This window comes from Undibacterium sp. YM2, assembly GCF_009937975.1.
Taxonomy (GTDB): Bacteria; Pseudomonadota; Gammaproteobacteria; order Burkholderiales; family Burkholderiaceae_D; genus Undibacterium.
Genome location: NZ_AP018441.1, coordinates 4,379,282 through 4,436,164 on the forward strand (window position 1 = coordinate 4,379,282; position 56,883 = coordinate 4,436,164).

At 51.5% G+C, this 56,883-nt stretch carries 60 protein-coding genes (1 of these 60 running past the window's edge); 38 read left to right on the forward strand and 22 right to left on the reverse strand.

The annotated features are described in order from the left end of the window. The 7 genes from UNDYM_RS19790 to UNDYM_RS19820 form a co-directional block, all read right to left on the reverse strand. A protein-coding gene (locus UNDYM_RS19790; protein WP_162042585.1) for a beta-1,3-glucanase family protein crosses the window boundary here: on the reverse strand, positions 1-1,091 show its 5' portion. The gene continues 739 nt to the left of window position 1, outside the view; the window shows 1,091 of its 1,830 coding nt (coding positions 1-1,091); the start codon lies at positions 1,089-1,091; its stop codon lies beyond the left edge, outside the window. 762 nt (positions 1,092-1,853) lie between these two features. Further along, positions 1,854-2,027 carry a hypothetical protein gene (locus tag UNDYM_RS19795; protein WP_162042586.1) on the reverse strand — a complete coding sequence of 58 codons (174 nt, stop codon included), beginning with the start codon at positions 2,025-2,027 and terminating at the stop codon, positions 1,854-1,856. A 9-nt stretch (positions 2,028-2,036) separates the two neighbouring features. Further along, positions 2,037-2,711, reverse strand: coding sequence for a hypothetical protein (locus UNDYM_RS19800; RefSeq protein WP_162042587.1), 675 nt, complete (start codon positions 2,709-2,711; stop codon positions 2,037-2,039). Next, positions 2,711-3,226, reverse strand: a complete 516-nt coding sequence (locus tag UNDYM_RS19805) for a hypothetical protein (RefSeq protein WP_162042588.1) — start codon at positions 3,224-3,226, stop codon at positions 2,711-2,713. The genes UNDYM_RS19800 and UNDYM_RS19805 overlap by 1 nt, the downstream gene beginning before the upstream one ends. A gap of 246 nt (positions 3,227-3,472) precedes the next feature. After that, complete coding sequence (locus UNDYM_RS19810; protein ID WP_162042589.1) at positions 3,473-4,210, reverse strand: hypothetical protein; 738 nt, start codon at positions 4,208-4,210, stop codon at positions 3,473-3,475. Positions 4,211-4,243: 33 nt separating this feature from the next. After that, positions 4,244-4,486: a hypothetical protein gene (locus UNDYM_RS19815; protein WP_162042590.1), complete on the reverse strand. Its 243-nt coding sequence runs from the start codon at positions 4,484-4,486 to the stop codon at positions 4,244-4,246. Beyond that, entirely contained in the window at positions 4,470-5,309 is an 840-nt protein-coding gene (locus UNDYM_RS19820; RefSeq protein WP_162042591.1) for a YdaU family protein, read from the reverse strand. The genes UNDYM_RS19815 and UNDYM_RS19820 overlap by 17 nt, the downstream gene beginning before the upstream one ends. 114 nt (positions 5,310-5,423) lie before the next feature. On the opposite strand from UNDYM_RS19820, the gene UNDYM_RS31140 reads away from it, so the two are divergent. After that, positions 5,424-5,558, forward strand: a complete 135-nt coding sequence (locus tag UNDYM_RS31140) for a hypothetical protein (RefSeq protein WP_255456494.1) — start codon at positions 5,424-5,426, stop codon at positions 5,556-5,558. Positions 5,559-5,846: 288 nt separating this feature from the next. Further along, the gene (locus UNDYM_RS19825; protein WP_162042592.1) at positions 5,847-9,509 is read left to right on the forward strand and encodes a tetratricopeptide repeat protein; all 3,663 of its coding nucleotides are present in this window, start codon (positions 5,847-5,849) and stop codon (positions 9,507-9,509) included. A 135-nt stretch (positions 9,510-9,644) separates the two neighbouring features. Here UNDYM_RS19825 and UNDYM_RS19830 read toward each other — a convergent pair whose 3' ends face one another. The 3 genes from UNDYM_RS19830 to UNDYM_RS19840 form a co-directional block, all read right to left on the reverse strand. Continuing rightward, a complete protein-coding gene (locus tag UNDYM_RS19830) occupies positions 9,645-10,223 on the reverse strand; it encodes a DUF4865 family protein (RefSeq protein WP_162042593.1) in 579 nt (192 codons plus the stop codon). Positions 10,224-10,467: 244 nt separating this feature from the next. Beyond that, positions 10,468-10,872: a tautomerase family protein gene (locus UNDYM_RS19835; protein ID WP_162042594.1), complete on the reverse strand. Its 405-nt coding sequence runs from the start codon at positions 10,870-10,872 to the stop codon at positions 10,468-10,470. Further along, entirely contained in the window at positions 10,863-11,228 is a 366-nt protein-coding gene (locus UNDYM_RS19840; RefSeq protein ID WP_162042595.1) for a carboxymuconolactone decarboxylase family protein, read from the reverse strand. The genes UNDYM_RS19835 and UNDYM_RS19840 overlap by 10 nt, the downstream gene beginning before the upstream one ends. A gap of 129 nt (positions 11,229-11,357) precedes the next feature. Between UNDYM_RS19840 and UNDYM_RS19845 the strand changes: the two genes are divergently transcribed. The 14 genes from UNDYM_RS19845 to UNDYM_RS19910 all read left to right on the forward strand — a co-directional run bounded on the left by UNDYM_RS19845 (position 11,358) and on the right by UNDYM_RS19910 (position 22,300). Beyond that, positions 11,358-12,257, forward strand: coding sequence for a LysR substrate-binding domain-containing protein (locus tag UNDYM_RS19845; protein WP_162042596.1), 900 nt, complete (start codon positions 11,358-11,360; stop codon positions 12,255-12,257). A gap of 95 nt (positions 12,258-12,352) precedes the next feature. Continuing rightward, positions 12,353-12,805, forward strand: coding sequence for a DUF6714 family protein (locus tag UNDYM_RS19850; protein ID WP_162042597.1), 453 nt, complete (start codon positions 12,353-12,355; stop codon positions 12,803-12,805). 154 nt (positions 12,806-12,959) lie between these two features. Next, positions 12,960-14,492, forward strand: a complete 1,533-nt coding sequence (locus UNDYM_RS19855; RefSeq protein WP_162042598.1) for an ankyrin repeat domain-containing protein — start codon at positions 12,960-12,962, stop codon at positions 14,490-14,492. A gap of 178 nt (positions 14,493-14,670) precedes the next feature. Next, on the forward strand, positions 14,671-15,042 hold the full coding sequence (locus UNDYM_RS19860) for a VOC family protein (protein ID WP_162042599.1): 372 nt from the start codon (positions 14,671-14,673) through the stop codon (positions 15,040-15,042). A gap of 164 nt (positions 15,043-15,206) precedes the next feature. Further along, on the forward strand, positions 15,207-15,590 hold the full coding sequence (locus UNDYM_RS19865) for a hypothetical protein (protein WP_162042600.1): 384 nt from the start codon (positions 15,207-15,209) through the stop codon (positions 15,588-15,590). 112 nt (positions 15,591-15,702) lie between these two features. Then, a complete protein-coding gene (locus UNDYM_RS19870) occupies positions 15,703-15,933 on the forward strand; it encodes a hypothetical protein (RefSeq protein WP_162042601.1) in 231 nt (76 codons plus the stop codon). Positions 15,934-16,403: 470 nt separating this feature from the next. Next, the gene (locus tag UNDYM_RS19875; RefSeq protein WP_162042602.1) at positions 16,404-16,808 is read left to right on the forward strand and encodes a hypothetical protein; all 405 of its coding nucleotides are present in this window, start codon (positions 16,404-16,406) and stop codon (positions 16,806-16,808) included. Between the two features lie 61 nt (positions 16,809-16,869). Next, positions 16,870-17,601, forward strand: coding sequence for an ATP-grasp domain-containing protein (locus tag UNDYM_RS19880; RefSeq protein ID WP_162042603.1), 732 nt, complete (start codon positions 16,870-16,872; stop codon positions 17,599-17,601). A gap of 36 nt (positions 17,602-17,637) precedes the next feature. Beyond that, complete coding sequence (locus UNDYM_RS19885) at positions 17,638-18,633, forward strand: hypothetical protein (RefSeq protein WP_162042604.1); 996 nt, start codon at positions 17,638-17,640, stop codon at positions 18,631-18,633. Between the two features lie 175 nt (positions 18,634-18,808). Next, positions 18,809-19,279 carry a YbaK/prolyl-tRNA synthetase associated domain-containing protein gene (locus UNDYM_RS19890; protein WP_162042605.1) on the forward strand — a complete coding sequence of 157 codons (471 nt, stop codon included), beginning with the start codon at positions 18,809-18,811 and terminating at the stop codon, positions 19,277-19,279. 4 nt (positions 19,280-19,283) lie between these two features. Further along, positions 19,284-19,796, forward strand: coding sequence for a hypothetical protein (locus tag UNDYM_RS19895; protein WP_162042606.1), 513 nt, complete (start codon positions 19,284-19,286; stop codon positions 19,794-19,796). A gap of 83 nt (positions 19,797-19,879) precedes the next feature. Then, positions 19,880-20,374: a hypothetical protein gene (locus tag UNDYM_RS19900; RefSeq protein ID WP_162042607.1), complete on the forward strand. Its 495-nt coding sequence runs from the start codon at positions 19,880-19,882 to the stop codon at positions 20,372-20,374. A 61-nt stretch (positions 20,375-20,435) separates the two neighbouring features. Next, entirely contained in the window at positions 20,436-21,104 is a 669-nt protein-coding gene (locus tag UNDYM_RS19905; RefSeq protein ID WP_162042608.1) for an O-methyltransferase, read from the forward strand. A gap of 101 nt (positions 21,105-21,205) precedes the next feature. After that, entirely contained in the window at positions 21,206-22,300 is a 1,095-nt protein-coding gene (locus UNDYM_RS19910) for an SMP-30/gluconolactonase/LRE family protein (RefSeq protein ID WP_162042609.1), read from the forward strand. 238 nt (positions 22,301-22,538) lie between these two features. Here UNDYM_RS19910 and UNDYM_RS19915 read toward each other — a convergent pair whose 3' ends face one another. Further along, complete coding sequence (locus tag UNDYM_RS19915) at positions 22,539-22,862, reverse strand: hypothetical protein (protein WP_162042610.1); 324 nt, start codon at positions 22,860-22,862, stop codon at positions 22,539-22,541. A gap of 231 nt (positions 22,863-23,093) precedes the next feature. Beyond that, positions 23,094-24,425, reverse strand: a complete 1,332-nt coding sequence (locus UNDYM_RS19920; protein ID WP_162042611.1) for a hypothetical protein — start codon at positions 24,423-24,425, stop codon at positions 23,094-23,096. Between the two features lie 242 nt (positions 24,426-24,667). Between UNDYM_RS19920 and UNDYM_RS19925 the strand changes: the two genes are divergently transcribed. After that, a complete protein-coding gene (locus tag UNDYM_RS19925; protein WP_162042612.1) occupies positions 24,668-25,858 on the forward strand; it encodes a serine hydrolase in 1,191 nt (396 codons plus the stop codon). Here UNDYM_RS19925 and UNDYM_RS19930 read toward each other — a convergent pair whose 3' ends face one another. Next, entirely contained in the window at positions 25,859-26,653 is a 795-nt protein-coding gene (locus UNDYM_RS19930) for an alpha/beta fold hydrolase (RefSeq protein WP_162042613.1), read from the reverse strand. 136 nt (positions 26,654-26,789) lie between these two features. Between UNDYM_RS19930 and UNDYM_RS19935 the strand changes: the two genes are divergently transcribed. The 3 genes from UNDYM_RS19935 (at position 26,790) to UNDYM_RS19945 (ending at position 28,868) form a co-directional block, all read left to right on the forward strand. Beyond that, complete coding sequence (locus UNDYM_RS19935; protein WP_162042614.1) at positions 26,790-27,218, forward strand: MarR family winged helix-turn-helix transcriptional regulator; 429 nt, start codon at positions 26,790-26,792, stop codon at positions 27,216-27,218. Between the two features lie 55 nt (positions 27,219-27,273). Further along, positions 27,274-27,801: a demethoxyubiquinone hydroxylase family protein gene (locus UNDYM_RS19940; RefSeq protein ID WP_162042615.1), complete on the forward strand. Its 528-nt coding sequence runs from the start codon at positions 27,274-27,276 to the stop codon at positions 27,799-27,801. A gap of 392 nt (positions 27,802-28,193) precedes the next feature. Further along, positions 28,194-28,868, forward strand: a complete 675-nt coding sequence (locus tag UNDYM_RS19945) for a GNAT family N-acetyltransferase (RefSeq protein ID WP_162042616.1) — start codon at positions 28,194-28,196, stop codon at positions 28,866-28,868. A gap of 66 nt (positions 28,869-28,934) precedes the next feature. Here UNDYM_RS19945 and UNDYM_RS19950 read toward each other — a convergent pair whose 3' ends face one another. Next, a complete protein-coding gene (locus UNDYM_RS19950) occupies positions 28,935-29,333 on the reverse strand; it encodes a GFA family protein (protein ID WP_197740926.1) in 399 nt (132 codons plus the stop codon). A 107-nt stretch (positions 29,334-29,440) separates the two neighbouring features. Between UNDYM_RS19950 and UNDYM_RS19955 the strand changes: the two genes are divergently transcribed. Further along, the gene (locus tag UNDYM_RS19955) at positions 29,441-30,007 is read left to right on the forward strand and encodes a GNAT family N-acetyltransferase (RefSeq protein WP_162042617.1); all 567 of its coding nucleotides are present in this window, start codon (positions 29,441-29,443) and stop codon (positions 30,005-30,007) included. Between the two features lie 66 nt (positions 30,008-30,073). Here UNDYM_RS19955 and UNDYM_RS19960 read toward each other — a convergent pair whose 3' ends face one another. The 4 genes from UNDYM_RS19960 to UNDYM_RS19975 all read right to left on the reverse strand — a co-directional run bounded on the left by UNDYM_RS19960 (position 30,074) and on the right by UNDYM_RS19975 (position 33,095). Then, positions 30,074-30,430, reverse strand: a complete 357-nt coding sequence (locus UNDYM_RS19960; protein WP_162042618.1) for a DUF1801 domain-containing protein — start codon at positions 30,428-30,430, stop codon at positions 30,074-30,076. Positions 30,431-30,553: 123 nt separating this feature from the next. Then, complete coding sequence (locus UNDYM_RS19965) at positions 30,554-30,892, reverse strand: hypothetical protein (RefSeq protein ID WP_162042619.1); 339 nt, start codon at positions 30,890-30,892, stop codon at positions 30,554-30,556. A 121-nt stretch (positions 30,893-31,013) separates the two neighbouring features. Then, complete coding sequence (locus tag UNDYM_RS19970) at positions 31,014-31,799, reverse strand: hypothetical protein (RefSeq protein ID WP_197740927.1); 786 nt, start codon at positions 31,797-31,799, stop codon at positions 31,014-31,016. Positions 31,800-31,892: 93 nt separating this feature from the next. Beyond that, the gene (locus tag UNDYM_RS19975) at positions 31,893-33,095 is read right to left on the reverse strand and encodes an HPP family protein (protein WP_162042620.1); all 1,203 of its coding nucleotides are present in this window, start codon (positions 33,093-33,095) and stop codon (positions 31,893-31,895) included. 422 nt (positions 33,096-33,517) lie between these two features. Between UNDYM_RS19975 and UNDYM_RS19980 the strand changes: the two genes are divergently transcribed. Continuing rightward, positions 33,518-34,270 (forward strand): SIMPL domain-containing protein, encoded by a 753-nt coding sequence (locus tag UNDYM_RS19980; RefSeq protein WP_162042621.1) that lies wholly within the window; start codon positions 33,518-33,520, stop codon positions 34,268-34,270. 109 nt (positions 34,271-34,379) lie between these two features. On the opposite strand, the gene UNDYM_RS19985 is transcribed toward UNDYM_RS19980, so the two are convergent. After that, positions 34,380-35,210 (reverse strand): APH(3') family aminoglycoside O-phosphotransferase, encoded by an 831-nt coding sequence (locus UNDYM_RS19985; RefSeq protein WP_232063552.1) that lies wholly within the window; start codon positions 35,208-35,210, stop codon positions 34,380-34,382. Positions 35,211-35,463: 253 nt separating this feature from the next. On the opposite strand from UNDYM_RS19985, the gene UNDYM_RS19990 reads away from it, so the two are divergent. The 9 genes from UNDYM_RS19990 to eutC all read left to right on the forward strand — a co-directional run bounded on the left by UNDYM_RS19990 (position 35,464) and on the right by eutC (position 42,916). After that, positions 35,464-36,633, forward strand: a complete 1,170-nt coding sequence (locus tag UNDYM_RS19990; protein ID WP_162042622.1) for a serine hydrolase — start codon at positions 35,464-35,466, stop codon at positions 36,631-36,633. Positions 36,634-36,774: 141 nt separating this feature from the next. Next, positions 36,775-37,560: a hypothetical protein gene (locus tag UNDYM_RS19995; RefSeq protein ID WP_162042623.1), complete on the forward strand. Its 786-nt coding sequence runs from the start codon at positions 36,775-36,777 to the stop codon at positions 37,558-37,560. Between the two features lie 64 nt (positions 37,561-37,624). Next, positions 37,625-37,966, forward strand: coding sequence for a low molecular weight protein tyrosine phosphatase family protein (locus UNDYM_RS20000; RefSeq protein ID WP_162042624.1), 342 nt, complete (start codon positions 37,625-37,627; stop codon positions 37,964-37,966). 86 nt (positions 37,967-38,052) lie between these two features. Next, positions 38,053-38,262 (forward strand): DUF2892 domain-containing protein, encoded by a 210-nt coding sequence (locus tag UNDYM_RS20005; RefSeq protein WP_162042625.1) that lies wholly within the window; start codon positions 38,053-38,055, stop codon positions 38,260-38,262. A gap of 1 nt (position 38,263) precedes the next feature. Next, positions 38,264-38,875 (forward strand): RNA polymerase sigma factor, encoded by a 612-nt coding sequence (locus UNDYM_RS20010; protein WP_162042626.1) that lies wholly within the window; start codon positions 38,264-38,266, stop codon positions 38,873-38,875. Further along, on the forward strand, positions 38,865-39,077 hold the full coding sequence (locus UNDYM_RS20015; RefSeq protein ID WP_162042627.1) for a hypothetical protein: 213 nt from the start codon (positions 38,865-38,867) through the stop codon (positions 39,075-39,077). Before UNDYM_RS20010 ends, UNDYM_RS20015 begins: the two co-directional genes overlap by 11 nt. 226 nt (positions 39,078-39,303) lie before the next feature. Continuing rightward, a complete protein-coding gene (eat, locus tag UNDYM_RS20020; RefSeq protein WP_162042628.1) occupies positions 39,304-40,719 on the forward strand; it encodes an ethanolamine permease in 1,416 nt (471 codons plus the stop codon). Then, entirely contained in the window at positions 40,716-42,119 is a 1,404-nt protein-coding gene (locus UNDYM_RS20025) for an ethanolamine ammonia-lyase subunit EutB (RefSeq protein WP_162042629.1), read from the forward strand. The genes eat and UNDYM_RS20025 overlap by 4 nt, the downstream gene beginning before the upstream one ends. Further along, complete coding sequence (gene eutC, locus UNDYM_RS20030; RefSeq protein ID WP_162042630.1) at positions 42,116-42,916, forward strand: ethanolamine ammonia-lyase subunit EutC; 801 nt, start codon at positions 42,116-42,118, stop codon at positions 42,914-42,916. The genes UNDYM_RS20025 and eutC overlap by 4 nt, the downstream gene beginning before the upstream one ends. Positions 42,917-43,212: 296 nt before the next feature. Here the strand turns inward: eutC and UNDYM_RS20035 are convergent, their stop codons facing one another. Further along, the gene (locus UNDYM_RS20035) at positions 43,213-44,079 is read right to left on the reverse strand and encodes a hypothetical protein (RefSeq protein ID WP_162042631.1); all 867 of its coding nucleotides are present in this window, start codon (positions 44,077-44,079) and stop codon (positions 43,213-43,215) included. 423 nt (positions 44,080-44,502) lie between these two features. Here UNDYM_RS20035 and UNDYM_RS20040 point away from each other — a divergent pair, with 423 nt between their 5' ends. Next, positions 44,503-46,290, forward strand: coding sequence for a DUF262 domain-containing protein (locus UNDYM_RS20040; protein WP_162042632.1), 1,788 nt, complete (start codon positions 44,503-44,505; stop codon positions 46,288-46,290). Between the two features lie 145 nt (positions 46,291-46,435). Continuing rightward, positions 46,436-47,794, forward strand: a complete 1,359-nt coding sequence (locus tag UNDYM_RS20045) for a PIN-like domain-containing protein (protein ID WP_162042633.1) — start codon at positions 46,436-46,438, stop codon at positions 47,792-47,794. An 85-nt stretch (positions 47,795-47,879) separates the two neighbouring features. Here the strand turns inward: UNDYM_RS20045 and UNDYM_RS20050 are convergent, their stop codons facing one another. Continuing rightward, positions 47,880-49,235, reverse strand: a complete 1,356-nt coding sequence (locus tag UNDYM_RS20050) for a glycosyl hydrolase family 18 protein (protein ID WP_162042634.1) — start codon at positions 49,233-49,235, stop codon at positions 47,880-47,882. Between the two features lie 415 nt (positions 49,236-49,650). Here UNDYM_RS20050 and UNDYM_RS20055 point away from each other — a divergent pair, with 415 nt between their 5' ends. From UNDYM_RS20055 to UNDYM_RS20075, 5 genes are all read left to right on the forward strand, one after another. After that, positions 49,651-50,415 carry an SDR family oxidoreductase gene (locus UNDYM_RS20055; RefSeq protein WP_162042635.1) on the forward strand — a complete coding sequence of 255 codons (765 nt, stop codon included), beginning with the start codon at positions 49,651-49,653 and terminating at the stop codon, positions 50,413-50,415. 173 nt (positions 50,416-50,588) lie between these two features. Continuing rightward, positions 50,589-52,763 carry a DUF4214 domain-containing protein gene (locus UNDYM_RS20060; RefSeq protein WP_162042636.1) on the forward strand — a complete coding sequence of 725 codons (2,175 nt, stop codon included), beginning with the start codon at positions 50,589-50,591 and terminating at the stop codon, positions 52,761-52,763. A 384-nt stretch (positions 52,764-53,147) separates the two neighbouring features. Next, positions 53,148-54,227, forward strand: coding sequence for a ribosome small subunit-dependent GTPase A (gene rsgA, locus UNDYM_RS20065; RefSeq protein WP_162042637.1), 1,080 nt, complete (start codon positions 53,148-53,150; stop codon positions 54,225-54,227). Positions 54,228-54,522: 295 nt separating this feature from the next. Next, positions 54,523-54,882 (forward strand): hypothetical protein, encoded by a 360-nt coding sequence (locus UNDYM_RS20070; protein ID WP_162042638.1) that lies wholly within the window; start codon positions 54,523-54,525, stop codon positions 54,880-54,882. 180 nt (positions 54,883-55,062) lie between these two features. Then, a complete protein-coding gene (locus tag UNDYM_RS20075) occupies positions 55,063-56,454 on the forward strand; it encodes a hypothetical protein (protein WP_162042639.1) in 1,392 nt (463 codons plus the stop codon). 45 nt (positions 56,455-56,499) lie between these two features. Here UNDYM_RS20075 and UNDYM_RS20080 read toward each other — a convergent pair whose 3' ends face one another. After that, positions 56,500-56,829, reverse strand: coding sequence for a hypothetical protein (locus tag UNDYM_RS20080; protein WP_162042640.1), 330 nt, complete (start codon positions 56,827-56,829; stop codon positions 56,500-56,502). Positions 56,830-56,883: the final 54 nt, after the last annotated feature.

A 56,883-nucleotide genomic window follows, 5' to 3' on the forward strand; every position in this document is an offset into this window, starting at 1 on the left:
CCAGGGCTTGATGTGGCGGGGCTGGTGAAGTATTGCAAGAAAAAGTTATCGACCTGCGCATTGAAATAATTGTTCAGCGCATCGCTGGCGGACACATTGGGGTTCTCGCAAATGTCCTTGGGCGAAACGATACGCATGGGCGCGGCACTCAGGCATTCCATGAAAGGGCTGGCATAGGTCTTGTTGCTTTGCTCCTTGATGAAGGTCGCAAAATTACTCATGTCGCTGCCATTGAAAATATCATCGCGTACACCAAGCACGCCGACAGGCCCGGCCATCACTGCCGTTAAAGCTGCGCCAGTGGCGGTGGCGGTAGCTGGCAGGTTCAGTGTCATGCTCGTGGGGTTGGCACCCACAGGCACGCTGACCACTGCGCTTCCAGGAGCCATGACGCTCCCAGTCACAGGTACGCCCTGGCCCAGGCCAGTTGTCGCCGTTAGCGCCGTGACCTCGGTGCTGCCTGCGATGGTGTCTCCCGTGAAGCTGACGTTATAAGTCTGCGTTGCCGCAGCATCCTTGAAGAACTGTAATTGCATGGGCAGGCCAAAGGCATCGACCTGTGAGGTATCAATATCGACGTTGATGCTGCCGTCCGCATTCGAGGCCACGGTAAATTCGAGAAAATCATAAAACGTGCCAGTGCTCGGGTCTTGCGCACTGGCCGGGCTGGGTGACGAGACTGAGGCAGGTGTGGATGTGACCGACACCTGGGCTTGCGTGGGCGCACCGACAGAAATCAAAATGCGCCCCGAATATTGCTGGTTGTTGTTGCCGTTTGCGTCCCCCGTATAAGTCGGTGCAGGCAGGCTCAGGCTATTGCCCCATTGCGTGAGGGTGTAGCTCGGCAGGATAACGCCATCTGGCGAATTGGGCCCTGGCGGTGGCAAATCAGCCACGGCAGTCGGCACTACCTGCGTCTGCCCTGCCGCTGGCGGCACCAGATAATAATTGGCACCCTGCGCCGGGGTCTGGTTGTTGCCGGGATTGATGATAAGGCTGCCATACACCGTCACCCAGACATTGTCATTATTGGCGGGCGAATTATTGGTGATCGTGACGGGGACGGTTGATTGAATGGGGAAGGAAGACATGAGGAAACGCTCCTAGAATGTAGTGACATCGTAGAAAAGGCAGGCGGCAAGCCCACCACGGCTGACGCAATATCCTTGCCTATTCTACATGATCAAAACACAAACAAAGCACCTGCCCACCACGGTGGTTGAAGTAGTCAGGGCAGATTTGTGCCAGCACTCATTCTGGCATCTCCTGCTGGGGCCCTGATCATGCCAGGCATTCTTCGCTCCCAGTATCTGTAAACTTTTTGTAATAAAAGAATCAATATTTTTCTTGCAAATCTGGCAAAATCACTCTGAACATTAAACATCATTTTCATTCTCTTCATGTGCAGGCTGTGTGCGTTATTTCGTCCTGCTTTTTTTGGACAGTTTTTGTCAACTAACCTGACAAATATCACATGCAATGACCAACATCTGGGTGACCATCGTAGATGCCAGAATTTTTGCGGCCCCTTAACTGATTATTGTGTTACCAATTCTCTGTTGGACATCTGCCCATCGACACGCGCAGGCAAGCATCAAAGTGGGATGTTTTCCAAAGACTGAATAGTTATGTCAACACGCTGACAAAAATTGAGATGCCCAGCGTCTGATTTTTTGTCATTGCAGATGCATCGCGGCTCCCGTTTTTACAGTTTTTTGGCGCGCTTTTTTAGTGTTCACCACCTGCTGACCACCAGCTTGCAAGCAGCATGCTGGTTGAGCAAGGTTGCCAGCCTGCGGGCAACAAATCCGTATTCGCGGCAGCTTGATGCATTGAAAATGTCTTCCGCAACATCACCGGTCTGCCATGCAGTGCTGGTAAGCTGGCAGTGTTGCCGCCTGCCCCTGAGTTGGCAAGCATGGAGGGGGCGCATATTCACCCGGGGTTTCATCATCACCCCGGGTGACGTGGCCAGGTTTCGCGCTCAACACTACTGATAAGAAATAGAGCATGGAAGACAGGCTCATCAAGCTTCCTCAGACAATGATATAACCCGTCCTCTTGAAACGAATACTGCCGTCCTGGTATCTGGCAAACGCCATCCACTCGACATAACCAAAGCCGCGAACCATGGAAGCATGGAAGCACTGTGCGGGCTTGTTAAAAGGCCAGAGACGATCCCACACATCCAGGCACTGCTCTGCTTTTACCTCATGCACTGCAGCTACATGTAATTTGGCTGAATCGTCCGGGTTACGATCATACTTATCCCATGGCAAACCCGCCTTGCGCAACAGCGCGATACCGCTGAGTTCGGCCAGGTTCTTGATCTCCATGGAAGCTTCCAGTGTGGTATCAGGGTAGATTTCTGTCCAATGTTGCCCAGGGTAGAACTTTTCACGATAATCCACTACTGGACACTGCCCCTTACTGTCAATGCGCGCTGCGTATTTTCTGACTTCGCTATCAAGAAAATTCCAGGCCCGGTTCTCCCAATTGATACTCATTATGTCTAGCACACAGGCCTTGCCTGGTATGACAACAACCGGCTTACTGACAAATACTTCTCGCCTGGTAAGACAACGTACCAGATGCTTGCCATCCTTGAGCCTCGCGGCTGACTGCGCCATATCACTGGCACTGAGCACCTGCGCTACCGGCGCTACATCGCAAGAAAAATAAGGGATCTCATGCAGGGTGACGGGGATCATTATTTGCTCCGAAATAAATTCCACATGCTGGACGTACGTGCGGGGTAATCACGATAATTGTCCACCAGTATCTTATAGTCTCTTTTCGTTGGCCGGGTCGAACGGATAAAGTCCGTGGCATAGGACATGACACCAGGCCGGTTTTGTATGTCACGATAATTGAATACATCATGACCACGACCCAATGCATGCAGGAATTCGTGTTCCGTCACAGTGAAGTTACGACCGCGCGGGAGATACATCGTCATATCATCACCGTTCCAATATCCACCTGTATTTTTGGTTAGCCTGGGGTTTGTCGCAACTTTTTTCGCGAACGCATCATCGTCCATCACATTCACATTAAATGCCACGGGCTCGTCTTTTTGTGCCAGATGGAAATCAATATTCATACCGTAACCATCATCCTTGCCATTGACCAAATTCAGTTGCCTGAGCACCAAATCGCAATCAGGGATTGTTCCCAGACAACTCAACGCAGCATTGGCAGAAAGCACATTATCAGCAACGCTCAAGTTTTACAAATTCCGCAACTGTGGAGCAAACCATTCACCTACCGTGCCACGATCAGGCTCAGGGCTATTAGAACTCATTTCATAAATATGAATGAGATGCGTTTTCCTCATAACACGGACCGGTAACACGTTTGTGGTTGTCAATAGTGGCACTATTTTCAATAAATCAATGTTGTCTGATACGTGTTATGAGGCAAACCCTTCGGGAACTGACGATTTGGGCGCATTGCTGTGTTGCGTCCTTTGCTAAGGCATGAGCCTTAGCTGCAGGCCACGCCTTGCACTGCATCCCAAATCGCCTTGTTCGCACTCATCCCTATTTATGAAATGAGTTCTAGTAATAGCGTGCGCCATACTGCCGCGAATTGTTCGCAAAAGTTCAGGTGGCACTTGAGAATAATACTTACTCCCTTTCCTGGAAAATTCCGCATAATCGACATCGGGCAAAAGCCTGGTATCAATGCCGAGCCGATTCTGAAACAACTGCCGTTGCATCCATGTTGCCTCCTGTTCACGAGTGAGGCCAGGTGGCGGCAGATCAAGTCTGGTATTGCGCCCTGGAGACACATCTGCAACCGTGTCCCGGTATCCGGTAGGAGAGACCTCACCCTGAGGCTGTTCACTGACACGCATCACAGGGGGTGTTGCCTGTTCATAGTCCCTGCCCCAGGAACTTGTTCCTGGCACCTCGCTACGCTGCCAGCTATTGAGGGCCAATCCTGGTTGGCTACTGGCGCGTAGCAACAAAGGATCATCAATCTCATCCACACTACCTGCCAATGCGAAATTATCCTGCTGTGGCCAGAAGTCAGCTTCCCTCCAGCCAGACAGACCGCCAGAGTGAGTCAGTGTCATATCGGTTTGTGGACCGGTAATACTACCTGACAGGACTTCCATATTGCCCTGCGCATCGTCCTGCTCATCATCTAAAACCGGGAAAAAATACGGCAAGCCATCCCTGCCTGTGTAAGTGCTTCTTATCATCTCACCCTCCTCTTATCTAAAAACGCAACAATGCTAGTGAACTGTAACAGTGAAAATCGGAGTGCCTGCCATGTGCGCGACGATCATGGCTGCGTTGCAAATACTCGCGATAGCCCCGCTATCGCTGTGCTCATTTGTTCCACCCTTGTCTTGCCCTGATGCGCCGGACACATGTCCTTCACTCTCGATTTCACTGTTACAGTCCACTAGTGCCTGATTTTTGTAAGTGTTCAACTGATTCTTCAAGACTGCCTGCAAATCAATATTCTTCTTCATCAAAATAAGTCTCTTCATGCTTCCATAAGGGACGCTCGTCCCAGTCGGTCAGATAATGTCGTTCGGGGCCAAAGAAAACGCTGACATGCATCACCTCATCAAGCTCCACTTGTTTATCCAGGACAAAATCGGCATAGCTACCGGCACCTTGAAACATCTGTACGGGGCTAGCTCCTTCTGCAAGGCGGGCATTCCAGGCCTGGTAAGCGGCAATTCTGGTGCAGGCAGATGTTTTAGGATAATCTTCCCATGCGTATTCAAAATATTCTTCGCACTGCTGCGGCGTAGCCGCGGTTTTTGATTTTGGTTTTATTTTTTTTATTGGTAGATTGTTTATTGGTTTATCGTTCCTGGTTACTGGTTCATGGTTATTGGTTGCGATCTGTGCAGTTTGCAATTCCGTCTCTGATCTTGTTTCTGATTTCAGAGGCGCAAGGTTTGCATGGGTAGCCCTGCCTTTGCTGCTTTGCTCAAATTCTTCATCTGCCTCTGCAGCCAAGCCTGCCCTGGCACCGCCCCAGCGCGCCTTGTTGGCAGATTTGGCACGGTCGGCTTTGGCCCGGTATAAGGCCAGCTCTTCTTCACAGCGACTATTGGTATGACCTGCATCTGAGATCACAAAGAAGTCAGACAAGACATCAGCCACTTCATGCACATATTCACGCATGCCTATCAAGCGTGCGACTTTTTCAGGCTCAACAGGCAGGGCAGCTTCGGTGGTGTAGTACAAATCCAGCATGCGGCGGTAGGCCAGGTCTTCCAGCAAGCTCAGGTGACGGGTGTGGGACGCATAATCGCCCAGGTGGAAGGGGTAAAAATTCATACGCTCCCTCCTCTGGCACTGGTGTTGTAGCCGCGAGATATAAGATAAATGGCCAGCCCTGCAAATGACCGGGCGTGACTGTACGCTTGAATCAGGATATTCAAAGAAAACCTCATGAACAAAAATAGTGATGCACAGGTCAGGAAAACCCGTGCGGAAAATGATATGTGTGCAAACTTAAAAACAACGCGAATTGATGTGTTGTCTGGCGCGTTGCGAGATGTGTTAAAACGTCGCGTTGCTGCGTAATTTGAATTCGTGCCTTGATTGCACGCAGTAATGTTGTGTAAAACGCTGTTCAGAAAATCAGGTAGTGACGCCTGCCTGATGGAGGATAAGCTTAAGATACACTTTCCCCGCAAGGATGCATGTTACACAAACTGCCAGCATCCTCCAAATTTTTATTAAGTCAGTTTAAAACCAAGAAAAGACTTAAAGAAAACCCTGAAAAAACATGGCCAAACGCCCGGAACCAAGCTTTTTTACCTCCGCCCCAGTACAATACTAGCTGGTTCATTTCCCACCATCGACAACATAATGCCGGTTAAATTTCAACCCCTGTTCTGCCTCGCCCTGGCGCTGCCTGCCATGTATAGCCAAAGCACACTGGCTTCTACAGAAAAACAGGCGACCGTTACCAGCACTCAGATTAAAAAGCAGTTATCTGCCACTGAAACAGAGGCCAATAACTTGCGCAAGCAGGCGGCAGAGAACCCCGACAAATACCTGCCCCAATTGATCACGGCCATCACCCGGCAGGGCACTATTTATCATAAGGAAAATCGCTACCAGGAGGCGCATACAGCCTATGAAGAGGCGCTGGAACTCTGTAACAAGGTAGAGGCAGGCAAAGCAGACACCTACCAGGCACACCTGTATATGCTGCTCAATAATCTGGCCTTGCTGTATCAGGCAGAAAAAAACTGGTCACAGACCAGGGTTTATTTTGAAAAAGCAGTTGCCGTCAGCCGCCTGCAGGTAGAAAAAAACCGTGATGCTTACTTGCCGCAATTGACTTCGACCCTGCATAGCCTGGCAGATCATGACAAAGAACAGACTCTGCGCCCGCAAGCGCTGGCGGCCTATAACGAAGTCATCGCCAACTATCGCGAGTTGGTAAAGAAAGATGCCTATACCTACACGCCAAGGCTGGCCAGCGCATTTTTTCATGCGGGCGTGGTTCAGTATCAGGAGAAAAAACTTCCTGAGGCGAGGCAGATGTTTGAAGAATCGATTGCGTCTTACCGTCTTGCGGTAGTAAAAGAAGAAAAATTCAAACCGGAATTGGCGCTCAGCCTGTTCAATCTTGGTGTCACCCATAAGGCCGACAACAAATACAATGCAGCACGGACCGCTTTTGATGAAGCCATCGCCATCTACCAGGCGGAAAAGCAAAAAAGCGCGCATACCCAGTACGCTTACGCCAATGCAGTCAGAAGCGTGGGGGATTTGAATGCTATCGAGAACAAGAGAGAGCAAGCGCAAACATCCTTCGAAGAAGCCATCAAAATCTACAGGCAAATCCCGGCCAGTTACGCCAGCGAGGCTCAGCCCTACTTTGCATCTTCGCTGCTTGAACTGGCAGGCATTTACAAACAGAAAAATCTTCGACCGCAAGCAATCACCGCCTTTGGCGAGGCTATCGGCCATTATCGCCAGCTAAGCCAGAAAGATGCGCTGACCTACACACCCAAACTGGCCAATGCGCTGCTTAATCTGGGTTTTGTTCTGCACATGGATAAAAAGTACGCTGAGGCCAAAACAGCCTATGAAGAATCAGTAAACTTTTACCGCCAGGCAGCAGCAAAAGAACCCATGTTCAATGCCAGGCTGGCGCTCGCCTTGAGTAATATTGCCCTCGTCAACATGCAAGAGAATAACAAGCCTGAAGCGCGCCAGGCTTTTGATGAATCCATTGCCCTTTATAAGGGAGATATAAAAAACAATCCGGCGTCCCTGCATGGCTATGCCGTGACACTGGAGGGCTTGGCTGAACTCAACAAGAAAGAAAACAAGCTGGCGCTGGCGCAGGCAGCTTATGAAGAAGCCGTCCGCGTTTATAAGCAAGAGCTAGCGACAGAGCCTGCACAGGCCTTGCCAGCATTAACGACGGCGCTCATCAGTCTTGGTGACTTGTACCGGCAAATGAGGCTTTCTGACAAGGCAATTGGTGCCTACGGTGAGGTCGTCGCCAACTACCGGCAGTTAATCCAGAAAGATGCTGATACCTATACACCCAGGTTGGCGAGCGCCTATTTTTATCTGGGAGTGCTGCATTTCAACGAAGACAGATATTCAGAGGCAAGACAGGCATATCAGGAGTCTGTCAATTTTTACCGTACCGCGATAGGAAAAGAACCCCGGTTCAAGCCTGAACTTGCCCTGAGTATTTCCAATCTAGGCGTCAGCTACAAGAATGACAAGAAATTTACCGAAGCGCGGCTGGCGCTTGATGAGGCCATCGCCATCTACCGCGCAGAAAGCCAGAAGAGCGCCCATACCCTGTATGCCTATGGCGACACACTCAAAAACCTGGGCGATCTGAATGTTTTAGAAAAAAAACAGGCACAAGCGCAAACATCCTACGAAGAAGCCGCCACTATCTATCGCCAGGTACCAGCCAGCTATGCCGACCAGGCAAGGCCCAACTTTGCAGCAACACTCAACGAACTCGCAGATATCTACAAGCAGGCAGGGCAAAGCGACAAGGCGCGGGTGATTTATGAAGAAGCCGTCGTTCAATGGCGCAAACTGGCCGTCAAAACACCAGAGTATTATCAAAGAAGACTGGCGGGTACGCAATTGTCACTCGGTCTGATTTATTACAATGAACGTAAAAATCAAGAGACACAGCAGGCGCTTGAAGAAGCCATCAGCATGTATGGCGCGCAGGTAGAAAAATATCCCGAGCTGACGCACAATCTTGCCGTCAGCTATTTAAACCTCGGCGATGCTGCGCTCGTCAACAAGCAAACCCAAAAAGCCTATACCGCCTATGGCGAAGCCCTGGCCCTTTACCGCAAACTGTTCAAGAAAGATAGTGACACTTATTTGCCACCACTGACCAATTTGCTGGCCACCATGGCAGAGATAGACCTGACGCAAAAACGCAATAAAGAAGCTTACCCTGCGCTGGAAGAAGCGGCAGTCAATTACCGCAAGCTCTCGGCAAAGGATGCGGCCTCAGCGCAGCTGTATGCGAAAAAGCTTGCCAGCGTCTTGAGCCAGTTTGGCTACCTGAATCTGACTAACAAGCCACAACTGGCCGAAGCACTATACACTGAAGCCCTGGCTATCTATCGCCCGCTTGCCGCCAGAGAACCGCTTTACCTGCATGATCTTACGTCGGTACAAGTCAGGCTGGCCATGGGCTTCAACAATCAGAGAAAGACGGTCCTGGCACGCCCCCTGATGGAAGAAGCTATCGTCAATTATCGCAAACTGGTACAGCAAAAACCGGAATTAACGGATGAACTGATCTTTACGCTGTCACAACTGGGCGAGCTCAATCTGAAAGAATTTCACATCGATGATGCCCGCAAGATGTACGCAGAAATACTCGCACTTTGCCGCCAGCAAATTGACAAAAACCCGGCTACTGAAAAGCGCAAACTGGCATGGGTACTTGCCAGACTGGGCACGTTCAACATCATCGGCAGAGACCTGATACAGGCCCGCATTTTCCTGAATGAAGCAATCAGTATCTATCGCCTGGATTACGCACAACGCAGCGATACTGCCAACGAATTTGCGATGGCCCTGTATGGCCTGGGTTTGCTCAACGAGGCAGATAACAGAGCCTCAGCAGCAATCAAAGCTTTTAGTGAAGCCAGCACCCTGCTGCAGGAGCAAAAGCAATTAAGCCCTGCACAGCAAGCTGAACTGGCCAAAATACTCCACAGCCTGGCGACCGTAGAGTTGACCGAAAAGCGTCTCAAAGATGCACAGGAACATATCAATGCAGCGCTGGCTGTCCGCAGGCAATTGACAAAGAATGACACTGAAGCTGAGCAGCAAGACCTGATCGACGATCTTGCCCTGCTCTCCAGCATTCATATGCTCAATAGGGATTTGCCCAGGGTCAGGCAAGTCTATGCAGAAATCACACAGCTTGCCGAACGCACAGGGTCGCTGCCACCGAAAATCCAGGCACGCGTCGATGTCATCAAACTCTTTATCAAAAATACCAAGGGCTTATAAGCATTTTACTTCGCGCCATGATCAGGTTCACAGCACGCCTGCCTGGGCGTGCTGGCCTGACAAAGGTCTGACCATCCACGCAAGCATGCCGGGCCTGGCTGCTGAAACCCATTTTGGTGCAGAGGGTCTATATGATCAGCGCCCAGGCGCCGACACATGCCCCACTTCATAGGCCTGCACTTGATTCTGCAAACCTGCAGCTTGCGCGGCAAAGGCATCACGCCATAAAGTAAAGCGCACCAGTGTCCATGCATTTGGATCAAAAGCCACCAGCGTTGCCAGCACACCGGCTTGCTGGCTGATGTTTTTTGCGGCGGCAGTTTCAAGCTCGCGCAAAGCACCGAGATCTGTGTAAGCCGCAATCTGACTGATCTCGCGCGTAGCAAATGTCGCGCTACGCACCTGCGCATCCACATGACTATGCCACACCGACCACTGACTGACCGCAGGCCAGCCAAAAGCTTGCGAGACCGCCTTGAAGCCATCGCCGCAGATGAAATTATTCAAACCTTCATTGTCATGCCAGAGGTAAAAAGGCGCATAGGCATTATGGCTGGACGTCGTTGGCTCCAGGCCTTTGCTCGCATGCAGATAGGCCTTGAAAGCCAGGCCGGGGAAGTTATCCAGCATATGCCCCTTGCTGGCAATGCGCTGACGCACGATGTCCATGTCGTAGTCGGCAGGCAGGGTGAAGTTGTATTGCATGGCGATCATGTTGGGTGTCCTTTTGAAATTGGTTTGATGAGAAATTTTTTCTTGCAGCTTGCAATTGTCGTAGGTTGGGCTACGCCTCATCAGCCCAACACTCGGCGTTTCAATGACGTATACGTTTGCTTAGGCTCAGTGTTGGGCTGGTAAAGCGTAGCCCAACCTACGAAACTGTGTCTCTGTGCCTCTGTGTTGAGAGGTCTTGAAGTTGCTCCGGTTTAAGCGGCCCAACCTGCGTCATTGCAAAACCTCACTCATACCGCGCCACCCCGTCATACATCACACCGCCACTAAACGACCAGTCCTCCGCTGCGGTAGTATTGATAATGACCAGCACATCCTCAGCCCTGATACCTGGCGACAATCCCAGCAACTCCGCCAGCCTTCGGTAAAACGCCGCCTTGGTAGCAGCACTGCGCTGGCGGCCAGCGGTGATCTGTATCAACACAAAATCATCCGACCTTGGCTTGCCCTGGTGACTAAGGTAATTACGGTCAAACACCAGTTCATTCACTTCATGCTGATGGATGATCTGGAAGCGGTCCTTGAGTGGCACTTCATATGCTTCCACCAGTGCCTGATGCAAAGCATCCGACAAGGCTTGCAGGTATTCAGGTGATTTACCCTTCAACAGGGATACACGGCTCATGGGCATGGTTTACTCCTTTGATTTTGCTGGGGTTTGATTGGCAGACAATTAGCAGACAATTGGCGCAGCACGGTAACAGCCGATGCCGCCGTTGGCCAACCAGCATAAAACGCAAGGTGGGTGATGACCTCGACCAGTTCTGCATTGGTGATGCCGTTGTCCAGCGCCCGCTGCATGTGAAAAGGCAATTGCTCACTGCGGTTCAGCGCGATCAGGGTGGCAACGGTAATCAGGCTGCGTTCACGCGCGGCCAAACCCGGCCTTTGCCAGATGTCATCGAATAAAACAGTGTCGGTCAGCTCGGCAAACTTTGGGGCGATGTCGCCCATGAGTTCGCGGGCGATGGTGCTGGGGATTTGCATGGTGCGACTCCAAAAGCGTTATTGACAAGTACAAGATACCCGACTATCTTCATCCATAAAATCAGATAATTTCAAACCCATCATTCCAAAAATTGGGATGGACAAAAAATAAACAAAAGGAGCAAGCCAGTGAGCAAGATCACCTTTGACCTAGATGTCTTGCGCACCTTTGTGACTGGTATAGAGCTGGGCAGCTTTGCCAAGGCGGCAGACAGGCTGGGCCGCTCCACCTCTGCGGTCAGTGCCCAGCTCAAGAAACTCGAAGACCAGGTCGGCAGCCCCATCCTGCGCAAGTCAGGGCGTGGCATGCTGCCCACGGCAGCGGGCGAAACCCTGCTGGCCTATGGCCGCCGCCTGCTTGAACTCAATGACGAAGCCGCTGCTGCCGTGCGTGGGGTTGATCTCGAAGGCTGGATCAGGCTGGGCATACCTGAAGACTTTGGCGAGCGCATACTCACCGACGTGCTGGGCCGCTTCGCCCGCGCCCACCCCAGGGTGAGGATAGAAGCCAAAATCGCCCGCAACGCCACCCTGCTTGACCTCATCACCGGCGGCCAGCTTGATCTGGCGCTGACCTGGGATGGCGGCATCAGCACCCCGCACAGCGAACACCTGCGTAACTTTGCCATGCACTGGATAGGCGCGGCAGACCCGCAACTGCAAGCCAGCTATGCCGGTGATGAACCCCTGCCCCTGGTCGCATTTGAAGCCCCCTGCCTCATGCGCAGCTGCGCCACCAGCGCGCTTGATCATGCCAACATCCCCTGGCGCTTGTCCTTCACCAGCCCCAGTCTTTCTGGCATCTGGGCCGCCGTCGCCGCAGGTCTGGGCCTGACCGTGCGCACCGCCGCTGGCCTGCCCAAACACTTGCGCATTATCGACAGCCCTGCCTTGCCCACCTTGCCCATGCTGGGCCTGAGCCTGCACCGCCTTGAGGCTGAGCCTGACATGGCCGTGCAAAGGCTGCGTGAGATTATGGTGGAGACGCTGATGGAGGAAGAAATGGGGCAGCAGCTCAGGGCGGCGTGAAGGCCGTACCGGGCTGAACGCCAGCTATTGCAGCACTGCTCCATGACGCAACACCGCAGTTTATGAATTCAATCAACTTTCAAATCTATAGCACCATGCGCACAGCAATTGAACTCGTCACATTGATACGATCCGCCTGGGAAAATGCGACGCCACCTGAGCCCGGCAATATCTCCCAGCCTACTTACGACGACGAAGGCGTGGCCGGCTACTTTACCGGCAAATCATGGCAAGGCCACAATGCGGCACAACTGCGGCGTCTGACTCATGCGCTCACATTTTTTACCGATGAGGCATTTGCCTACTATCTGTCATCCTACATGATTGCCGACATCGAAGAGCCTGAGGTATCGGATGTCAATGTTGAGGGAATGCTGTACAGACTCGATCGCTATCAGGCCCAATCTATTGTTACCATGCTCAACGCCAAGCAGAGAAACGCATTACGCTCTTATATCGTATTTGTTAAAGCAAGGGAGCTGGGCATGCTCAGCAGGGAATGTTCAACCATTCTGAGCTTTCTGGATGAAGCGGATAAACATGATTAGCTTGCGATCCGATATCGCTTCGTTTTGAGTTTATCGTTTTTGAAAAGAGCTTGCTCGACATACCAGGAAGATTTTTGGCCTCAATCAAGAATTTGATAAATTCCGTTTTCAAATTCAGATATGATGTACGTTTTACATCTTTCCTCATCTGCCCATGCCTGCTCTCAAACTGCGCCCAGTCTCTGCCTTGATACTTGCCTCCGGCCTTTTGCTGGCTGCAGCCAGCCAGGCACAATTGCCAGCGAGCTATACCCTCGAGGACAAAAGACTCTTGTGGGAAGAAGCAGTTTCTTATGCCGATGGCATACAATATAACTACGACCTGCTGCGTTTTGACAACCAGGACGCGGCCAATACTTGCGAAAAATATTCTGCTACCTGCGTCAATGTCAAAACCAGGGGCAGGGAAAATTTCCGGCTACCTTTACCCAGCGTTCCTTTATATCTCAAAGAGACGGTGAGTAATATGCTGCTCACCCCTGTCAGCAAGCCACTGCTTGACCCTGCCAGTAATACCTGGGTCCTGGTCGTCATGAACACCACAAAATCAAGCGAGTTCCCCAAAAATGTTGACCCGCAAAACTGGCTTGACCAGTATGCCCTGACAACCCTGCCAGCTTTGAACGATGTCAAAAATGACCCACAACTGGCTACACGACGCGAGCTGGGCCGCATTCTCAATCAAGCATCGCTGACAGCAGCCTTGACTGCAGATAAAGTCAACAGCCGCAATATCAATACCCGGCTGGCCGATGGTTCTACCCTATTGCGCAGGGCCATCATGATGAGAGACAGCGAAATGACAGACACTCTGCTCAAGAACGGTGCCCGTGCAGACGTATGCACGCCCAGATGCCCCTTGAACAGCGCGATTCACACGGCAGACCTCAATCTGATCAAGAAACTGCTTGATGCCGGTGCCAACCCCAATGGTGGCACAAGTGACTACCGCCCCCTGTCCCTCGCAACACTGCTCGCCAACAAAAATGTCATCGGGCTCTTGCTGGACAAGGGTGCCAATCTCTTGTTGCCACAACCAGAAATCGCATTTGGCAGCGTCATTGAAAAAAACTTGTTGCAATACGCCCTTCCCGGCAACCCTGAATTTGCCAACTGGTTGCAAACAAAAATAGAGCAGGCGCTGGAAAAGTCTGGCAACTACAAATGGGCAGCCTGGATAGAGCAAAACGGCCAGAGGACAAAACTCACAGACAATGCCGTCATCACGCTCAAAAAAGCACCGTTCAAGATTGCCATGCAGATCAACCCCGAACACTCATTCAGGTTGATTTGCGCTGAAGACAAGAGCCTGTTTGAACATGCCAAAGACATCCACTTCAGGACTGACACCCTTAGCCCGTTCAAGGTTGGCGCGTCAGGCGACGATAGCAAATATCTCAGCTGTGGCAAGATCGTCATGGAAAAGGGCAAGTGGACATTTGACGGCGCGACCAAAGAACTGAGCTATACCGAAAATGTCGATGAAAAGACTGGCACGCAGCGCATAAAGGGGCCGAAAGGCATGGAATACAGCTACAACGTCACTGAATTTCTTGACGACGATAACGCAGTCCCGCTGGCCCAGTACAATGGCAAAGACCTCGCCATGATCATAGGCACCGTGCCCAGATCAGGCATGGGCGCAGACTACTTCCGCCCGGCCAGCTTTACGATCAAGTTTCAGTGATGTGGATTACCTGCCCTTGCAAGCAACTCAGGGCCGGTGATCCCAAGTGACCCATGTAAGGCTCTCGCGCGCAGAGCACTCCCGGTTTGCGCTGCGCCTGCGGGACATGTACTATCTCTTTTGGATAAAAGAGCAGGCAAACCGGATTCATTTCAAAAATTCATCCTCAGGAGGCAATATGAAACGTGTTGTTGGCATAGGCGGTGTGTTTTTCAAGGCAAAAGACCCGCAAGCATTAAGCGCCTGGTACCGTGATCATCTCGGTTTTGAACTCAGCCCCTGGGGCGGTGCCGTATTCAAGGCCAATGGCGACAGCACGGAAAAAACCGCCTGGTCATTGTTCCCGGCAGATTCCACCTACTTCGCCCCCAGCACCCAGCCCTTCATGATCAACTACCGCGTCGATGACCTGCACGCCCTGCTCGCCGCCTTGCGAGCAGAAGGCTGCGACGTCGATGCCAAGGTCGATGAATCAGAATACGGCAAGTTCGGCTGGGTCATGGACCCTGAGGGTAACCGCGTGGAGTTGTGGGAACCGCCAAAAAGTTAATGCTGCAGGACCCGGTCTCTATCTTGCCAACGGCAAACCCTGCACATAGGCGCATTCATTAGGGTGCGCCGTGCGCACCGGCTAGTCTCGCGGGCAATAATAATGACTTCAAGAATGTGCAGATAGTGCGCCACAATTCATCAAAAAGATAAGCGTAGTGAGTCATGGATAGTCAGTTAAATTATGATGCGATTTTCAGTTCCTTCAAATGGGAATTTCAGCACGCTATCAAAACGCTGAATTTCAATGTTCATCAGGCATTTGGATACATGTATGATGAAAAAGAATCTGTGCTTCGTAGCCCATCACTCTGGATCAGAATTGCGGCTTATACTGCCTTGTTCAAGTGCGCATCTAACTATGGCGTACCGCTCGATCACGTGGACAAACAAGATCCATTCATCATGGATGTGAAGAGTGAGCTTTTGGAAATTTTTGCAAGCTATGATCGTCTCTTGGTGATCGAAGAAATACCGACAGATTTTCGGAATATGCAAACAGATTTGCTGCTTATAAAAGAAAAATATGGAAACTGGGCTAAAGTATAAATGCCTGCAATGAACATACTGTGAATGATGCTTACGCCATTTTCCAGGCGCAATATCACAGCAATGCCAGCAAGAAGATATTTGTAGGGCGCATTGTTATGCCCCCTACATTATGGAACTGAACAAGTTGCAATCCATTTTTTCCACCACCCTCAAACTCGTCATGCCGGACTTGATCCGGCATCCAGTGTCTTTAGACCCGGGCTTCAAACTTGCTGATGATCTAAGCAAAACCATGCGTAGTTTCTCATTTCCGAATACCTGCACCACCTTACAACGAAAGCCGCTGGATGCCAGATCAAGACTCACTGCTGTCCAGAATAATGTCCTTGACAAACAATAACGAGTAAATTCCCTCCCTTTCAAGGGGATGTCGTCGGGGTTTCACAAAGCTTCGCTTTGCGAATTCCCACAAATCTCCCCTTGAAGGGGAAGGAGCTTCAAGCATGATCGCTGACAAAAATTATTCAATTGCAGAATTAAGTCTTCGACGTAGAAGAATCGCCGGAACGCTGTTCGTACTTGACTCTCCGAATGAGTCAAGATAATTATTCCGGACAGCAGTGAGATCAAGTCTGGCATGACGGGTTTGAGGTCTTAGTCAGCAATAAGCTCAAGGTCTTTTAAGCGAACAACAAATCAGCCCTGGAGTACGCAGCTCAGTTCATTAGCACGATGATGCCGTGCCAAGCGCACCTGCGCCTGGTGGCAATATCAATTGAGCCAAACGATGCTATATTGCGTTTTTGCCCGTTGCCTGCCGTGTGTCAGGCCATGCATGTGCAGGCAAAGGCGATCAACTTAATCTGCCCCATGACCAGCATACCCACACCACCAACAGGCACCAGCCGCAAACACCTGCTCCCGTGGATCAGAATATCCCTGCTCTGCTGTCTCATGCTGTATTCACTGGCACGCGCCATTGATTATCTGCATCAGGCAGGCTGCGCGCAAAACCCCGGCGTGGGCGCGACGATAGCATCAATTGACCTGGGTATGATCTCTGCCGGTTTTCAATGGTTGTTCATGTTGTCGGGTGCGTTCATACTCGGCACCTGGCCGGGTGTGAGAAAATGGCGCAGGCTGGGGCAGGCATCTGTGTTTTTGGTGCTCAGCTTTTGCCTGTCTATCGTGCTGTCAGTCTGGTATGAGGCTGAGGTGGCAGAAACTTGCGCCCAGCCAGGTGTAACCCAGCCTGCCAATGCAAGAACGCCTTGAGCCGCTTGTCTGTCTTTGCCATTCAAGTGTATAGTTTTTCACTCTCAAAAAATTCCACGCCATGCCCACGCTGATTTTCACCCCGCGCTATACCGACGACTCACAAGCCTTGTGGAAGGCAGCAGGTGCACTGGGCTGGCAGGTGCAGCGCCTGACAAACTGGTGGGTGCCTGAGCACTTGCAAAACCTTGAGCAAGCGGTATTGTATGGCGAAGCCCTGTTCGGCCCGACGCTGGCAGAGCAACTGGGCATACGCCTGCTGAGCCCGCCAGAAGACTGGCTGGTGCGCCTGCCCATGGAATACAAACACCGTCAGATCAGCATGCAAAACCTGGGGCAGGCACGCCAACTGACAACGCCCGCTTTTATCAAGCCGCCCAATGACAAGAGTTTTCCGGCGGAAGTATATACCGGTGCCAGCCTGCCGCTTGAGTATGATGACGACATGCTGGTGCTGGTGTCAGAGGTCGTCCAATGGGAAAAAGAATTTCGCTGTTTTATATTGCAGCGCCAATTGGTCACCTACTCTCTCTATTCCCGCTTTGGCGATGTTCAGCGCGAGACAGAGTTCGCCAGCACGATGGATGAAGACAACGCGCTAAAGACATTCATGCACACCCTGCTGGCAGATGAACGCGTCGATTTACCCGATGCCTGCGTCATCGATGCTGGCATGCTGACTGGCGGCACATGGGCCTGCGTGGAACAAAATGCGGCATGGGGTGCGGGCATTTATGGTTGCGATCCTGCCAGGGTGCTGGAAGTATTGAGGCATGCTTCTATCGGGATTTAAACAATACAAGAGCAGACATACGAAAGCGTTAAATCAATGCCGCGCGTTTTAAGTACAGCACTTACCTTCGTTGACAATATTTATTACCTGGATAATGAATTATTCAGTGGTACGGTATTTGATATTGCGCATGGCGTGGTCAGTGCAAACAACTATATCAATGGGAAGTATGATTCGCCTTATCAGCCAGATTATTTTTCCAATACAGACGTAGGCTTGCAGATTGTAGCCTTTGCAAGCAGTGGCGATGATGAGAACAGTCAATATTTACCTTTAATCTACCAGGGCAAAGCTTTCACGGGCATTGTTTATCATTTCTGGAACAATCAATGTGACTGCGAAGTTGCCTATCTGGAGGGAGAATGGCGCATAGCTGCACACTGGTCTGGCGACTTACTATATTCACTTGAAATAGATGGCGAGCATGGCTATGAAGAATATGGCTGGCATACAAACAAGCTGCTGGAAAAATTCAATCACACGCTGGATCCAGACAACTCATGCAGCAGTAATTTTGATGTCGATGGAAATATCTGTTATCTGCAGCTGTCTGAAAACTACTTTGAATGTATAGGCGAGAGGCTGCAATCATGCCGATACTCACCCTTCAAAAGCCGCGCAGAGCTTTCCAGTTTGCAGCCTGCTAAAGTACTTGTGTTGTCCGGTGCTGGTATTGGTGACGATTTGCTCCATAACTTATTTTGTCATTCGACGTCTGTCAATCTGGCAAAAAAATGTGGAGAGCTCACGTTCAAAGATACCTTGTTATCGCTAAAAAGCCTGGACTTATTATGTGCGATAACAGATCTAAAAAAAGTAAAAATAGAGAATGCCACAGACAGCCAGCATACCTTGGCACAGGCATTAATAGCTGCCAGGCCTGATATTGAAGTTCGATATGAATCACGTCAACCTGAACAGGTGGTGCCTGCCATAGCAGATACAAAGCGGCCTCTCACTATTCCACTGTACTATGTTGTAAATGCATTCATTCTGGTTTTACTGCTGATCGCCGTGTTCACGAACAGATAAGATTTGCAGCCAATGATACAGCCCCTCCTCCGGTATTGTGTCTGCCCACATGCCTGCAATAATCAATCGCACGCAGGTTCATGCGCGATGAGCAAGTCGATAAAAGAGAATGCAGCATGCATGTTATATTAGCCTCCCATCTATTCCCTGAGTCAAGTGCAACAAAGGTGACAACATGTTTGACCAATTAAAAACCCTGCTGCAAACCCACAATGCCCGCTTCCGTGTTGTTGAGCACCCTGCCGAGGGCCAGTCTGAAAAAGTCGCTGCCATACGTGGTACCGAAGTTGGCCAGGGTGCCAAGGCCATGCTGTGTCAGAGCAAGGATGAGTCTGCGAAACTGATTTTGGCTATTCTGCCGGGTGACCAGAAGATCGATTTCAAAAAACTGGCCGCCGTCATGCAGGTCAAAAAAACCAGCTTTGCTGCCCCTGAGGCAGCGATGGAAAAGACCGGCTGTGTCATCGGTGCGATACCGCCTTTTGTATTTTCTGATGACATTGCACTGGTGCTGGACCCTACTCTGGTCGCACGTTATGCAGAGATCGCTTTCAATGCGGGGCGGCTGGATACGTCCATCATTTTGAATACAGAAGACTACCTGCGCATAGCCAAACCGATGCTGCATGATATTTGTGCGGCTTGATGCAATGCAGCTCACCCGGCTTGCGCCCTTGTGGTCGCTTATCAAGCGTCATCCTTACCTGATCGCGATATGGGCGCTTATCACTTACGTTTCCAGTGCAGAGTATTTTGGCATCGCTATTTTTGAAATTGGCATACCTTGCCTGATCTATGCGTGTATCAGATGCGCCTTGAACTGGCGTAAGTTTGAAGTGCGCAGCACATACGTGTTTCTGATAGCACTGATATTGCTGTCATCCGGCATCGCCATGAGCATCCAGACGCACCGTCGTAATGAAGCGCGTGCCTATGCCGATCATATCCTCACCAAACTGCTGGAATACCAGCGCAGCCATGGCAATCTGCCAGTAAAACTGGATGAGATACCAGAGCTGGCAAGCAAGGTGAAGCGCCCCCACATGCTTTTTTACATCAAAGACAAAGATGAGCCTCACTTGTATTACGCGGATACCTTTATGCCCTTTGAAGGCTGGCGTTATGATTTCAAGGAAAAGCGCTGGGTCTATGTCCCTGACTGATCTGATGCAGCATCTACGCCCGGGCTGTGGCAAAATAACGGCATGATCCTGCATGCGACTGACTGTGTGAGCTACCAGAAAAAATGCGTCTCTTTTCCATCTTCAAACAACACCCTTACCTGATCTTGCTTTGGGTTGGTATTACCTGGCTTTGCAGTATTGAGCACATGGGCATGCTGTCATGGGTGATCTTGCCCGTCGTCTTGGTATATGCCTGCATCCGCTATGCCAGCCATTTGAAGAATGATGTTGTAAGAAAAAGGGCCGTACTACTTATGAGACTTTCCTTGGTGTCATTCACCATCGCAATGCTGATTCAAAATCATCATGAAGCATCAGCGAAAGAATATCGCGATATGGTGGTATCAGCTCTCAAGGAATATGAAAAAACTCACGGGCAATTGCCAGCCAGCCTTGACGACATACCTGCGCTAGCGAGCGATGGGCCTCGCCCTCATCATTTAAAATACTATCGAGACAGATATGGCGCACTGCTTTACTACTCTTCCGCCTTCTCACATTTGAATAGAATGAAGTACGATTTCAGCAATCAGACATGGAAAAGCGTCTCTGATTAAATCTGGCTTAATGCCTGTCATGCATCCCCACTTTTTTTTTCACTCTCCCCAAGGACAAGCCATGCAACAAACCACCTGGACTGCAGTTGATGATTATTTTTGTGAGCGCCTGATCCCTGGCGACCCTGTGCTGAATGCAGCGCTGCAAGACAGTGATGCGGGCGATTTGCCGCAGCATCATGTGGCACCGAATCAGGGCAAATTTTTGCACTTGCTGGCGAAGTTACAAGGCGCAAAGACCGTGCTGGAATTTGGTACTCTGGGTGGCTACAGCACCATCTGGCTGGCACGTGCCCTGCCAGAAGATGGGCGGGTCGTGTCGCTGGAATTCAACCCGCACAATGCGGCGATTGCGCAAAAGAATATTGAACGTGCCGGCCTCTCGCACAAGGTGGATGTACGCGTGGGCAAGGCGCTCGACACCCTGCCACAACTGGAGGCAGAAGGCATACATCCGTTTGACCTGATCTTTATCGATGCCGACAAACCGAACAACCCGCATTATCTCGACTGGTCGATCAAACTCTCGCGCCCCGGCACCCTCATCATCGGTGATAATGTGGTGCGTAATGGCGCGGTGGCTGATCCTGCCAGCACAGACGCCAATGTACAGGGCGTGCGCAGTTTTTTTGACTTGATGGCAAACAACCCGCGCCTGTCTGCCACGGCTTTGCAGACGGTGGGCAGCAAAGGCTATGATGGCTTCTCGATGGCGCTGGTGATTGCCTGAATAGCCTGTAGGGTGTGTCTTGACGCACCATTTTGGCAATCTAAGTAAAAATAAAAGCGGTGCGCAAGCCCCCCTGCAGCACGCTATCAACATCCTCCTCCATGAAACGCATCGTCACAATGTCACTCCCGCTCATCCTCATCTTCGCGGCTTATATGGGCCTGAAGCCTGTTCCCATCACGCCCGTCGCCTGGCAGGCGCCTGTCAGCCAGGGTTACACTGGCGTGCATGCAGCCAATACCAAACTGCAAGACTTGCACACGATAGACCTGCAAGGCGAAGTGGGGCCCGAACATGTCGTCATCGGCCCCGATGGCAAACTCTACACCGGTGTTGAAAGCGGCAAGATTTTGCGCATGCAGCCAGATGGCAGCGCGCAGGAAGTATTTTGCACTACCGGCGGCAGGCCGCTGGGCATGGCCTTTGATGCAGACGGCCAGCTCACCGTGGCGGATGCCTTCAAGGGCCTATTGTCCATCGCTGCCGACGGTAATATCACTGTCTTATTGGGTATTGCCGAAGGCGGGCCATTACATTTCCCGGATGCCGTGGTCGTTGCCAGGACAGGCAAGATTTATCTGACAGATTCGTCGACCCGCTTCACACCCAGGCAATGGGGCAGCACCAACGAAGCCGCCATGCTGGATATTTTTGAACAGTCATCGACCGGACGGGTGCTGGAATATGATCCAGTCAAAAAGTCTGCGCGCATCATCGCCCAGGGCCTGAGCTTTGCCAATGGCATTGCCCTCAGCGGCGATGAAAGCAGCCTGCTCGTTGCCGAGAGCGGCAAATTCAGGGTATGGAAGATCACGACAGCCGCCGAACAACTGGACCTGACACAGCCCACACCACAAGCAAGCATCCTGTTTGATAACCTGCCCGGCTACCCGGACAATCTCACGCGCGGCAAAGACGACAAGCTGTGGCTGGGTCTGGCCGGCCAACGCAACTTCCTCGACCAGACCGCACAACGCCCCTACCTGCGCAACATGGCCTTGCGCATCCCGCGCCTGTTCTGGAAAATGCCACCAGTTTATGGTCATGTCATCGCTTTTACCGAAGACGGCAAAGTCATCAACGACCTGCAAGACCCCAGCGGTAATTCACCTACCGTCACAGGTGTGACGGAAACTGCGAACCGGCTGTATATTCATAATGTCAGTGGGAAGGGTTTGGGGTGGATGGGGAAATAAAGGAAAATGGCAACTTACAATACGCCTCTTCTCCCCCGTACCATCCAGCCATCATCAACTGACGGTACAGGATAAAGGTATTGCTCAAATAATTCACGGAAGCCGCCAGCAAACAGTGCAGAGCTAGCGACCAAGCTCGCATCATAGCCTGCTGCAAGATCCTGCCAAAATCCCTGCTGTTTGTGTTTGTTGCCTATAAAATTCTCTATGCCATTATCTACACCCGCCGTGCCGGTCGTCAGGTGAACGACATGGCCACCGACATCAAGGGGGCTATGGTGCTGCTGAACTGTACTCCACTGTTACGATGGCGCCAGTTTTGCCGCATGCGAATTCGCCTGTCATCATCCAGGATCAATAAATCTGCCTGGTTACGGATAAGCGCATTGTCATTTGTCGTTTCATATTCAAATTTCTGACTATCCACAGTCAATGGAAGGCTATAACATCCACCGCTGGCGACAAATTCGAGACCGTATCGATCAGCAACATCCCACAATAAACCGACATTGACAGGTATGTTCACAGGTATGAAGAAGTAAGTATCAAGCTTGTTTGTCATGGCTCAGCATTTGCAGGTACGATAAGCAGTCAGTAGGATGCGTTGTAACTCACCATATCCCATCGCGCAAAAAATCGAAGAAATGGCAATAAGAGCGGTGCGTTACAACGCACCCTAAACCGGTGCGCCGTGCTCACCGCTTTCGCGTCTATGCGTTCATGTGAATAGCAAAAACAGTGCGCGCAGCGCCCCCCTACAGAAGACACTTCAGCTCATAGTAGCCAGCAAGGACTAAGCGTACTGATAATTCATCGCCGCCCGCACGAGCAGGCTGATGTTTTCCCTGGTAGGAAAATCCATGAGCACGGTGCCGAAGTAGGCGCCCCAGGAATCATAGGGTTTGTTGATGGCATTGGTGTAGAGATAGTTCTGCACTTGCGGCAACAAGTAGTTGGCATAGTCCTCAGGGAAGTAAACTAGCTCGGGCACGCGGCTGGCTGAAGTGTAGGTCACATACCAGATGACGGAAGCGGTGCCGGTGTCCAGGGCTTTGTGCAGATGTTTTTCTATCCTGTCCCACTTGGCGTCTTTAAAATCCTTCCAGTGGTTTTCTACATCGAGGCCGGGTTGCTGGCCTGGCAGCACATGGTTCCATTCGACCTGGTAATCGATATTGCCCCAGTACAGGCCACGGTCTGGTGCTGTCAGTTGGTAGTTGGTGCCATCATCGCCATCGACAAAAGCAAAGATGATCTTGCCTCTGGCATCTTTCATGTTGGGGACGGTGTGGTCCTTGTAGAATAACTGGTCGAGGGTCTTGCCGTTGTAGCCATTGCGCTTGTTGATGATTTTCCAGAAGGCGTCGTAAAAGACTGAGCGTACCTGTGCATCTTTTTCTTGCTTGATCAAGAGTACGATGCATTCGGTGGGGTTGTCTTTTAAAAATTGCAGACAATCGTCGAGCACAAAATACTTGGTTCCCTGGTCATGGGGAGTATTGGAATCAAAAAAGGCTTCCTGGTAATAGCTGGAATGGTGAATGGAAAAATTAACTTCGTTATTGGCAACCGGCAAATAGCGCAGACGTATGTCAAACACGCGCAGGCCTTGCCGCAATTGTTCGGCCAGTGTCCATTGCTGGCATACGCAGCCATAGCCAAAGCGTGACATCGATTCATGCGTACCTGGCAGGCTGACCATGGACAACAGGGCCTTGTCATCAATCGCAGACATCCAGCCTTGCGGGTAGGCATAAAAGGCAATGACGCCTTCGCTCCAGCCTGAGTGGTTTTCTTTGCTGGTGTCGTAGTAGTAGCGGTCAGGGTTGGGCGCATTATGGCGGTAAATAGGCACAGTACCGGTCTGCTGCTCAGTCCAGGCATAGAAAACGACGCGACCTTCACTCCAGCCTGCATTGTTTTCTTTATGGGTATCGTAATAAAAACGGTCGGGGTCGGCGGCAAAATGGCTGTAGATAGGAACGGTGCCTGGTACCTGGTCTTTATATGCCTGGAAGAAAATCTCGCCCTCAGACCAGCCAGGGTAACTGGCTACATTGGTGTCGTAGTAATAGCGTACCGGCTTGTCTATGCTATGCAAAAAAACGGGCGTCAGTTCTGCCATGCTGCTCTCCTGAATGTAAGGCGATGCTAAAAAAGGGGGCGATGCGTAAGCTGGGGCGATGACAAGTAATCACGTCTGTCTGCGCTGATCAATACATGTGCATATCGATAGCGTGATTAATTTGGCATCAATAATAGCTGTTTTATCAAAATCAAGAAATGCTTTTTGTATCATTTTGTCATGTCAAATGCACAAAGCCTGCGATGCCGTATAATTTTTTCACCAGCATTTTTTTGAACTCCATGATCAATAGACATCCCGCTACCTTGCTCCGCACCTTGCCTGGCGTCTTGCTCAATATCTTATTAGCGGTCAGCGGTTTTTTGCTTCCTGCTGCTAGCCAGGCTGCATATCTGACCGGTGCGGCAGGCGATGCAGTTGCCGCGCCGACAGAGCATACTCAACAGCTACAGCAGCTTCATCAACTCGCCATCAAGCACCAGGTCTGCACGGCGGCGCTGGTGTACATACGTGGCGGGCAAATACAGGAACCACTGTTTGCCAAAGGCTGTGAAGAGGCTGCCATGCCGGATGCGAGCAGCATCTTCCAGGCGGCCTCGCTCTCGAAACCGCTGTTTGCCTATGCGGTGCTGAAGCTGGCTGCACAGGGCAAGCTGGCGCTGGATGCGCCGCTGATGCAATACCTGCCACAGGGTTATTTGCACCTGACCAGGCCAGGAGAAGCAAACAGCCCGCGCGAGCCATTCACTGACCCACGCCTGCAAAAAGTCACGGCACGCATGCTCTTGCAGCACACTTCGGGTTTGCCCAATTTTGGCAACAGACTGGCGTTTGAATTTGAGCCGGGTACGCAATGGCGTTATTCTGGCGAGGGCTATATGTTGCTGCAGGCCGCCATTGAATCGATCACAAGCATGGGCCTGCAAGCCTGGATGCAGCAGGCCGTATTTACCCCGCTGGGCATGCAGAGCAGCAGTTATGAGGCACCGCAGGAATGGCAACACCAAATCATCTGGGGCAGCCTGCAAGGCAAAGCCCTGCCCTCGCAACTTCGCTCTGGTCGGCGGGCAGTTGCTGCGGCCAGCCTGCATACCAGCATTACCGACTATGCGCGTTTTGTGCAGGCTGTGCTCAAGGATGCTGAGTTGCAAAAGCAGATACTTGAGCGACCCGTCATGGCTGACCCGGATAACCAGGTAGCATGGAGCCTGGGCTGGGGGCTAGCACATACCAGCAGCGCAGAGCATGCGCCGCTGCTGTGGCACTGGGGTAATAACTATGGCTACCGCGCCTTTGTCATCGCCTTCCCGGCAAAGGGCGACGCCATGATCTTGCTGACCGGCAGTGACCAGGGCCTGAAACTGGCGCAGGCCCTAACGGCAAATGTCATCCCCGGCCAACTCAGTCTGTTCCAGTTCCCGTTATTGGGGCTGAAGTCTGGCTTTCTGTGCCAGGCCCTGGGCATTTGCTGATCATGAACCTATGAACTCATTAATGATGGCAAAGGTTTTTGCCGGCTGCTCCAGATGCGGCAAGTGGCCTGCCAGCGGCACCGGCGCAAAGCGGCTGTGGGCAAAGGCTGCGGCAAAAGCCTGCCCATAAGCTGTGGTCACGACCCTGTCACTCTCACCCCATACTACCAGCACAGGGATGCTGATCTGCTGCAGGCGGGCACGCAAATGCGGGTGATGCATGAAGGGCGCTCCAGCGATGATACGCATGGTCGCCATGTTGGCGCGCTGCATGGCTTGTTGCTCTGCTGGCAGGCTGGCCGGGTCGATAAAGAATTTGTCCGGTTCATGAAAGGCATGCTCAGCCAGACCACGCGGGCCAAGCACAAAGGGATCAGCAATAGGTTCGCCATCAACATGAATGCCAACGGCATTCACCAGTACCAGACGGGCAATGCGCTGTTTGCCACCATCAGCAATATCTTGTAAGGCCATTTCTGAGGCTATCCAGCCACCTATCGATGAACCTATGATGACGACCTTGCGCAGGTCCAGCTTATCCAGCAGCGCCAGGTAGGCCTTGGCAACATCAGCGACAGTTTGTATATCGTCTGGGCGGACAGTGCCATTCCAGCCGGGGTGGGTGGGCAGGATGCTCAGTGCATTTGCGGATACATGACGGGCTATGCCAGCCACCGTGGCGGTGCCGCCGCCACCATGCAAGATCAATACAGGCTGCCCCTCGCCTGCCTGTTCATAGCGGACGGACAAACCGGGGCGCAGCTCTGCAATATGGGTTTCTGGTGCGTATGACATGGTGAATACTCCGAAAGCAAAATGATGATCGTATGAAGCGGCTTAATTACAAACACAATTATAAACATATTTATATAAACATGTTTATATAAGTCGATTTATATCAGTATATTTACAACTATGCTAGACTGGCCGCATGCTAAATCACATCCAATACCTGGGTCGCGCCGTCAAGCAAGCCCAATACCGCCAGCATCGGGCGCTCGAAACAGCGTTGGTCGCGGCAGGCAGCACGCTCGCCCAATGGGATGCCCTGCGCGCCATAGGCCGCATGCCGGGTGCATCATCGCATGACCTGGCCCTGGCCACTTTCCAGACTGACCAGGCCTTTGGCACCCTGGCCAACCGTCTCGTCGCGCAAGGCCTGATAGAGCGCCGCCCTGGCGAAGGGCGACGCATAGAACACTTCCTCAACAAACAAGGCGAACGCATGCTCGTCACCGCCAATGAGATCGCCATGCAGGTGCTGACAGACAAATTTGCCGTACTCAATGCGACAGAGCAAAAGCAGTTGCTTAAGCTGCTGAGCAAGCTGGTTGAGGCAGAAGATACGGGGCTGGAGTAAGATGGGCTAAGATACAATGGCGATGCTCTCTCACTTTTAGCACAACCAGAAAATCATGACTGCACAAGCAAGCACCCATGCCATGCGCATCCTCAAGGTCAATCATGCGGGTGAGCATGGTGCAATACATATCTATACAGGGCAAATTCTTGTCGCCCGCTTCACCGCTCCCGCCATGCTCTCCGAGTTGCGCGAGTTCAAAGCTCATGAAGAAAAACACCGCGCCCTGTTTGCAGCAGAATTGCAGCGCCGTGCCTGCCCGCCATGCCGCAGCGCTTTTTTATGTGCAGCAGGCGGCTTTGTACTGGGATTCATTACTGGCCTGTTTGGCCGCCACGCCATTGCCGCCACCACGGTAGCAGTTGAGCGCGTTGTCTTGCGACACTTGCAGGCGCAACTCGCTACACTGGCAACAATTGATGAGGTGGCGAGCAAGGTCATTGCCTCGATTGTCGCTGAAGAACAGTTGCATCATGACCAGTCAGCCACGCACATGGGTACGAAGTCGTTTTGCACAAAGCCCTTGCAAGCCCTCGTGTCTGGCGCGACCGAAGCGGTTATCTGGACAGGCATGCGTGTGTAATAGTGTGTAATGCGGCAGGCTGCGCGATACAGCCGACCGCAAAACACCCACAAGCCTGTATCAGATCAGACTAAAAACGCATAAAAACCAGCATATGGTTAATGACATTGATTACATATTTGCAACACCATCCCTGCTGTCATGCCCGCCTCCGCCCATCGCATCAGAACGCTGCACATGCCGGGACAATATGCACTTTTACCTATGACAGTAACCTGCATTACAGCCAGACAAGGCCACGCAAATTGTCAAGACAGTCCAACAAACTGACAGCATCCACAATAATTTTAATTAACTGTTTGACAAATAGTTGATATATTTACTTAAAGGCAACATAATGCAGTAAATTGCTTTTTGGATAGATCATTATCTTGATACAAGCAGAGGCTGATATGCACAATACTATTTCTACAAGTGGCACTGCTGGAGACACAGCCAATACTGACCAGTTGCTCGGCGCCTGGGCACATGGCTGGACGATTTCGCGTGGCACCGATGCCCCCATACCGCTGGCCGATTTTGGCTACCGCATACAGGTCGGCCTGCCCGGCCATCTGGAGCGCTATGTCCTGCAGGGCCATGTCCTGAGTGCCATACAAAAACTCGCGCAAGAGCTCGATACGCCGGATACCTGGCTCAAGGTGTGCGCCCCGCACAGCAGCGTCGCGGGCATCCTGCCGCCACGCTGGAAGGTCAAACCGCTGGAATATTTGATGAGCAAATCCATCGCCCCAACCGCAGTCACCATGCCTGAGGCTTACCACATCAACCTCATTGAAGATGGCGATGCGGTCACCGCCCGCGCCTGCAGCAGCGAAGGCCACCACGCCGCTACAGGCCGCATGGCCATCTACAAGCAATACGCCGTGTTTGACCAAATTGTCACCGAACCCGCACACCGCCGCCGTGGCCTGGCCTTTGCCATCATGCAAAGCTTGGCCAACCATGCGTGCAGCAAAGCGGCATCCACCGGTATTCTGGTAGCGACCGATGAGGGCCGTGCGCTCTACACCGCCATGGGCTGGACGCTGGCGTCTGAAATGACGGCGGCTGTGCTGGTGGAGTGAGATTGGGCGTAAAATCAGACTTAAGGCTTTGCCTGCACATGACATGCAGGTGCGCAATGCAAAGCCTTAAAGGTAGCTGACCACTGCTGGCTGCGTATCCCAGTTATCGTTGATACCATCGACATAGGTCACCGGTGCTGCCGCCAGTTCTGCGATGCTGGCATCATCAAGACAGCTCACGCTGACGCCATAGAATTTGCCGCGCCGGGGTGAATGGGCAATGCCAAACGGGCGCACGCCGCAATGCTTGCAAAAGAAATGTTGCTCATTCTTTGCGCCAAATTGATATTCACTGAGCTCAGATTCACCTGCCAGCAGGCGAAAAGACTCTGGTTTTACGACTGTCGCCCAGCAACGTATCTTCAGGCAAAAACTGCAATTGCAACGCATGCTGCCATCGGCCAGATCGATGTCCGCTTCAAAACGTATGGCCTTGCAATGGCAACTGCCGTGATAGGTTTTCATGATGTTTTATTTTTGTAGGTGGCCTGTTATTGTACACAGACTTTATTGAAGTGCAGTTCATTGGTGCACGGTTATAATCTGCATGCTATCCACTCAGGAGACTTTTCATGCCCGCCTTTAACCAGGTCACGTTAGACAGCCCCCGCCTGCACCTGCGCCCCTTGTGCAAGGACGATGCCGCCGCCATCCTGCGCATGCGTTCCAAAGCCAAGGTCATGCGCTACATGACCACTGCACCATGGACAGACATTGCCCAGGCCACTGGCATGGTCGAGCGCGATCAGGCCGCCATGGTCAGGGGCGACCTGCTGCGCCTGGCTTTGATACGCAAGACCGACAAGGTGTTTCTGGGCAGTTGCATCCTTTTCCACTTTGACGAAGGCTGCCGCCGCGCCGAGATTGGCTACGACATGGATGAAACTTACTGGGGCCAGGGCTACATGAACGAAGCCCTGGTGACCTTGCTCAATTACGGCTTCAATGAATTAAACCTCAACCGCATCGACGCCGACATCCACCCGGACAATATCAACTCCGCCCGCTCACTCGAAAGACTAGGCTTCATCCGCGAAGGCTATCTGCGCGAACGCTGGATCATTGACGACGTAGTATCGGACTCGGCGATTTATGGCTTGTTGCGTAGTGATTGGGTGAAGCGGGGTGAGGCATCCTAAAACAAGCGGCGCATTGCAATGCGCCCGACGCTTGTCCTTTTACAGCCATCGCGGTGCAACTCCAGGCTATTCACTCGCCGCCTTCAAGGCCAGCAACAGATAGTCATGCACATGTTTGTCGCTGATGTCCTGTTCAGAAGTCAGCTTGAGATGGCGACGGTACTTGCCCTCGCCTTCGAGTTTCTTGTATTTGTCAGGCAGGGATGCACCCAGGCCAAATTCCAACGTCACATGGTTTTTGTAAGAGAAAACACCGCAAAATGGCCGCGCTGCTGAAAACAGCAGGCCACCGTATTTGACTTCTTCGCTCACACCCTCATCAAGCTTCAGGATCATTTCACGCAGGCTTTGCACCAGCGCATAATTCTCTTCATTAAGCATGCGTATGTCTTGCAGCAGCTTGTTGATTCTCTCTGTACTCATGAGACCTGCTCCCTTTTCATGTGCGGCGTCAGGATTGCCGCAATTGATGCACTGTTGCAGATGGTGCGCACGGCGTCCACTACAAAATGGCTGAGTGTGTGGCTACGTTGATGATGACTTCCATTATTTCCTGACCTGGCCCTGCTGATCCCGCAGCAACATCATCAACTTCTCAGAAATAAGTCTGGGTTTGTCATTACTGTCATTGTAGCTTGCACAGCCCTCAGGCAGTAGCTGCTCCTTACTTTTGCCTGCTCTTGAAAAATACAGTTGATCACCATCACAACGCAAACGCGCCCTGACCTGGCGGGTGGATTTTTTGCGCACCTCGGCAACCCAGCAGGCATCTGCGCAGCCGCTGGAGTGATAGGCCAGCAGCTCGCCGCGTACTGGCCAATTGAGGGTGTATTCGCCGGTGCCGCCAGATGCCCATGCGATAGCGCTGCATGTGAGCAGTGCCATCAGGGTAATTTGAGTAAGTTGGCGTACAGTGTGGTTCATCAGGGAGAATTAAAATCCATCAAGATCAACATTTTTTTGAAGTGTTGGCAGCTTGTATAGGTATATGCTTGGGAATAACATTTTACTTATCCCAAATCTTCACAACCAGGTTAAGAGGTTTGAGTGCCATGGCGTCTGCCTTGAATTTACTGCCATCCAGCACATTGGCATCCTGCGTGCTTGTCTGCGATACTGGCACGGCACTTTCATTCCTCCTGCGCAGTATTTCGCTTTTTACGAAGGTCTCTACGTCTGGCGGCTGCTGCAGCGATTTTCCGCCCTTATGCGGGTATTGCACATAATTTTCTGGCGGCGTTGGCAATTGTTCTTCACAGTGCGTTGAACAGGTATTGACCAGCAAAGGGACGGTATCAGTGCCAATTCTCAGGCTGATCCATAGTTGATTCGTTTCTGCATAGCTGATCGTTTTTTTACAGATACTGCATTTCAGCATATCGCCGTCATATCTGACAGGATTGTGATCCAGACGAGGAAATGGCGTTCTGAACTTATAATTCCCATACAAGGCTCGCGTACTGATGCGGCTCGATACCAGGTTTTTGCACTGTGTTATCTCATATGGAAACCAGTGCAGGTCATATGAAGTGTAAGGATCGAAAAATTCAAGGGCAGTCATGCCACCTATTTCTGGCGGAATTCTTTTCAGCTTGCTGCCATAGAGCCAGATTTTTTTGACCTTGTCCAGTCTGACGATGGATGCAGGCAAGGTATGTATCTGGGAAAAAAGCTCAGCGCCTAAAAAGTCACGTGGAGAAAACTCATCATGCCCGCTCATCGCCAATTCATCAACATAGTCGCAAAGCTTTTTCCAAGCCAGAGAATTTTTATCTTGAACGTCGTTTTCCATACTTGAATTAAATGGCTTCACACTCACCTCTCAACATTATCATGGACATATAAACCAACATGCTACACCTGTTCAATCAGCGTGTGAAAACGATCAAATTCCCGTATCCGCCAGCTTGCCCCTGTACAAAGCCGCGACAAGGTCAGATTGTGTAAGCATGCCCGTCAAACGGCGTTCTTCATTGATGATGGGCACATGGTGCAAGCCCTGGTCAGACAGCAAGGGCACCAGCTCGACGATGTGCATATTATGGCGGGCCGTGCGCACCGGGTGGCTCATGATCTGGCCAACGACTTCTGGTTTGGTGGAGTGCATGAGGCGGGTGCGGCGCAATACCTGGCGCAGTTTTTCATCAAATTTTTCATAGACGTCGAGATTGGCATTCTTCATGAAATCGACCAGGGTGACGATGCCGATGACGCGGCGCGCCTTGTCGATGACTGGCAAGGCCTTGATCCTGTGCTTGCGCAGCAGCGTCCAGGCTTCTTCAAGGGTGGTACCGTATTCTACTGTGACGAGGTCTTTGGACATGATGTCGGCGCAGGTGATTTCGCCAAAGCGGCGGCGGTAGGCATGCATCTCGGTTTGCAGGAACAGGGATTCCAGATCATCGCGGCTGATATCAAGCACCTGATTGTATTTTTGCAGCACTTCATCAAGGTCGCGCGACTGAAAACCGAGGCGGTCTATGGGCCGCACATCGCCCGTACCATGTTTGCTGGAATGATCTGGCTGGGCAGCATGCGGGTAGCGGCGGCCTGTGGCATTGTTATACGCCAGCGCAAACAGCGCCAGCAAGATGGAGTTGATGCCGGTAGGGATCAGCACAAACTGGTAACCGAGACCAAGTATCACCGGCCCGCCGAGTACCGCGGTGAGCGCCACCGCTCCACCGGGTGGATGCAGGCAGCGCAGCAGGAACATCGCTGCCACTGCCAGCGCAGTCGCCAGTGCCGCCGTAGCCATCGACGGCCCGAACAGATGTACGCACAACACACCCACAAGCGCCGACAGCATATTGCCACCGAAAACAGACCAGGGCTGCGCCAGCGGGCTGGCAGGTACGCCAAACAGCAAAACGGCAGAAGCCCCTATCGGTGCCAGCAACATGGGGATGGTGGCAAGATTGTCGATTGAACCCAGCATGGCCCTGGTTGCCAGACCCGTCAATAACAGCCCAGCCAGCATGCCGGCACAGGCGCGCAGGCGTTCACGATTGTCGGTACCTATTTGCGCAGGCGCAAAAGTTTTGAGCCAGGCTAGCAGGCTCTCCAGAGCAGACCATTTTCTTTGCATGGCGTGTAGAACTCATTTCATAATTAGGAGCGAGGTGCGTTTGCCTCATAACTTTAACCGACAAGACGTACGTAGCTGCGAAATAATTCGCCTGTTTGCCACGGGCTACAGCAATCTGACCGGCGTTACGAGGCAAACCCTACGGGAACGGGCGATTCGGGCGCATTGCTGCGTGCAGTTTGTTATCTTGCGCTTGCTAAGGCACCAGCCTTAGCTGCACAGGGTATACACCTTACGCCTTGCACTGCATCCCGACTCACCTCGTTCGCACTCACTCCCAATCATGAAATGAGTCCTCATTTTATTTTGCAACAAAGTGCAAAGTGTATAGGGAAAATAATTGCTTTGTTGGAGTATGTTAACACCGTGCTTTTGCAATGCACAAATACCTGCCTCATGCCCTGTCATTTCTGGAGAATACAATGAACAAAGACTTATCCCGTGCCCTGGTCATCCTTGGCGTCTTGCTGGCCCTGGGCATGTCGGCTGCGGCTTTTATCTTTGGTATGCAGGCCAGGCATATCGGTGCGGGCAAGCAGAGTATATCGGTCAAGGGACTGGCCGAAAAGCCTGTGCAAGCTGATTATGCAGAATGGCGCATAGGCGTAACGGTAGTGGCGCCCAGCTTTGCCGAGGCACTGGCCAAGTTGCGCAAATCACGCCCAGTGCTTGATGAATTCCTGGGCAAGCAGGGCTTTGAAAAAACTGCGCTGAAAGAATCAGAAGAAGCCGTGGATGCCAATATGGTCGTTGAAGATTTGCCCGATGGCCGCAACCGCCAGGTGCAGCGCGGCTACAAGGCCACGCAAAGCATACTGGTCACATCGAAAGATTTGACCAAGGTAACCAACGTCAGCCGCGCTGCACTGCAACTCGAAGCGGATGGCCAGCCAGTATTTCACAGCGCACCGCAATACCTGGTATCAAAACTCGAAGACATCAAGATGTCATTGATAGGCGCCGCCACTGAAAACGCCAACAAGCGCGCCTCTGAATTTGCCAAGTACGGCTCGGTCAAGGTAGGAAGCATGCGCTCTGCCTCGCAGGGAGCGTTCTATATCCTGCCAGTCGGCACAGAAACCAGCTCGGACGAATACGGCGGCACTTACGACAAGACCACGATAGACAAGGTCGCGCGGGTGGTGGTGACGATAGAATATGGGATAGAGCGTTGATATAAAATTGGTTCTGGTGCGGTGCGCATGGCGCACCTTTTTTTTTGGTCTGACGCTATGCAGGGAAATTTCGCAAAATTATTGACATCTGCTCACGCTTTCCACACCACTAAAACAACTCATCCAACTGCATAAAAAACTCCCGCTTCGCTGGTGCATCTGCTAAACCTAACGAGGCCAGTGAAGCCAGGAATTCATCCGCCACTTTGTCAGACACTTCTTCACGCAGATTGCGGTGGGCAAAGGCGATGTCCATCCAGCGATTAGCCAGGCCTGCGCGCCCCAGGTCGATGAAATAGAGCTGGTCGTGCTCATCGACAAACACATTGCTGTCACCGAGATCACCATGGGCAAAAACTAGGTCTTGCGGGTTTTCTGCTGGCTGGGTCGCGTGCAGCAAGTTGATCAGGTCTTGCACGCTGTGCAGGCCTGGCCATTGGTCAAGCTCATACTCTTGCGCATGCAGGTTCTGGCTGACCAGGTATTCCAGCTCGCGCAAGCGCATGGCTGCGCCTGCATGCAGCGGGCAATCATGCGTGGGCAAGGCATGCAACTGGCGCAGGGCTTCAAGGAATAAGTGGCTGACTGGCTGCCCGGCTTCTATCCGCGCTGACAGGGGCACGCCAGGCACGGCGCGGGTGATCATGGCTTCGCCGTGTTCATTGTCAGCCACCGCCACCAGCTCAGGTACACCTATGCGCCCGCTCAGCCATTGCAGCGCCTGCGCTTCGCGTTTGACGCTATAGGTGGTCGATGCCAGCACAGGTGACGAAGTCTTGAGGAAGAAGTGTTCACCGCCTTTGCTGAAGCGATACACATTGCTGGGGGATTCGCCAATGTCGTCAGCAATCAGGGTGGCGTCGGCGATGAAGCGGGTGATGGCGGTTGGTAGCTGGTGCATAGGGTGCATGGGCGGTTGCTCTGGTTTGCTGGTGTCCATGATCTTTGGGCTGCCCCGCTTATTTCAAGTATATTATTCAAATTTGCTTTGCCTAGCCATCCAGGGTCTCGCCATCTGTCTGCGATTTTTGCATTTCATTCCCCTGTTTTTGCAATCCATCTTTTCTCCATAGCCGCCTGTTTTACCTGGCAATAAAGTAAGCCTGCACTTGTCGGCAGACAAGAAAAAACAGCGCAAGGGCAATATGGCAAACCTTGCCCCGCCAGCGTCACAAACAAACCAGGAGAAATCAATGCAATCAATACCATCGGCACAATCAATACTGCGTTCTGCACCATACCTGTTCCCTACATATCGTGTTCTTGCCGCCAGCCTGGCCTTGCTGGCTGGTTTGGCTGCCAACCCCATGCCGGCACATGCCGATACTGTCGATGATTATGTACGTGCCGAGATGCAGAAGCGCCATATCCCCGGCATGACAGTGGCTGTGCTGTGTAATAACAAGCTCATCAAAGAGAGCGCTTATGGACTGGCCAGTCTGGAACACAATGTGGCGACGAAAATAGACACGGTCTATACACTGGCCTCGATGACCAAGACCTTTACCGCCAGCGCCATCATGTTGCTGGTGCAGGATGGCCGCATTGCGCTTGATGACTCCATCACAAAAATCCTGCCGCAACTGCCTGCGGCCTGGGCTGGCATCACGCTGCGCCATTGCCTCTCGCATACCTCAGGCTTGCCGGATGCGATTACCGATGACGTCAACATCACCACCATCAGCGGTGATCGCGACATCCTGATTCAGGAGCTGGCAAAACTGCCGCTACAGCCCGCAGGTGAAAAATCCGTGTATAACCAGACTGGCTATATGCTGCTGGGCATGGTCATAGAAAAAATCAGCGGCATGCCGTATGAGCAGTTTGTGCAAACCCGCTTGTTCCAGCCTATGGGTATCACTGGCGCAAAGTTTGGTGACGCCTGGTCCATCATCCCTGGCCGCAGTGACTTATATACTTCACTCGATATCAGCAAAGACCATAGCAAGCTGGCGATGGAAAATGGCCGCCCCGTCGTCATGAAAGACAAGATTTACCACTATGGCGCGAAGTTCATGCCTGACTATCTGGCCCCGGCTGGCCTCTTGAATGGCAATATCCACGACCTCGTCAGTTTTGAGCAGGCACTAGCCAGCGGCAAGCTCATCAAGCCTGCGCTACTCAAAGAAATGAATACGCCCTACAAACTGCGCAATGGTCAGAACGGTGATTATGGCCTGGGCTTTATCTTCATGCCCTTTGGCAAACAGGCTGCGATTTCTTACGGTGGCGGCGCTGCCACCTGGCGTGTGCATCTGCCAGAAAAGCATTTGACTGTAGTCGTGCTGACCAATCTGCAGGGCGCGCAACCACATGCGCTGGCGGGTGGCATCGCGGCACTCTACGACGACGGGGCGAAGTAATCTGGCGGGGACAGGCGCAGGGACAGGGATAATGAGCCGGAGCTGCAAGCTGGAGCATTTGTTACCTTGGGTAAAAACACTGGCAATGCCAGGGCCGCTCGTATAATTTGGCGGGTCTTGTCATTGCTTGTTTTTGCCGGTATGAATCAATCCCAATTGCGTTTTATCTACATCGCTGTCGCGCTCATGGTGGCGGTATTTGCCTGGCTGTTCTGGCATCAGGATGGGCCTGTGGCTGGTGCTAATGCTAATGCGAGTACCAGCGCCAGTGCAGATGCAATCGCCAGCGCCGCAGCTTCTGCTCCGACGCAGGCAGCAGCCAGTGCAGCGGCTGTGACAAAATTGCCAGGCGTCAGGGATGAACCCGGCCTGCTGCCCGCCCCCGAAGCCGAAAAATTTGATGTTGCCGTGCTCGAAGACCGTGCCCTGCTCTCGCAATACCTGAACCCGGCCCAACGCCAGCAAGCCCTGGCCCTGCTGAAAAACCAGCATTGCGAGAGCCAGAAAATAAGCGTGTATTTCAAGAAGGATGTTGCCGAAAAACTGCTGGTCAGCGATTGCTATTACCTGGTATCACCCGGCCAAGACGGCAACCCGGGCTGGTACGACACCGACTACGGCATCATGCTGGTAGTCGATAAGACCGGCGTTGTGGAGTTGAAAGACATCACACAGTTCAAGTTCATGTATGAAAGCAGCAAGCTCAGTGCCGTCACCAGCCTCAACAAAAATGGCCGCCTGCAACTGTGGCTGGATGGGCTCATCTGTGAGAACGATGGCGCAGATGATGATGAGGATACGGCTGCCAGCAATGCCGCAAGTACTTCAGCCAGCGCAGCAAGTCAGCACAAAAGTCCACTGGCTGGCTGCTGGTCCACTACCGTCGTAGAAATTAATGGTGACAAGCTGGAGATGTATAGCAAATAGTTTGAAAATAGTGACAACCGGAGAGTTTCTGGCATGATGACGGTTTTGCTTCAACGCACGCATCATGCCCAATACCCCCATCAACGCCCTCTTCGTCTGCAGCCGCAACCAGTGGCGCAGCCCGACTGCCGAGCAGGTCTGGCGCAAGCACCCCATGGTGCGCGCCCGCTCAGGCGGCACCAGCCCGAATGCCCGTCACCCGGTCTCTGCCGCTGACATAGAATGGGCAGAAGTCATTTTTGTCATGGAAGAAAAACACAAGTCCCGCCTGATGGCCAGCTACCGCAACCTCATCGGCCACAAGCCTGTGCATGTGCTGGATATTCCTGATGAATACAAATACATGGATGCAGAACTGGTAGAACAATTACAACAAGCTGTAGGCGACATCCTGGGTTTGAACTGATTTTTAAATTATTTAAAAAAAACTGAATCCTTTTAAGCACCTGAACACTCTTGGTCTATGTCATTCATTACAAAGAGGAGTTCACCATGTTTCATTTCAAACGCAATCTGCCCCATTGGGAACGCGCCCTGCGCATCATCAGCGGCCTGTTGCTGTTCTGGCTGGCATACAGTGGTCAAGTTGGCGGCATGCTGAACTGGGCTATCATCGCCAGTGCTGTTACCATGCTCATGACCGCCTTTGTCGGTTTTTGCCCTGCCTGCGCCATGGTGGGGCGCAAATACCTGGATAACTGAGATGAGCCTGTCCCGCCCTCAATTAATCGAAGCCGCCCGGCAAGGTGATGGCAAAGCCATTGCCACATTGCTGGAAGTCTGCCAGCCCGACCTCAAGCGCTTTGCCCGCCGCACCTGTTCAAATGCGGAGGATGCCGAAGACGCGGTGCAAATGGCCTTGTGGTCGCTGTACCGCAAGGTAGGCGCGCTACGCTGTGCGGCAACCTTCGCGACCTGGATGTTCCGCATCGTTGAACGTGAGTGCTACCGCCTGTTCCGCCTCAAGAAATACCATGAAGCCCTGGATGAGCTCAATGAACACGACATGCCCATGGCCAATATGGTACCGACTGACTTGCGCATGGACCTGGTACGCGCGATGGAAAGGCTGTCGCCTCCTTACCGCGAAGTGTTGATACTGCGTGACGTGCATGAACTGACCGCACCCGAAGTCGCCGCCCAGCTGGGCCTGAGCCTGGAAGCTGTCAAAAGCCGCCTGCACCGCGCCCGTGCACAGGTACGTGAGCAATTGCTGAACAGCGGTTACTGGCTCAAGGATGGTGCACCCGAGGCTGCCAACGCTGCCGGAGTTACCGGAGTTGCTGAACCTGATGGAGGCGATCATGTTTTGTAGTACGTCTGTGACAGTGCATTTGCTGCGCGGTCTTGGTGCACTGACCCTGGTGATTGCCGCTTTCTTGCTTGAACCTTTTGGCATGATCTGGTCAGGCTTGGCACTCATAGCTGCATTTTTGTTGATGCGCGGCTGCCCCATGTGCTGGATGATGGGTTTGATTGAGGCTTTGTATGAGAGGCGGAAGAAAAAATTATCGTAGGTTGGGCCGCTCCTCGTAGGTTGGGCTACGCTTTACCAGCCCAACACTCGGCGCGTAAATAACGTATACGTATATCAAAAGTCCAGTGTTGGGCTGATGAGGCGTAGCCCAACCTACGGACCATCACCATCTTCCCAGAACCGCCCCTCCAACCCAATTCTGGCACTTGTGATAACGCCCCGAATCATGGATACTTCAAGATACCTACCCCACAGTGAGGCTATCCATGACACCCGATCAGGCAAGCTCAGGCACGACTGCGCAGTTAAAACCTACGCTGGGCAGTTTGCAGTTGTGGGGTATTGCGGTGGGTCTCGTCATCTCAGGTGAATATTTTGGCTGGAGTTATGGCTGGGCTTCTGCCGGGACTTTGGGTTTCACGGTCACGGCGCTGTTCATTGCGGCGATGTACACCAGCTTTATCTTTAGCTTCACTGAACTGACCACGGCGATACCGCATGCGGGTGGGCCGTTTGCATATAGCAGGCGGGCTTTTGGGCCTCTCGGTGGCTTCTTTGCCGGGGCGGCTACCCTCATCGAATTTGTGTTTGCGCCACCAGCCATTGCGCTGGCGATAGGTGCTTACCTGAATGTGCAATTTCCTGAAATCAATCCCAAGACGGCGGCGGTGGGGGCTTACCTGGTGTTCATGACACTGAATATTCTGGGCATACAGATTGCGGCCAATTTTGAGCTGGCTGTCACCCTGCTGGCGATCTTTGAATTGCTGGTGTTCATGGGCGTGGTGTCACCAGGGTTTAGCATGAGCAATTTCACCAAAGGTGGCTGGGCCGGGCAAGATCATTTCAGCGTGGCCTCTTTACCTGGCATGTTTGCGGCGATTCCGTTTGCGATATGGTTTTTCCTGGCGATAGAGGGTGTGGCGATGGCGGCAGAAGAATCGCGCAACCCGCAGCGCTCCATCCCAATCGCTTACATAGGCGGCATCGTCACTCTGGTGGTGCTGGCGATCGGTGTCATGGTGTTTGCCGGTGGTGTGGGTGACTGGACCAAGCTGGCGAATATCAATGACCCGCTACCGCAGGCGATGAAGCTGGTGGTGGGCAATAACAGCAACTGGCTGCACATGCTGGTGTGGCTGGGCCTGTTTGGTTTGATCGCATCTTTCCACGGCATCATACTTGGTTATTCACGGCAGATTTTTGCGCTGGCGCGTGAGAATTACCTGCCGCATTTCTTTGCCAAAATCCATCCGCGCTTCAAGACGCCACACCGCGCAATTCTGGCAGGTGGCGCCATCGGCATCGCTGCGATTTATAGCGATGAACTCATCAAGATAGGCGGCCAGAGCCTGACGGCGAATATCCTCACCATGAGCGTCTTTGGCGCGCTGCTGATGTATATCGTCAGCATGCTGGCTTTGTTCAAACTGCGTCGTAGCGAACCAGATACAGTGCGGCCATTCCGCGCACCGTTTTATCCTTACTCACCGGCCTTTGCGCTGATCAGTGCCTGCATCTGCATGGCGACCATGATCTATTACAATTTGCTGATATTCGGGATTTTTTGCCTGTTCATGGCGCTGGCTTATGCCTATCATGCGATGACAGTTGGCAAGCGTTCACCCTTACAGGATGGAGCAGACAGCAATCCCATGACTACGGAAACCGCAGCAAGATGAGCATAAGGCCTGCACAATTCAGCCACATCGTCGGCACGCGCACTTACCAGTTCCGCGACCTTAAAGACTTGCTGGCCAAAGCCACACCGCTACGCTCTGGCGATTTGCTGGCAGGTGTGGCCGCAAGCACTGCAGAAGAACGCGTGGTGGCGCAAATGTGTCTGGCAGAGTTACCGCTGAAAACCTTTCTCAATGAAGCACTGGTGCCTTACGAAAGTGATGAAGTCACCCGCCTCATCATCGATGAACATGATGCGGCAGCCTTTGCCAGCATCAGCCATTTGAGCGTGGGAGATTTTCGTAACTGGTTGTTGTCAGATGCGGCAGATACTGCAACGCTGACGGCGCTGGCCCCTGGCATCACACCTGAAATGGCAGCCGCCGTCAGCAAACTCATGCGGGTGCAGGATTTGATTTTGGTGGCAAAGAAATGCCGCGTGGTCACGACATTCCGCAACACCCTGGGTCTGGAAAACCGCATCGCCACGCGCCTGCAACCCAACCACCCTACTGACGATACGACAGGCATCGCTGCGAGCATACTTGATGGTCTCTTGTACGGCAGCGGTGATGCTGTGATAGGCATCAACCCCGCCAGCGACAATGTACCGCAAGTGATCAAGCTTCTGCACATGCTGGACGCCATCATCGAACAATATGCGATACCGACCCAGTCTTGCGTGCTCACGCATGTGACCAATACCATGGCGGCGATAGAACGTGGTGCACCGGTGGACCTGGTGTTCCAGTCGATAGCTGGCACAGAAGCGGCCAACAGCAGCTTTGGCATTAACCTGGCCTTGCTGGCAGAAGCACGCAGCGCCGCCCTGTCGCTGGGGCGCGGCACGGTAGGCCAGAATGTCATGTATTTTGAAACCGGCCAGGGCAGCGCCTTGTCAGCCAACGCGCATCATGGCATGGACCAGCAAACCTGCGAGGCACGTGCCTATGCCGTGGCGCGTAAATTCCAGCCGCTGCTGGTTAATTCTGTGGTCGGCTTCATCGGGCCTGAATATCTTTACGATGGCAAGCAAATCATACGCGCTGGCCTCGAAGACCATTTCTGCGCCAAGCTGCTGGGCCTGCCCGTGGGTTGCGATGTCTGCTACACCAACCATGCCGAGGCTGACCAGGACGACATGGATATCCTGCTGACTTCGCTCGCCACCGCAGGCTGCAATTTCATTATGGGCGTGCCGGGTTCGGACGACATCATGCTCAATTACCAGAGCACGTCTTTCCACGATGCCTTGTACCTGCGGCGCGTGCTGGGCCTGCGGGCTGCACCAGAATTTGAAGCATGGCTCAAGCAGATGGAAATATACAAACATGATGAACAATTGCATTTGCATGACGCCCTGCCGTCTGGTTTTGAAACTGCACTGCGAAGACTGACATGAGCACATCCAAGCCTCCTGTCCATGCCAACCCATGGCAAGCCCTGCGCCAGTTTACCCAGGCACGCATTGCCCTGGGCCGCGCCGGTGTCAGCGTACCCACCGGTGCGCAACTGGCTTTCCAGCTTGCCCATGCACGTGCCCGCGATGCCGTGCATCAGGCGCTGGATGTGAGCGCAATGGCGCAGGCCTTACAGCAAGCCGGGCATGAGAGCCTGCACGTCAACAGCGCAGCACATGACCGCAATACTTATTTGCAGCGACCAGACCTGGGCCGCAGATTGAATGAAGAAGCACGCCAGCATCTGGGGCAATTGGCATCACCACCTGCTGATCTCGCCATCGTCATTGCAGATGGTTTGTCAGCCCCTGCCGTTACACAAAATGCTCTACCCTTGCTGGAAAATTTGCTGAACAGACTCACGTCTGATAACTGGAACCTGGCTCCCATTGTCATCGCCACGCAAGCCAGAGTCGCCATCGGCGACGAAACAGGCGCACTGCTCAACGCCCGCGCAGTGCTGGTACTGATAGGTGAAAGACCAGGCCTGAGTTCACCAGACAGCATGGGCGCCTACCTGACTTGGGCACCACAGCCACGCCTGACCGACGCCGCCCGCAACTGCATATCCAACATCCGCCCGGATGGACTCAGCTACGACACCGCTGCGTATAAATTGCATTACCTGCTGACTGAAGCACGCAAACGTGGATTAACGGGTGTGGCATTGAAGGACGAAACCGAAGCACCTGTTCAGCTTGGCAGCCAAAGCGTGTCGAATTTCTTGCTGGAAAAGTAGGGTGCTCCATGCGCACCGTTTCGCGCTTATGTAATTTGTATGTAAAAATAAAGTGGTGCGCACGGCGCACCCTACTCCTTGTTTAACATCCATTGCAACTGCCGTGACGTAGGGCGCATTGTAATGCGCCGCATGTCATTTCCGCATCCGCAGGCAATTGACATGACCGTGAACCACGCTTGCGTGCGGTGCATCGCAATGCCCCCTACTAAACTCAAGCGCCGTATACGCTAATTGCTTTTGCACATGTGAAAAATGGATTGCTGCATATCTCTCACAGCACCACCAAGCTTTTTTTAAAACCGCATCTTCACATAAACCGACGGCCCATGCAGACGCAAATTCAGTTGCGCGCTGTCTTCGCGGCCAAGATCGCGAGTGAGGCTGATCCGGGATACACCATAGTCAGCCACGATGCCGATATTCTCTACCGGGAACCACTCCGCGCCTATCGTCGCTGTGTAAATATGGCCATTGAGGCTGCCGCCGTTTTTCTTCACGCCAGAAGCCTCGACGAACATGCGCGTAGCAGGCGTGAACGCATGACGCCAGCCCAGCTCCAGCAAGGGTGCAAAGGTGCTACGCTCAAAACCATCTGCTCCACTATTGCTTATGCCAGCTACCGAGCCTGTCACCGTGCCGCCCACAGTCGCCCGGTAATACGCCGCACCCAGCCCCAGCCCCACCACATCAGCCCCCTGCCCCATCCACCAACGGTAAGCCACCTGACCTATCTCCAGCCGCGCATCCGCCGCCAAAGCCGCCGTGCCACTCAGCGGCTGCCCATTCAGGGTCGTGCTGCCATTCAGGTTCGAAGAATAGGATTTATCGTAGCGGTAATAATCGAGCGAAACACCCTGGCTGTGCCCGAGCAAAAAGTCAGCCCTAACCCTGGGTATGGTCACCCGTTCACCTTCATAGCTAGGCGTTTCATAACGCCCTGAAGGAGTACTGACACCCAGCTGAAAACTGGTATCCGCACGGACTGCGCCGAGAGAAAGACTCATGCGGTCAAGCGCTGGTGACACCCCGGTGGCTCCATCAGCCGCCAGGACATTGCCCGCCGCGGTGCAGGCCAGCAAGACCACCATTGCCCCCGCTGGCCGCAACACCCGCCTGCGAAAAGTAAATTGAGGAATGAAAGCCAGTAATGATGTGGACATGAGCTTGCTCCAGACGTTGAATTGAGTATGCACAGATGCAGGTATAAGACCGCATGTAAAGCATAGCAATCCCGCCGCGTGGATCAAATGGCGGATTTCTCAAAATTTGGTCGGTGGAGTCCTACAGGAAAAGCTGAGGTTCATAGAATAACTAACAGAATATGAAAATCAGTTGACTGGCAGAAAAATGGATATGGCTGTGAGCTCAGCACAATTGAAATTCCACAATATTTAACATATTAACAATAAAAGACAATTACAATAAATTTGATGCAAATTATTCATCACTCAACCAATAATTTAAAGAGTGGTAATCATGGGGGTTGATGCCATAAAAGCGTGGGCAGAAGTTGCCTCACTGCTTGGATTCGCATTTACGTTGTTGCTACCGCTGCAGACAACCGCTTGCAATTAGCAGCATCTATGGTCCTACTGGAAAGAAAAAATGAAGATCAAAACCTTAAGCGTAAGCACCGCGATGTCAATGATACATCGAGAGGAAATCCTCCTCCCCCCATACAGCGCAGTTTTGTCTGGAATAAAGAACGCATTTTGAAATTATTCGATTCGCTCTATCGTGATTATCCTCTTGGCAACTGCATTTTTTGGAATGTCTCTCCTGCCACATCTAAGTACTACCAGTTGTATCGATTCGCTCGAAATTTCTCCGAAAATAAACGAGAAAAAACTGGGGATGGTTTAGCCTCAGTCAATCTCTTAGAAAATAACGTGTTCGCCGTCGTCGATGGGCAGCAGCGACTGAGTAGTCTGTTTATAGGTTTGGTTGGCACTTATAGATACAAGAAAAGCGGTAAGGGTCTTAGAAATGTTTCGACTAGTTTCGTGGACTCCAATCTGCATTTAAACCTCTTTGCACAGAGCGTAAAAGATCAAGACGAATCTATTTTTCAATTTTTAGGAAGCGACTCAGCCAAAACATTAACTGACAAAAGCCTCTGGTTTGAGGTTGGCCTAGCATTGAAATGGCAAAAAATTTCAAGCGTGAGAGATTATGTCGCAGGCCCTCTCACCACACGTGTTAAGCAACAAAACAAGAAAATTGTAACGACTCAGTTCTTTAATAGAACAGAAAGTATCATTGCTCAACTTGAGTCTATCTGGCGCATGCTTCATGAGAAAAGGCTATTCTATTTCGATATTGACAATCAAAATCTTGACGAAGTAGTCGAGATGTTCACTCGCATAAATAGCGGTGGCATGACATTGAAGAAGTCAGATTTGCTTTTCTCAGTGCTCGTTTCGCAATGGAGCGAGGGGCGTAATGAAATTTTGGGTTTAGTGAACTCCATGCAAGAAAGCGGTCTAGACATTTCTCAGGATTTCGTTATGCGCGCCTGCTTGATGCTTACCGACTCCCCGATAAAATATAATCTAGGTGCATTCAAAATCGGGAATGTAGAGAAAATAAAAAATAGTTGGGAAGAGATCAAAACAAGCTTAATGAACTTGTGCGAGCTTCTTCCAGAAATTGGATATATTAATCATCCAAATCTATCGGAAAATGCGCTTATCCCGATCGCGTATTACATTATGAAGAAAGGTGTCACAAAAACGAACTCTTCAAGAAAGACTCTACAACGGTACTACGTTATTTCGCAGATAAATAGCATATTTAGCGGACAAAACGACCAAGTTCTTGAAAGATTCAGAACAGAAATCAACAAACAATTGAAAGTGGGAAGAACACTTGACTTTCAGGGACTACTCAATATGAAACTTCCAGGACAGAGATCAATGTCGCTTGACCTAGAGAGTCTTCAAGAATTAGTCGATGAAACTTCATATGGAAGTCCCCACGCATACTTCTTACTCTCATTGATCTATCCAACAGTGGATTTTAAAGTTCATAGATACGAGGTGGATCATATTCATCCGAAAAGTAAATTTAATTCCAACAACCTTAAGAATCACGGAATAACCGATCCAGAAAAAATTCAGGAATGGCTCGATTGGAAGAGAGACGCTCTTCCAAACTTGGAATTGCTAGCACGCGATAATCAGTATAAAGGCGCAACTCCACTTGTTGACTACCTTAAAACCAAAAAAATGGCAGACCGGAGGCAGTTCTGTGCACTCAATTTACTCCCAAAACCAGGGCATAGAGACTTGGAGTTGAGTAATTTTGACTCATTTTATGAGGGCAGGAAAAAACGGCTTATCTCAAAACTAAAACCGCATTTTGGACTTTAGTTAACCAAGCACCACCTGAAGAAAAGGACTGCGTAAGCAGAAGCAGGTGTGACATTTCTACAAATTCAGCCATGAGTGCAATTGCTAATCGCTCCTACTTGGACTGACTTTCCAATATAAAACTTTCCAGACTATCGAGGTTTGCATGAGAGAAAAATTTATATACTTCTCCGGTTACAAGGAAGATGAATTTTCTGAAGCCTGGAAGAACGCCTTGTTTGTTTTTGATACAAACGTTCTTTTGAATTTGTATCGGTATAAGGAAACCACTAGACAAGATTTCTTAAAATTGTTCGACCAATTAAATGGCCGAATTTGGATACCGCATCATGTTGCTCTTGAATTTTATCGCAATAGATTGACTGTTATTTCAGATCAAAACAAGAGTTTTGAAGATGTAAAAAAAATAGTTTCTGATTCTTTCAATGAATTGGAACAATACTTTAAAAATGAACAGTTTGCAAAACGCCATGCATTAATTGACCCTACAAAATTTATAGCGTCTTACAAAGAAATAAAATCTAAATTTCTTGAAGAACTAGAAAATTTAAATTCTCATCAGTTGCAAATTAAAGAGGAAGATTTTATAAAAAATAAGATAGAGGAGTTGTTTTCAGGAAAAGTAGGTAGCCAATTTAAATCACAAGATGAAATTGACGCATTATTTAAAATTGCAGATACCCGATTTGACCAAAATATTCCACCGGGCTATAAAGACACAAAAAAAGACAAAGACGGAGAAGTGTATTTTAGTTACGATGGCCTTCGTTACCAAAAAAAATATGGCGACTACATCATTTGGAGCCAAATTTTGTCGCATGCAAAATTTTCGAAGGAAAAGACCGTTTTTCTTATCACAGGTGATGGGAAAAGTGACTGGTGGGAGACCTTTCAAGGAAGAACAATTGGTCCAAGAATGGAATTAAAACACGAAGCTCATATCGAAGGTGAAATAGATTTTTTTCACATGTATAACGTAGAAAGTTTTTTAAAATATGCCAATCAATATTTCTCGTCACAAGTGTCTTCAGATTCAATTCAAGATGTGAATGCTACATCACAGATTTTAAATTATCTTAATTTTCATGCATCTGCGATTCGTGCGAACTCGATGGGGTTAATTGAATATTCCCCCGATATTCTTAAACAATTAGATATTGAGACATTCAGCCAAATATCAATTAAATTTTCTAATCCAGTTGACCGTACTTCAGTATCTTATGTAGGGATTCATCTAATACGGTCTAATATCTTTGTACCGTGGGATGTGGGGGGATGGGTTGAGTATGCAGAAGACGACACGAAAATAATTTGGCATCCTAATTTAAAAATCATTCAAGACGAATACAAAAAAATAACTAGAGATGACGCACACTACCCTCTGCTAGAACTTCACCTTGGACGGCCTGGCACGGCATGGGCTGTTACCGACATTTCTGGCAACGCGCTCCCTCACATTAGGTTTGATATTAAGTTCCACCCTCCACTTGAATTTCTGCTATAAGTTTCAAACGACTAAAGCATAAGTCAGGCGATACCGGCATACACCGGACCCACACAGTTCCCCGCACAGGTCCGGCAAAAATCACTCAGGCAAAAACCGCATTCAAACTGGCAATGATCGCTGTCTGGCTACCATCTGCCAGTGGCACGGTCACAGTGCTGCCCTTGAATGCAACCACGCTTTGTCCCCGTTGGGCTGTTTGTGAGAAAGCTTTGCTGGAGCTGGCGTGGGCCATGCTGCCGAAGGGGCCGTAATTGGTGCCGCTTTTTCCGGTCAGGGTCAGTTGCAACACGCATTGCCAGCCAAACCATGTGCCGGTGTAGCCAGAGACAGACACGATAGGGTCGTTGTATGGAATGTTGACCACCTGGCTGGCCCCGCTATTGCCACCATGCTGCAGGGTGGTGAAGATGCCGGTTTCCTTGTTCTGGGTGCCGATGTTGTAAGGGCCGGTGCCGGTGTTGACGGACTGTATGGCGTTGAGCACATCACCGGAGCGCACTGTTACTTGCGTGATATTCGGGTTGCCCGCTGCTGCGATAATCGCGGTGTCGTCAAAGGCATTGCCTGATGGCGGATTGGCGAGCTGATCAAGGATCATGAACTGTGCCTGCTCGAATTGGAAGTTGCCTGAGTTCAGGCGCCACATGAAAATATCCTGATAATTGTACTGCTTGCCACCGCTGTTAAAGCCTGTGGAAACAGCATTCCATACCTGTTGTGCGCTGGCGTTAGGTGCCGAATTACCTGGTTCAAACTGTGCGCCATAACCGATTACGGACGGCGAAATACCGGCATTGATGAAGCTGGATAAAGGAGTGCCGTCGTAGAACTGCGGCGAGACAAAATCGAAGGCGCTGTTGACGGTGGGGTAGTCTATGGAATCAGTCGGCCAGGCAGGTGTGAATGAAAGAAAATATTTAACAGGCTGCTCATCAAATACCTGGCGTATCGTGGAGAACAGTATCTTGAACTGGTCCTGAGTCATGTCGTCGGAGACATCACCTTCCCAGTCTATATCAAGGCCATTCATGCCATTGCCTTGCAGATAGCTGACGAGATTATTGGCAAATTGTGTTGCCTGTGTCTGCGGGTCACCTGGGTTGGAAAAAATCGCAGCCAAGGTATTGCTGCCTGAATACACCATGGTCGCCAGAAACTTGATGCCGGGGTTGACCTGGCGCGCATCATGCAGCACAGAATTCAGATAATCCTGATTCGTGAGCCCGCCTTCATGCGTTGAACTGCCAATTTCTATGGTGTCACCATTCACGGCTGGGGTGACCGCAAAAAAAGCGATGCCGAGAAAGTTGGCGCTGTTATAGGTTTTATTGCTGATGAGTGTTTGAAAGCAACTGTTTGTACTGTTGTAGTTGGTGCCGGGTGGTTCATCTTCGTTCAGAAAGATCCACGCATTGATGCCATTTGCCAGGTCTGCCATGTTGGTACTCCTTTGGATTGATGTGATAGTTTGCCTATCCTCAATATGCAGCCATCAACATGATGGCCGTAAAGGCCATAAAGTCGGCGCGAAACCTCATGCCATCTGCATATCTTCATAAAGAAATCGGACTGGGTGGGCTTTGCAATCACGCTAAAAAGCGAATTGACGTTAGCTTTTCCGGTATCAATTCCTATGCCGGGAGCAGCATGAGAGATTGCAGAAAAGTTAACATTTTTATTATATCAAAAAAACAATTTATTTCCAGTTTTTTTACTTGCTTTGCCTTGCACCTCACGTACGCATTCTGGTTCTGCGAAATCCCCAGTCCGTTTCTGGCGAGACTGTCCGGGCCTGAACATCAATACTGCCTGCTCTTGTCCAACACGATATAGACACCATAAAGAGGAAGAGCATGATAGAACTGAACAATAAAATCGCCATCATCACCGGAGCCAGCTCAGGCATAGGGCGGGCTGCGGCCTTGCTGTTTGCCAGCGCAGGGGCGACCGTAATTGCCGCTGCGCGGCGACAGCCTGAACTGGACAGCCTGGTGGCACAGATACGGCAGGCGGGTGGCCGTGCTGCAGGCATTGCGGGCGATGTCAGGCAGGAAGCCTATGCGCAAACCCTGGTTGAATTTGCCGAGCAGGAATTTGGCGGTCTCGACATAGCCTTCAATAATGCAGGCACCATGGGTGAAATGGGGGCAACACCGCAAGTGTCTGCTGCGGGCTGGCAAGACACGCTGGACACCAACCTGAACAGTGCATTTTTTGCGGCAAAATACCAGATCCCGGCGATGCTCAAACGAGGTGGCGGCAGCCTGATTTTTACATCTAGCTTTGTCGGTCATACGGTGGGTTTTCCTGGTGTAGCCGCCTATGCCGCCAGCAAGGCGGGGTTGAATGGACTGACGCAGGCACTGGCAACAGAATTTGGCGCGCAAGGCATACGCGTGAATGCGATCTTGCCTGGCGGCACAGAGACACCAATGGCACATCAAATGAATCACACACCAGAGGCCATGGCCCAGGTTGCCAGCCTGCATGCCTTGAAGCGCCTGGCACAGCCAGAAGAAATTGCGCAGGCTGCACTGTTCCTGGCATCGGATGCATCTTCATTCATGACCGGTACAGCGATGCTCGTCGATGGAGGGGTGTCGGTGAACAGAACTTGAAGCGAGTTCCTTACCTGCACTGACATTCCACTGGCAGGGTGCGCACGGCGCACCCTGCTCATCCTGCTCACCTTGCTTGCACCTGCATATATACAAGTTCCTGTTTTTTTGCGATGATGCCGTCTCTTTTAGTAAAGCATTGCCCCACTCCCGCTCAGCAACAAGGTTTTTACATGGCTACCGAAGTCGAGATCCAGAATTTGTACATCGCTTATTTCAACCGCCCTGCCGACAAGGCTGGTCTCGCTTACTGGAAGGATGTCAGCCTGAGCCTCTTGCAGATCGCGCAGAGCTTTTCTGAACAAAAGGAATATGCAAGTGCCTTTGCCGGGTTCACGGCAGAACAAACCATTAATGCCCTGTACAACAACCTGTTCAACCACAAGGCTGATGCTGATGGTCTGGCCTACTGGAGTGGCCAGATCAAATCCGGCAAGGTCAGCATAGGGGCAGCAGCGATTGCGATTTTGAACGGTGCCACAGGTGCAGACCAGATGGCGGTGCAATCCAAGAATGTTGCGGCGATTGCTTTTACAAAAAAACTGGCAACGGACGCTGCGGCAGCCTATGCCTATAGTATGGGTGGTTCAGTATTCAATCTGGCCAAGAGCTGGCTGGCACCAGTTATTGACAATGCCAGCGGCACGGATGCGGTTAATAACTTGGGTATCGCGATAGAAAAGCTGATTTCCAATGCGCCATATGGTAGCGACAGGCTCGCTAATGCCATCATCGTTCCTGTAATAGGCGGGCAGAATAATACTGGCAAGAATGCTGACTTTAGCTTCTCTGCAGATGATAGTCAGCTACTGAAGCCCAACACTAGTCTGAATGGCGGTAACGGCAATGTCGCACTGAATGTGAATACCTATTTTTCACCAGTCAGTCACACTTCAAGCACCATCACCGGAGTACAAACACTCAATTTGCAAGCAGGTTCAGACACAAGTTTTGCTGGCACAGAATTCATGAACAGTTTCCAGTACATTAATGCCAACAAGCTCAATGGCGGCGACAATATTGTATTGGGCAATCTGGCGGGCCAAACTGTACAGCTCAACAATATTACCGGCAGCTCATCCGTCACCTTGGGCGGGGCTAATCAGAGCGTCATCCAAGCCTCAGAGCAGGGACGTGCCTATATCAAAACAACGAACGCAAACCTGGCTACTGCGACTCTTAATTTCATTAATGCCACGGCTGGTGAACATATATTGGAAATTACAAATAGTGGTGCGGCCACTTTAGGTACAGCAAATATGCTGGGTATCAATAGCATCATTTTGCGAGGTGACGAAAGTAGCCTGACACTCTCGCCTTCGCGTGCCATCACTATCAACATGTTCGGCAGCAATGATAATTCGCTGACGGTGAACAATGGTCAGCAAGTCAACATCACTTCAGTCAAGGCATCCAGCCTGACATTGGGCGGCAACAGCAAGTTCATTATTGCGAATAGCCAGTTTCGTGACATCCGCCTGACAGATAAAGGTGGCACTCTGAGCATCAAGGACAGCAATGATGTCGTGCATTCAATAACGAGCAATGTGGCGACCACTGTCGATGTCAGCAATATGACTTCCATGCTCAAACTTGGTGGCGCAGGCTCTTATACCATCACCGGTCTGGGGATGCGGGCAGGGTCTTATATCACTAACGAAGCAATAACAGGTACGGTCAACGTCAGTATGTCTGGGAGCTATAGTTCTACTTATGCTGCCTACACTACACTTCCTGACAATGGTGCCATCACCATCAATCTGGATGGAACAGGCATGCTATCGCTTTATTCCTCAGCAAACAGTTCTTCTACCAGGGTGAACGTCAATGTACCCGGGGCCTCAATCACCGTGCTGGGTAGCTACGGCAAAGTTGATATCGTCGAAGCAGAAGGCAAATCGGGAGTATTCAATTTTAATACCATCGGCTTTACCACAACAAATCTGCAGCTCGCTACGACAGGAGGCGGAGACGATCTGTTGAATATAAAAAATGCCTGGTCCATGAGCAGTAAAAACATACTGACGACGGTCAGCAATTTCAATGTCACTGGTGCAGACAAGTTCATCACAGGGCTGGCAGCAACGACACTTGGCAATTTCACGATCAGCACTTCTGATTATGATAGCCTGCGGAAAAATATAGTCGATGGTGCAGCAGCAGCCAAGCAGCGATTATCCAACACAGCCGGTCAGGCATATATCATCAACATTGATAACGGTGAAGCAGCTGGCACCTACCTGTATCAACATAAAATCAATCTTGGTGATTACGTGGGTTACGACGATATCCTGGTCAAACTCATAGGTGCTGCTCATATTGATGTGACGGATATTATTTCCTATTGAGCTGGCGGCTTGCATCCCGTGGGCAATGCCCGCATTTGTTTACACTGGTTGGGAATGGTTGCCACTTGACGCCCCCATCTACTACTGGCACACTACAGCTTCCATCAACCACCACAGGAGACAACATCATGAGAACCACGGATATTGCCCTCTTGTCGGCTGCCTGATCTGCCCACATCGCTGCCTACATCTTCTCCTGGCGTCTTATAAAGCTTATCGCTAGTGTGCTGATGCGCGTCCGCTTTCGGGTCTGATCGCGCCGACTTCCATTTTCTTTTTTCGTTCCTGCTCGCCCTGGCTTTTTTCTTATTTGCCGTGGCTGCGGGATGGTTTAGTGCATCAAAAAACGATGCACGCCCATGAATATGGACAGACACACTTATCATGATCAATTTTGATTTCGCATCCCTGCGCCTGATCGGCCTGACACCGGCTATCGCCAACCAGCTACACGCACTGGCAGCAGATAATGACGACGATGCCAGCTTGCAAATGGCACGTATTACTGAAGTACACCGCGACAACCTGGTCGTCCACAATGGCAGACAGACCATGCAGGTGCGCGCCCTGCCGCGTCTCTTGCATGAGCTGGCGGCAGATGACAACAGCCTGGCCGTGGGTGACTGGGGCCTGTTGAGCAATAACGGCGATATCGGCACTGGCTATAGATTCATCGCCCGCATGCCGCCACTCACGCATCTGGCACGCCGCAATAATGAAGGACGTTTGCAAGCCCTGGCCAGCAATGTCGATACCGCCCTGCTCGTCATGGGCCTGGACAGCGACTTCAAGCTGCGCAGGCTGGAACGTTATCTGGCACTGGTGCAGGCCGCCGGGGTCGCCCCCGTCATCGTGCTGACCAAGGCTGATGTGCACGAAGATGCGCAGGCGCGCCTGGCAGAGGTGGAACAACGCCTGTCTGCCAGTGTGCCTGTGCTTGCGGTCAACGGCCAGAGCAGCACGACAGCAGACTTGCTGGCACCGTGGATGGTGGCAGGCCAGACTCTGATCTTGCTTGGTTCATCCGGCGCGGGCAAATCGACGCTGACCAATACCCTGGCAAGCAGCGCGCAAGATACCGGTGCGGTGCGGTCCACTGATGGCCGCGGCCAGCACACCACGACTGCACGCTCGCTACACCTGTGTCCCGGCGGTGCCTGCATCATTGATACCCCCGGCCTGCGCACCCTGCAACTCAATCTCGACGAGCAGGAACTCAGCGCCAGCTTTGCTGACATTGATGCACTGGCCACAGAGTGCCAGTTCCGCGACTGTAGCCACCAGAGCGAACCCGGCTGCGCCGTGCGCGATGCCATTGATGCAGACAGGCTCAGCAACTTCCAGAAACTGCAACGCGAAACCCGCCGCCACCAGCAAACCCCGCTGGAACGGATAGCAGCAAGGTCGAAGTGGAAGGTCTTGATGCGCTCAGTGAAGGAGAAGGACAGGATGAAGCGGAGCTAGGTTTGCGATAGGCCTGAGATGCGATTGGGATGCGATTGGGATGCGTTTTGGATAAATTCTGTCCATGATGCAACAGTGACGCAAATGTTGTGACACAAGCTGGAGACCACGGACTGGTACTCCAGCAGTGTTATCGCGGCCCGCAAATCCGGTAAATTGTGAGATGCGGTTTGCAACGCTTGAATGGCTTTGCCATCCCGGCATCGCATCTTAAATAAAATTCGCAACCAAGTTAGTTGTAATTTAAAAATAAGTAATTTATAGTATGGACCTTACAACCCAAAATGAGCGCATCATGACTACGCACAACATCACCACCGTCACACTCTACCGCCCTACCGGCCCTGAAGAGCTGGCACTGGTGCGCGACAGTGGCAACAAGAAATGGCCGCCCCGTCTGCCTGAGCAACCTATCTTTTACCCGGTGACCAATGTGGAATACGCAATACAGATTGCCAGGGACTGGAATGTGCCAGCAAGCGGCTCTGGCTATGTCACGCGCTTTGAGGTCAGCAAGAGCTTCATGGACAATTACCCAGTCCAGACCGTGGGTGGTGCCATACATACAGAGTGGTGGATACCGGCAGAAGATGTCGAGCTCATGAATGCCAATATCGTTGGCGAGATTGAGCTTATCCATAGTTTTACTGCCTGACGGGAGCGAGACAGCTTCTTTAAAGTGCAGCCTGCATCGTGCTATAGTCACTATGCCATCAACAATCCGCCTGGCTTGTTGGTGGCATCAGTTATTGACATTAGTATAGAGAAAAAAGCAGACCCTACCTTGACCAGCAAAAAAGATCACGCCTCCTCTCACTTGCATCCAGCACATGGCATGCCTGGTATTACAAAACTGAGCCGCCTGCTTTTCACACTATTCTGTTTCTCGTTCACCAGCCCGGCCTTTGCTTTTTCACCCACATCCAACGTCGAAGAGCTGATCTATGCAGCTATTGGTAGTGCGATAGTCAGCCTGATTGCCATGGTCGTGGTGCTGGTCAAATTGAAGATCAGTTTATTGCCGCGTTTGCTCGCCATGCTGGCGACGCCTGTGCTGGTTTTCCCGCTGTGCATGGCGGGCAGCATGGGCATGGGTTACATTGCGCATGAAATCAAGCAGTACCAGCAAGAGCAGGATGCGGCACACATCGCCCGCGTAGAAGAAGACGCCTGGCAGCATAATTTCTTGCGCATCAATACCTGTGAGGGCAATCATGAATTGCTGCAATCAGAACTGGCCTCGGGCAGGCATCAGATAGAAAACAAGTTGCGCGCCTTGAACGAATGCGTGTTGCCGCAGGCCGATGCGCAGGCATTGCGCATCCTGTTGCAAGATGCGGTGAGCAATGACAAGGATGGACGCGCCTACTGCACCTACCTGCCACCGGTTTTGCAGAGCATGAATACCGTTTTGCTGGATGTATTTGTCGAGCAAAAGCTGTCGCTCGCCTGCCCTTCGCCCAAATATGCTTATGTCCCCGACACAAGCAAAGTCGCGCCGGCATGGTGGGATATTCTGAACGATGAGCAAACCACATCAGACACCAAAGACAAAGATCGCCTGTTGACTATTTTGCGCTATTTGCAGGCGCATAATGTGGATATGAAAATCGTCGCGAATGACCGCTCGCTGCTGACTATCGCCATGGAAAGCGGCAAGGTCGATCTCCTCCTGTTTGCCCTGGATGCAGGTGTTGACCCGTACGCGCTGCCTGAGAACGATAGCATGCTGTCGCCACAGCAAATCTGGACCCTGCAAAGATTTGGCTATGCCGATGCGGGGCCAATAGCCTACAGCGAAACAGACCAGAAACGCATACAGTCACACCTGCGTGAAATGAATGGCAAGGAGGCAGCATCACTGGCAGAAAAGCTGCCCCTTAAAGGCGGCCTGGCAGCAGCCAAAGATGGCGGTGCCGGGTTACTGGCCTACCTGATCAAGAGCAGCAACAATATGCGCGAGCTTAACCGTGGTGGCGGCGATCTCATCGACGTGTATGCCGAGACATCACCTGCTGTATTGGAAGTGCTTGACCGCCTCAATGACCAGCAACTGCGCGATTTTATCTGCCCGGAGACCAGCAACAAGGGCGAAGACAGTGACAATAGCAATGGCCATGCACTGTATGCACGTGCCCTCAGCGCCGAAAATCAGGCGCTGGTCAATTTATTCAAACGACGCAAAATGCCTGAGATTTGCCCGGGCATGCCCAGGCAAGAGCAGTAACACAGACCCCGCACTTGCATGCTGCAAGTCTGTGCTGACCTGCTATCAGGTCAATGCAGGTGCCGGTTTAATATTTGGCAGCGGCACGTTCTTGCCATCGACAGTCAGACTGAATGTTGCGTCCTTGTGCACCAGCCGCACCTTGAGCATACCCTTCTTTTTATAGACAACGGTACCATTGAGGCTGAGTTCGCCATCCTTGAGTTCAAGGATATTACCGCTTTCATTAGCAATACCTGCCACGCCATCAATGGTCGAGACTTTGGTATCGCCGTCTATCTTGACGCTGCTGCTATTGGTATCGGGGGCTGCAAAGGCGGGGATATTTGCCGACAAGGCTGCCAGCATGCTGAGCAAGACAAATGTGGATTTCATTTTAGATCGTGTCATCACAAAAAAATATAGAAACACTACCCTAAGACATATCAA

Bases quoted from the DNA above. Each gene is read 5' to 3' on its own strand.
- UNDYM_RS19795 (WP_162042586.1), bottom strand. From the start codon at position 2,027: ATGAGCCTGTCTTCCATGCTCTATTTCTTATCAGTAGTGTTGAGCGCG.
- UNDYM_RS19800 (WP_162042587.1), bottom strand. From the start codon at position 2,711: ATGATCCCCGTCACCCTGCATGAGATCCCTTATTTTTCTTGCGATGTA.
- UNDYM_RS19810 (WP_162042589.1), bottom strand. From the start codon at position 4,210: ATGATAAGAAGCACTTACACAGGCAGGGATGGCTTGCCGTATTTTTTC.
- UNDYM_RS19815 (WP_162042590.1), bottom strand. From the start codon at position 4,486: ATGAAGAAGAATATTGATTTGCAGGCAGTCTTGAAGAATCAGTTGAAC.
- UNDYM_RS19820 (WP_162042591.1), bottom strand. From the start codon at position 5,309: ATGAATTTTTACCCCTTCCACCTGGGCGATTATGCGTCCCACACCCGT.
- UNDYM_RS31140 (WP_255456494.1), top strand. From the start codon at position 5,424: ATGAACAAAAATAGTGATGCACAGGTCAGGAAAACCCGTGCGGAAAAT.
- UNDYM_RS19825 (WP_162042592.1), top strand. From the start codon at position 5,847: ATGCCGGTTAAATTTCAACCCCTGTTCTGCCTCGCCCTGGCGCTGCCT.
- UNDYM_RS19830 (WP_162042593.1), bottom strand. From the start codon at position 10,223: ATGATCGCCATGCAATACAACTTCACCCTGCCTGCCGACTACGACATG.
- UNDYM_RS19835 (WP_162042594.1), bottom strand. From the start codon at position 10,872: ATGCCCATGAGCCGTGTATCCCTGTTGAAGGGTAAATCACCTGAATAC.
- UNDYM_RS19840 (WP_162042595.1), bottom strand. From the start codon at position 11,228: ATGCAAATCCCCAGCACCATCGCCCGCGAACTCATGGGCGACATCGCC.
- UNDYM_RS19850 (WP_162042597.1), top strand. From the start codon at position 12,353: ATGCGCACAGCAATTGAACTCGTCACATTGATACGATCCGCCTGGGAA.
- UNDYM_RS19855 (WP_162042598.1), top strand. From the start codon at position 12,960: ATGCCTGCTCTCAAACTGCGCCCAGTCTCTGCCTTGATACTTGCCTCC.
- UNDYM_RS19860 (WP_162042599.1), top strand. From the start codon at position 14,671: ATGAAACGTGTTGTTGGCATAGGCGGTGTGTTTTTCAAGGCAAAAGAC.
- UNDYM_RS19865 (WP_162042600.1), top strand. From the start codon at position 15,207: ATGGATAGTCAGTTAAATTATGATGCGATTTTCAGTTCCTTCAAATGG.
- UNDYM_RS19870 (WP_162042601.1), top strand. From the start codon at position 15,703: ATGGAACTGAACAAGTTGCAATCCATTTTTTCCACCACCCTCAAACTC.
- UNDYM_RS19875 (WP_162042602.1), top strand. From the start codon at position 16,404: ATGACCAGCATACCCACACCACCAACAGGCACCAGCCGCAAACACCTG.
- UNDYM_RS19880 (WP_162042603.1), top strand. From the start codon at position 16,870: ATGCCCACGCTGATTTTCACCCCGCGCTATACCGACGACTCACAAGCC.
- UNDYM_RS19885 (WP_162042604.1), top strand. From the start codon at position 17,638: ATGCCGCGCGTTTTAAGTACAGCACTTACCTTCGTTGACAATATTTAT.
- UNDYM_RS19890 (WP_162042605.1), top strand. From the start codon at position 18,809: ATGTTTGACCAATTAAAAACCCTGCTGCAAACCCACAATGCCCGCTTC.
- UNDYM_RS19895 (WP_162042606.1), top strand. From the start codon at position 19,284: ATGCAGCTCACCCGGCTTGCGCCCTTGTGGTCGCTTATCAAGCGTCAT.
- UNDYM_RS19900 (WP_162042607.1), top strand. From the start codon at position 19,880: ATGCGTCTCTTTTCCATCTTCAAACAACACCCTTACCTGATCTTGCTT.
- UNDYM_RS19905 (WP_162042608.1), top strand. From the start codon at position 20,436: ATGCAACAAACCACCTGGACTGCAGTTGATGATTATTTTTGTGAGCGC.
- UNDYM_RS19910 (WP_162042609.1), top strand. From the start codon at position 21,206: ATGAAACGCATCGTCACAATGTCACTCCCGCTCATCCTCATCTTCGCG.
- UNDYM_RS19915 (WP_162042610.1), bottom strand. From the start codon at position 22,862: ATGACAAACAAGCTTGATACTTACTTCTTCATACCTGTGAACATACCT.
- UNDYM_RS19920 (WP_162042611.1), bottom strand. From the start codon at position 24,425: ATGGCAGAACTGACGCCCGTTTTTTTGCATAGCATAGACAAGCCGGTA.
- UNDYM_RS19925 (WP_162042612.1), top strand. From the start codon at position 24,668: ATGATCAATAGACATCCCGCTACCTTGCTCCGCACCTTGCCTGGCGTC.
- UNDYM_RS19930 (WP_162042613.1), bottom strand. From the start codon at position 26,653: ATGTCATACGCACCAGAAACCCATATTGCAGAGCTGCGCCCCGGTTTG.
- UNDYM_RS19935 (WP_162042614.1), top strand. From the start codon at position 26,790: ATGCTAAATCACATCCAATACCTGGGTCGCGCCGTCAAGCAAGCCCAA.
- UNDYM_RS19940 (WP_162042615.1), top strand. From the start codon at position 27,274: ATGACTGCACAAGCAAGCACCCATGCCATGCGCATCCTCAAGGTCAAT.
- UNDYM_RS19945 (WP_162042616.1), top strand. From the start codon at position 28,194: ATGCACAATACTATTTCTACAAGTGGCACTGCTGGAGACACAGCCAAT.
- UNDYM_RS19950 (WP_197740926.1), bottom strand. From the start codon at position 29,333: ATGAAAACCTATCACGGCAGTTGCCATTGCAAGGCCATACGTTTTGAA.
- UNDYM_RS19955 (WP_162042617.1), top strand. From the start codon at position 29,441: ATGCCCGCCTTTAACCAGGTCACGTTAGACAGCCCCCGCCTGCACCTG.
- UNDYM_RS19960 (WP_162042618.1), bottom strand. From the start codon at position 30,430: ATGAGTACAGAGAGAATCAACAAGCTGCTGCAAGACATACGCATGCTT.
- UNDYM_RS19965 (WP_162042619.1), bottom strand. From the start codon at position 30,892: ATGGCACTGCTCACATGCAGCGCTATCGCATGGGCATCTGGCGGCACC.
- UNDYM_RS19970 (WP_197740927.1), bottom strand. From the start codon at position 31,799: ATGGAAAACGACGTTCAAGATAAAAATTCTCTGGCTTGGAAAAAGCTT.
- UNDYM_RS19975 (WP_162042620.1), bottom strand. From the start codon at position 33,095: ATGCAAAGAAAATGGTCTGCTCTGGAGAGCCTGCTAGCCTGGCTCAAA.
- UNDYM_RS19980 (WP_162042621.1), top strand. From the start codon at position 33,518: ATGAACAAAGACTTATCCCGTGCCCTGGTCATCCTTGGCGTCTTGCTG.
- UNDYM_RS19985 (WP_232063552.1), bottom strand. From the start codon at position 35,210: ATGGACACCAGCAAACCAGAGCAACCGCCCATGCACCCTATGCACCAG.
- UNDYM_RS19990 (WP_162042622.1), top strand. From the start codon at position 35,464: ATGCAATCAATACCATCGGCACAATCAATACTGCGTTCTGCACCATAC.
- UNDYM_RS19995 (WP_162042623.1), top strand. From the start codon at position 36,775: ATGAATCAATCCCAATTGCGTTTTATCTACATCGCTGTCGCGCTCATG.
- UNDYM_RS20000 (WP_162042624.1), top strand. From the start codon at position 37,625: ATGCCCAATACCCCCATCAACGCCCTCTTCGTCTGCAGCCGCAACCAG.
- UNDYM_RS20005 (WP_162042625.1), top strand. From the start codon at position 38,053: ATGTTTCATTTCAAACGCAATCTGCCCCATTGGGAACGCGCCCTGCGC.
- UNDYM_RS20010 (WP_162042626.1), top strand. From the start codon at position 38,264: ATGAGCCTGTCCCGCCCTCAATTAATCGAAGCCGCCCGGCAAGGTGAT.
- UNDYM_RS20015 (WP_162042627.1), top strand. From the start codon at position 38,865: ATGTTTTGTAGTACGTCTGTGACAGTGCATTTGCTGCGCGGTCTTGGT.
- eat (WP_162042628.1), top strand. From the start codon at position 39,304: ATGACACCCGATCAGGCAAGCTCAGGCACGACTGCGCAGTTAAAACCT.
- UNDYM_RS20025 (WP_162042629.1), top strand. From the start codon at position 40,716: ATGAGCATAAGGCCTGCACAATTCAGCCACATCGTCGGCACGCGCACT.
- eutC (WP_162042630.1), top strand. From the start codon at position 42,116: ATGAGCACATCCAAGCCTCCTGTCCATGCCAACCCATGGCAAGCCCTG.
- UNDYM_RS20035 (WP_162042631.1), bottom strand. From the start codon at position 44,079: ATGTCCACATCATTACTGGCTTTCATTCCTCAATTTACTTTTCGCAGG.
- UNDYM_RS20040 (WP_162042632.1), top strand. From the start codon at position 44,503: ATGGTCCTACTGGAAAGAAAAAATGAAGATCAAAACCTTAAGCGTAAG.
- UNDYM_RS20045 (WP_162042633.1), top strand. From the start codon at position 46,436: ATGAGAGAAAAATTTATATACTTCTCCGGTTACAAGGAAGATGAATTT.
- UNDYM_RS20050 (WP_162042634.1), bottom strand. From the start codon at position 49,235: ATGGCAGACCTGGCAAATGGCATCAATGCGTGGATCTTTCTGAACGAA.
- UNDYM_RS20055 (WP_162042635.1), top strand. From the start codon at position 49,651: ATGATAGAACTGAACAATAAAATCGCCATCATCACCGGAGCCAGCTCA.
- UNDYM_RS20060 (WP_162042636.1), top strand. From the start codon at position 50,589: ATGGCTACCGAAGTCGAGATCCAGAATTTGTACATCGCTTATTTCAAC.
- rsgA (WP_162042637.1), top strand. From the start codon at position 53,148: ATGATCAATTTTGATTTCGCATCCCTGCGCCTGATCGGCCTGACACCG.
- UNDYM_RS20070 (WP_162042638.1), top strand. From the start codon at position 54,523: ATGACTACGCACAACATCACCACCGTCACACTCTACCGCCCTACCGGC.
- UNDYM_RS20075 (WP_162042639.1), top strand. From the start codon at position 55,063: ATGCCTGGTATTACAAAACTGAGCCGCCTGCTTTTCACACTATTCTGT.
- UNDYM_RS20080 (WP_162042640.1), bottom strand. From the start codon at position 56,829: ATGAAATCCACATTTGTCTTGCTCAGCATGCTGGCAGCCTTGTCGGCA.